This is a genomic window from Streptomyces sp. NPDC005302, assembly GCF_040607345.1.
Classification (GTDB): domain Bacteria; phylum Actinomycetota; class Actinomycetes; order Streptomycetales; family Streptomycetaceae; genus Streptomyces.
Genome location: NZ_JBEXGN010000019.1, coordinates 56,544 through 112,389 on the forward strand (window position 1 = coordinate 56,544; position 55,846 = coordinate 112,389).

At 71.8% G+C, this 55,846-nt stretch carries 53 protein-coding genes (2 of these 53 only partly in view); 29 read left to right on the plus strand and 24 right to left on the minus strand.

Annotated features, from left to right (window positions below; all coding sequences use genetic code 11):
• Positions 1–1,576: the 5' portion of a transketolase gene (tkt, locus tag ABZT74_RS25505; RefSeq protein WP_356438417.1), read on the minus strand. 500 nt of this gene lie to the left of the window's left edge; only the first 1,576 of its 2,076 coding nucleotides appear in the window; the start codon lies at positions 1,574–1,576; its stop codon lies off the left edge, out of view.
• 146 nt (positions 1,577–1,722) lie between these two features.
• Between tkt and ABZT74_RS25510 the strand changes: the two genes are divergently transcribed.
• On the plus strand, positions 1,723–2,652 hold the full coding sequence (locus ABZT74_RS25510) for an AraC family transcriptional regulator (RefSeq protein ID WP_356438420.1): 930 nt from the start codon (positions 1,723–1,725) through the stop codon (positions 2,650–2,652).
• A 78-nt stretch (positions 2,653–2,730) separates the two neighbouring features.
• Here ABZT74_RS25510 and ABZT74_RS25515 read toward each other — a convergent pair whose 3' ends face one another.
• Together ABZT74_RS25515 and ABZT74_RS25520 are read right to left on the minus strand one after the other, a co-directional pair.
• Positions 2,731–4,134, minus strand: a complete 1,404-nt coding sequence (locus ABZT74_RS25515; protein ID WP_356438423.1) for a glycoside hydrolase family 16 protein — start codon at positions 4,132–4,134, stop codon at positions 2,731–2,733.
• 237 nt (positions 4,135–4,371) lie between these two features.
• Positions 4,372–5,634 carry an Ig-like domain-containing protein gene (locus tag ABZT74_RS25520; RefSeq protein ID WP_356438600.1) on the minus strand — a complete coding sequence of 421 codons (1,263 nt, stop codon included), beginning with the start codon at positions 5,632–5,634 and terminating at the stop codon, positions 4,372–4,374.
• Positions 5,635–5,976: 342 nt separating this feature from the next.
• On the opposite strand from ABZT74_RS25520, the gene ABZT74_RS25525 reads away from it, so the two are divergent.
• The 3 genes from ABZT74_RS25525 (at position 5,977) to ABZT74_RS25535 (ending at position 9,994) form a co-directional block, all read left to right on the plus strand.
• Positions 5,977–8,748, plus strand: coding sequence for an FAD/NAD(P)-binding protein (locus ABZT74_RS25525; protein ID WP_356438426.1), 2,772 nt, complete (start codon positions 5,977–5,979; stop codon positions 8,746–8,748).
• 263 nt (positions 8,749–9,011) lie between these two features.
• Positions 9,012–9,650 carry a class I SAM-dependent methyltransferase gene (locus ABZT74_RS25530; RefSeq protein WP_356438429.1) on the plus strand — a complete coding sequence of 213 codons (639 nt, stop codon included), beginning with the start codon at positions 9,012–9,014 and terminating at the stop codon, positions 9,648–9,650.
• Positions 9,651–9,664: 14 nt separating this feature from the next.
• A complete protein-coding gene (locus ABZT74_RS25535) occupies positions 9,665–9,994 on the plus strand; it encodes a hypothetical protein (RefSeq protein WP_356438432.1) in 330 nt (109 codons plus the stop codon).
• A 50-nt stretch (positions 9,995–10,044) separates the two neighbouring features.
• Here ABZT74_RS25535 and ABZT74_RS25540 read toward each other — a convergent pair whose 3' ends face one another.
• On the minus strand, positions 10,045–10,797 hold the full coding sequence (locus ABZT74_RS25540) for an IclR family transcriptional regulator (RefSeq protein WP_356438435.1): 753 nt from the start codon (positions 10,795–10,797) through the stop codon (positions 10,045–10,047).
• Positions 10,798–11,312: 515 nt separating this feature from the next.
• A complete protein-coding gene (locus ABZT74_RS25545; protein WP_356176998.1) occupies positions 11,313–12,158 on the minus strand; it encodes a hypothetical protein in 846 nt (281 codons plus the stop codon).
• Positions 12,159–12,507: 349 nt separating this feature from the next.
• Between ABZT74_RS25545 and ABZT74_RS25550 the strand changes: the two genes are divergently transcribed.
• Positions 12,508–13,845: a 6-phospho-beta-glucosidase gene (locus tag ABZT74_RS25550; protein WP_356438439.1), complete on the plus strand. Its 1,338-nt coding sequence runs from the start codon at positions 12,508–12,510 to the stop codon at positions 13,843–13,845.
• A gap of 40 nt (positions 13,846–13,885) precedes the next feature.
• On the opposite strand, the gene ABZT74_RS25555 is transcribed toward ABZT74_RS25550, so the two are convergent.
• Together ABZT74_RS25555 and ABZT74_RS25560 are read right to left on the minus strand one after the other, a co-directional pair.
• Entirely contained in the window at positions 13,886–14,941 is a 1,056-nt protein-coding gene (locus tag ABZT74_RS25555; RefSeq protein ID WP_356438442.1) for a D-cysteine desulfhydrase family protein, read from the minus strand.
• A 128-nt stretch (positions 14,942–15,069) separates the two neighbouring features.
• Entirely contained in the window at positions 15,070–16,758 is a 1,689-nt protein-coding gene (locus ABZT74_RS25560) for a carbohydrate binding domain-containing protein (RefSeq protein WP_356438447.1), read from the minus strand.
• A gap of 203 nt (positions 16,759–16,961) precedes the next feature.
• Here ABZT74_RS25560 and ABZT74_RS25565 point away from each other — a divergent pair, with 203 nt between their 5' ends.
• Positions 16,962–17,093, plus strand: a complete 132-nt coding sequence (locus ABZT74_RS25565; RefSeq protein WP_356438450.1) for a hypothetical protein — start codon at positions 16,962–16,964, stop codon at positions 17,091–17,093.
• A 22-nt stretch (positions 17,094–17,115) separates the two neighbouring features.
• Here the strand turns inward: ABZT74_RS25565 and ABZT74_RS25570 are convergent, their stop codons facing one another.
• Together ABZT74_RS25570 and ABZT74_RS25575 are read right to left on the minus strand one after the other, a co-directional pair.
• Positions 17,116–17,592 carry a GNAT family N-acetyltransferase gene (locus tag ABZT74_RS25570; RefSeq protein WP_356438453.1) on the minus strand — a complete coding sequence of 159 codons (477 nt, stop codon included), beginning with the start codon at positions 17,590–17,592 and terminating at the stop codon, positions 17,116–17,118.
• Positions 17,593–17,664: 72 nt separating this feature from the next.
• The gene (locus ABZT74_RS25575) at positions 17,665–18,897 is read right to left on the minus strand and encodes an ATP-grasp domain-containing protein (protein ID WP_356438456.1); all 1,233 of its coding nucleotides are present in this window, start codon (positions 18,895–18,897) and stop codon (positions 17,665–17,667) included.
• A gap of 245 nt (positions 18,898–19,142) precedes the next feature.
• Between ABZT74_RS25575 and ABZT74_RS25580 the strand changes: the two genes are divergently transcribed.
• Together ABZT74_RS25580 and ABZT74_RS25585 are read left to right on the plus strand one after the other, a co-directional pair.
• Positions 19,143–20,078 (plus strand): metallophosphoesterase, encoded by a 936-nt coding sequence (locus ABZT74_RS25580; protein ID WP_356438459.1) that lies wholly within the window; start codon positions 19,143–19,145, stop codon positions 20,076–20,078.
• The gene (locus tag ABZT74_RS25585) at positions 20,026–20,733 is read left to right on the plus strand and encodes a 4'-phosphopantetheinyl transferase superfamily protein (RefSeq protein ID WP_356438462.1); all 708 of its coding nucleotides are present in this window, start codon (positions 20,026–20,028) and stop codon (positions 20,731–20,733) included. Before ABZT74_RS25580 ends, ABZT74_RS25585 begins: the two co-directional genes overlap by 53 nt.
• A gap of 169 nt (positions 20,734–20,902) precedes the next feature.
• Here the strand turns inward: ABZT74_RS25585 and ABZT74_RS25590 are convergent, their stop codons facing one another.
• A complete protein-coding gene (locus tag ABZT74_RS25590; RefSeq protein ID WP_356438465.1) occupies positions 20,903–21,406 on the minus strand; it encodes a DUF1877 domain-containing protein in 504 nt (167 codons plus the stop codon).
• A 164-nt stretch (positions 21,407–21,570) separates the two neighbouring features.
• On the opposite strand from ABZT74_RS25590, the gene ABZT74_RS25595 reads away from it, so the two are divergent.
• Both ABZT74_RS25595 and ABZT74_RS25600 read left to right on the plus strand, forming a co-directional pair.
• A complete protein-coding gene (locus ABZT74_RS25595; protein ID WP_356438468.1) occupies positions 21,571–22,164 on the plus strand; it encodes a YciI family protein in 594 nt (197 codons plus the stop codon).
• Positions 22,165–22,353: 189 nt separating this feature from the next.
• Positions 22,354–23,310 carry a hypothetical protein gene (locus tag ABZT74_RS25600; protein WP_356438471.1) on the plus strand — a complete coding sequence of 319 codons (957 nt, stop codon included), beginning with the start codon at positions 22,354–22,356 and terminating at the stop codon, positions 23,308–23,310.
• A gap of 1 nt (position 23,311) precedes the next feature.
• Here the strand turns inward: ABZT74_RS25600 and ABZT74_RS25605 are convergent, their stop codons facing one another.
• Positions 23,312–23,548 (minus strand): hypothetical protein, encoded by a 237-nt coding sequence (locus tag ABZT74_RS25605; protein WP_356438474.1) that lies wholly within the window; start codon positions 23,546–23,548, stop codon positions 23,312–23,314.
• Positions 23,549–23,809: 261 nt separating this feature from the next.
• On the opposite strand from ABZT74_RS25605, the gene ABZT74_RS25610 reads away from it, so the two are divergent.
• Positions 23,810–24,853 (plus strand): alpha/beta hydrolase, encoded by a 1,044-nt coding sequence (locus tag ABZT74_RS25610; protein ID WP_356176974.1) that lies wholly within the window; start codon positions 23,810–23,812, stop codon positions 24,851–24,853.
• A 12-nt stretch (positions 24,854–24,865) separates the two neighbouring features.
• On the opposite strand, the gene ABZT74_RS25615 is transcribed toward ABZT74_RS25610, so the two are convergent.
• From ABZT74_RS25615 to ABZT74_RS25625, 3 genes are read right to left on the minus strand one after another with little or no spacing between them, the layout of a single operon-like run.
• The gene (locus ABZT74_RS25615; protein WP_356438477.1) at positions 24,866–26,137 is read right to left on the minus strand and encodes an MAB_1171c family putative transporter; all 1,272 of its coding nucleotides are present in this window, start codon (positions 26,135–26,137) and stop codon (positions 24,866–24,868) included.
• Between the two features lie 13 nt (positions 26,138–26,150).
• Positions 26,151–26,681, minus strand: coding sequence for a toxin-antitoxin system, toxin component (locus ABZT74_RS25620; RefSeq protein WP_356438603.1), 531 nt, complete (start codon positions 26,679–26,681; stop codon positions 26,151–26,153).
• Positions 26,682–26,713: 32 nt separating this feature from the next.
• Complete coding sequence (locus ABZT74_RS25625; protein ID WP_356176970.1) at positions 26,714–27,373, minus strand: helix-turn-helix transcriptional regulator; 660 nt, start codon at positions 27,371–27,373, stop codon at positions 26,714–26,716.
• A gap of 269 nt (positions 27,374–27,642) precedes the next feature.
• Between ABZT74_RS25625 and ABZT74_RS25630 the strand changes: the two genes are divergently transcribed.
• On the plus strand, positions 27,643–28,302 hold the full coding sequence (locus tag ABZT74_RS25630) for a hypothetical protein (protein WP_356438480.1): 660 nt from the start codon (positions 27,643–27,645) through the stop codon (positions 28,300–28,302).
• 42 nt (positions 28,303–28,344) lie between these two features.
• Here ABZT74_RS25630 and ABZT74_RS25635 read toward each other — a convergent pair whose 3' ends face one another.
• On the minus strand, positions 28,345–29,124 hold the full coding sequence (locus tag ABZT74_RS25635) for a cache domain-containing protein (protein ID WP_356438483.1): 780 nt from the start codon (positions 29,122–29,124) through the stop codon (positions 28,345–28,347).
• On the minus strand, positions 29,081–29,902 hold the full coding sequence (locus tag ABZT74_RS25640; protein WP_356176966.1) for a GntR family transcriptional regulator: 822 nt from the start codon (positions 29,900–29,902) through the stop codon (positions 29,081–29,083). The genes ABZT74_RS25635 and ABZT74_RS25640 overlap by 44 nt, the downstream gene beginning before the upstream one ends.
• Positions 29,903–30,017: 115 nt before the next feature.
• On the opposite strand from ABZT74_RS25640, the gene ABZT74_RS25645 reads away from it, so the two are divergent.
• The 4 genes from ABZT74_RS25645 to ABZT74_RS25660 are packed head-to-tail and all read left to right on the plus strand — an operon-like array spanning position 30,018 to position 34,021.
• Positions 30,018–31,064, plus strand: coding sequence for an ABC transporter ATP-binding protein (locus tag ABZT74_RS25645; RefSeq protein ID WP_356438486.1), 1,047 nt, complete (start codon positions 30,018–30,020; stop codon positions 31,062–31,064).
• Positions 31,065–31,100: 36 nt separating this feature from the next.
• Complete coding sequence (locus tag ABZT74_RS25650; protein ID WP_355881038.1) at positions 31,101–32,297, plus strand: ABC transporter substrate-binding protein; 1,197 nt, start codon at positions 31,101–31,103, stop codon at positions 32,295–32,297.
• A 7-nt stretch (positions 32,298–32,304) separates the two neighbouring features.
• Positions 32,305–33,195, plus strand: a complete 891-nt coding sequence (locus tag ABZT74_RS25655) for an ABC transporter permease (protein ID WP_356438490.1) — start codon at positions 32,305–32,307, stop codon at positions 33,193–33,195.
• A gap of 10 nt (positions 33,196–33,205) precedes the next feature.
• The gene (locus tag ABZT74_RS25660) at positions 33,206–34,021 is read left to right on the plus strand and encodes an ABC transporter permease (protein WP_356438493.1); all 816 of its coding nucleotides are present in this window, start codon (positions 33,206–33,208) and stop codon (positions 34,019–34,021) included.
• A gap of 34 nt (positions 34,022–34,055) precedes the next feature.
• Here ABZT74_RS25660 and ABZT74_RS25665 read toward each other — a convergent pair whose 3' ends face one another.
• Together ABZT74_RS25665 and ABZT74_RS25670 are read right to left on the minus strand one after the other, a co-directional pair.
• The gene (locus tag ABZT74_RS25665) at positions 34,056–34,676 is read right to left on the minus strand and encodes a hypothetical protein (RefSeq protein WP_356438497.1); all 621 of its coding nucleotides are present in this window, start codon (positions 34,674–34,676) and stop codon (positions 34,056–34,058) included.
• Positions 34,677–34,862: 186 nt separating this feature from the next.
• Entirely contained in the window at positions 34,863–36,272 is a 1,410-nt protein-coding gene (locus tag ABZT74_RS25670) for an aminopeptidase P family protein (RefSeq protein WP_356438500.1), read from the minus strand.
• A 159-nt stretch (positions 36,273–36,431) separates the two neighbouring features.
• Between ABZT74_RS25670 and ABZT74_RS25675 the strand changes: the two genes are divergently transcribed.
• The 12 genes from ABZT74_RS25675 to ABZT74_RS25730 all read left to right on the plus strand — a co-directional run bounded on the left by ABZT74_RS25675 (position 36,432) and on the right by ABZT74_RS25730 (position 50,535).
• Positions 36,432–37,583: an FAD-binding oxidoreductase gene (locus ABZT74_RS25675; RefSeq protein WP_356176955.1), complete on the plus strand. Its 1,152-nt coding sequence runs from the start codon at positions 36,432–36,434 to the stop codon at positions 37,581–37,583.
• Positions 37,580–37,912, plus strand: a complete 333-nt coding sequence (locus tag ABZT74_RS25680) for a (2Fe-2S)-binding protein (protein ID WP_356438503.1) — start codon at positions 37,580–37,582, stop codon at positions 37,910–37,912. The genes ABZT74_RS25675 and ABZT74_RS25680 overlap by 4 nt, the downstream gene beginning before the upstream one ends.
• Complete coding sequence (locus ABZT74_RS25685; protein ID WP_356438506.1) at positions 37,905–39,329, plus strand: FAD-dependent oxidoreductase; 1,425 nt, start codon at positions 37,905–37,907, stop codon at positions 39,327–39,329. Before ABZT74_RS25680 ends, ABZT74_RS25685 begins: the two co-directional genes overlap by 8 nt.
• 135 nt (positions 39,330–39,464) lie before the next feature.
• Positions 39,465–40,364, plus strand: a complete 900-nt coding sequence (locus ABZT74_RS25690) for a dihydrodipicolinate synthase family protein (RefSeq protein WP_356438509.1) — start codon at positions 39,465–39,467, stop codon at positions 40,362–40,364.
• 47 nt (positions 40,365–40,411) lie between these two features.
• The gene (locus ABZT74_RS25695; protein ID WP_356438512.1) at positions 40,412–41,413 is read left to right on the plus strand and encodes a proline racemase family protein; all 1,002 of its coding nucleotides are present in this window, start codon (positions 40,412–40,414) and stop codon (positions 41,411–41,413) included.
• Between the two features lie 107 nt (positions 41,414–41,520).
• Complete coding sequence (locus ABZT74_RS25700; RefSeq protein ID WP_356438515.1) at positions 41,521–42,210, plus strand: GntR family transcriptional regulator; 690 nt, start codon at positions 41,521–41,523, stop codon at positions 42,208–42,210.
• A gap of 79 nt (positions 42,211–42,289) precedes the next feature.
• Complete coding sequence (locus tag ABZT74_RS25705) at positions 42,290–43,288, plus strand: LacI family DNA-binding transcriptional regulator (protein ID WP_355881004.1); 999 nt, start codon at positions 42,290–42,292, stop codon at positions 43,286–43,288.
• 167 nt (positions 43,289–43,455) lie between these two features.
• The gene (locus ABZT74_RS25710) at positions 43,456–44,811 is read left to right on the plus strand and encodes an extracellular solute-binding protein (RefSeq protein WP_355881001.1); all 1,356 of its coding nucleotides are present in this window, start codon (positions 43,456–43,458) and stop codon (positions 44,809–44,811) included.
• An 8-nt stretch (positions 44,812–44,819) separates the two neighbouring features.
• Complete coding sequence (locus ABZT74_RS25715; RefSeq protein WP_355880998.1) at positions 44,820–45,791, plus strand: sugar ABC transporter permease; 972 nt, start codon at positions 44,820–44,822, stop codon at positions 45,789–45,791.
• Positions 45,788–46,663 (plus strand): carbohydrate ABC transporter permease, encoded by an 876-nt coding sequence (locus ABZT74_RS25720; protein WP_355880995.1) that lies wholly within the window; start codon positions 45,788–45,790, stop codon positions 46,661–46,663. The genes ABZT74_RS25715 and ABZT74_RS25720 overlap by 4 nt, the downstream gene beginning before the upstream one ends.
• Before the next feature lie 39 nt (positions 46,664–46,702).
• On the plus strand, positions 46,703–48,304 hold the full coding sequence (locus tag ABZT74_RS25725; RefSeq protein ID WP_355880993.1) for a glycoside hydrolase family 13 protein: 1,602 nt from the start codon (positions 46,703–46,705) through the stop codon (positions 48,302–48,304).
• 53 nt (positions 48,305–48,357) lie between these two features.
• A complete protein-coding gene (locus ABZT74_RS25730) occupies positions 48,358–50,535 on the plus strand; it encodes a discoidin domain-containing protein (RefSeq protein WP_356438520.1) in 2,178 nt (725 codons plus the stop codon).
• On the opposite strand, the gene ABZT74_RS25735 is transcribed toward ABZT74_RS25730, so the two are convergent.
• The 4 genes from ABZT74_RS25735 to ABZT74_RS25750 are packed head-to-tail and all read right to left on the minus strand — an operon-like array spanning position 50,504 to position 53,932.
• Entirely contained in the window at positions 50,504–51,316 is an 813-nt protein-coding gene (locus tag ABZT74_RS25735; protein ID WP_356438524.1) for an ABC transporter ATP-binding protein, read from the minus strand. The genes ABZT74_RS25730 and ABZT74_RS25735 overlap by 32 nt on opposite strands.
• 23 nt (positions 51,317–51,339) lie before the next feature.
• The gene (locus ABZT74_RS25740; protein WP_356177016.1) at positions 51,340–52,122 is read right to left on the minus strand and encodes an ABC transporter permease subunit; all 783 of its coding nucleotides are present in this window, start codon (positions 52,120–52,122) and stop codon (positions 51,340–51,342) included.
• A gap of 32 nt (positions 52,123–52,154) precedes the next feature.
• Entirely contained in the window at positions 52,155–52,964 is an 810-nt protein-coding gene (locus ABZT74_RS25745) for an ABC transporter permease (RefSeq protein ID WP_356438527.1), read from the minus strand.
• The gene (locus tag ABZT74_RS25750; protein WP_356438530.1) at positions 52,961–53,932 is read right to left on the minus strand and encodes an ABC transporter substrate-binding protein; all 972 of its coding nucleotides are present in this window, start codon (positions 53,930–53,932) and stop codon (positions 52,961–52,963) included. Before ABZT74_RS25750 ends, ABZT74_RS25745 begins: the two co-directional genes overlap by 4 nt.
• 185 nt (positions 53,933–54,117) lie before the next feature.
• Here ABZT74_RS25750 and ABZT74_RS25755 point away from each other — a divergent pair, with 185 nt between their 5' ends.
• Positions 54,118–54,933 carry an IclR family transcriptional regulator C-terminal domain-containing protein gene (locus tag ABZT74_RS25755; RefSeq protein WP_356438533.1) on the plus strand — a complete coding sequence of 272 codons (816 nt, stop codon included), beginning with the start codon at positions 54,118–54,120 and terminating at the stop codon, positions 54,931–54,933.
• On the opposite strand, the gene ABZT74_RS25760 is transcribed toward ABZT74_RS25755, so the two are convergent.
• Both ABZT74_RS25760 and ABZT74_RS25765 read right to left on the minus strand, forming a co-directional pair.
• Positions 54,884–55,816 carry a PDR/VanB family oxidoreductase gene (locus ABZT74_RS25760; protein WP_356438536.1) on the minus strand — a complete coding sequence of 311 codons (933 nt, stop codon included), beginning with the start codon at positions 55,814–55,816 and terminating at the stop codon, positions 54,884–54,886. The two genes, ABZT74_RS25755 and ABZT74_RS25760, sit on opposite strands and share 50 nt — an antisense overlap.
• Positions 55,813–55,846 carry the final stretch of a hypothetical protein gene (locus tag ABZT74_RS25765; protein WP_356438539.1) on the minus strand. The gene runs 146 nt beyond the window's last position, so 34 of the gene's 180 nt are visible here — the last part of the coding sequence; its start codon lies beyond the right edge, outside the window; it ends in the stop codon at positions 55,813–55,815. Before ABZT74_RS25765 ends, ABZT74_RS25760 begins: the two co-directional genes overlap by 4 nt.

Here is a 55,846-nt window from a genome sequence, read left to right on the forward strand (position 1 = left end):
AGGCGATCGAGGTCTCGTTGGCGTCGGCCGGGCGGACGATGTTCAGGCCCGGGATGGCCCGCAGCGAGGCGAGGTGCTCGACCGGCTGGTGGGTGGGGCCGTCCTCGCCGAGGCCGACGGAGTCGTGCGTCCAGACGTACGTGACCGGGAGCTGCATCAGCGCGGACAGCCGGACGGCGTTGCGCATGTAGTCGGAGAACACCAGGAAGGTGCCGCCGTAGATGCGGGTGTTGCCGTGCAGCGCGATGCCGTTCATCTCGGCGGCCATCGAGTGCTCGCGGATGCCGAAGTGCACGGTGCGGCCGTACGGGTCCGCCTCCGGCAGCGGGTTGCCCTTCGGCAGGAAGGAGGACGTCTTGTCGATGGTGGTGTTGTTCGAGCCGGCCAGGTCGGCGGAGCCGCCCCACAGTTCGGGGAGCACGTCACCGAGCGCCTGGAGCACCTTGCCGGACGCGGCGCGGGTGGCGACGGAGGTGCCTTCCTCGAACACCGGCAGCGCGGCCTCCCAGCCTTCGGGGAGCTGGCCCGCGACGATCCGGTCGAAGAGCTTGGCGCGCTCCGGGGCGGCGGTGCGCCAGGCGCCGATCCGCTTGTCCCAGGCGGCGTGCGCCTCGGCGCCCCGGTCCAGGGCCTGGCGGGCGTGGGCCAGTACCTCGGCGTCGACCTGGAAGGTCTGCTCCGGGTCGAAGCCCAGGATGCGCTTGGTGGCGGCGATCTCCTCGGCCCCGAGCGCCGAGCCGTGCGAGGCCTCGGTGTTCTGCGCGGTGGGCGCGGGCCACGCGATGATCGTGCGCATCGCGATGATGGAGGGGCGCTCGGTCTCGGCCTTGGCGGCGGTGAGCGCGGTGTGCAGCGCGTGCACGTCGATGTCGCCGCCGAGGGCGGGCTCGATGCGCTGCACGTGCCAGCCGTACGCCTCGTAGCGCTTGAGGACGTCTTCGGAGAAGGCGGTCGCGGTGTCGCCCTCGATGGAGATGTGGTTGTCGTCGTAGACGAAGACGAGGTTGCCGAGCTTCTGGTGGCCGGCGAGCGAGGACGCCTCGGCGGAGATGCCCTCCTCCAGGTCGCCGTCGGAGACGATCGCCCAGATGGTGTGGTCGAAGGGGGACTCGCCCTCGGGCGCCTCGGGGTCGAAGAGGCCGCGCTCGTATCGGGCGGCCATCGCCATGCCGACGGCGTTGGCGACGCCCTGGCCGAGCGGACCCGTCGTGGTCTCGACGCCGGCCGTGTGGCCGTACTCCGGGTGACCGGGCGTCTTCGACCCGTGCGTGCGGAACGCCTTCAGGTCGTCGAGGCCGAGCTCGTAGCCCGACAGGAAGAGCTGGGTGTAAAGGGTCAGCGAGGTGTGACCGGGGGAGAGGACGAAGCGGTCGCGTCCGGTCCACTCCGGGTCGGCCGGGTCATGACGCATCACCTTCTGAAAGAGCGTGTACGCCGCCGGGGCCAGGCTCATCGCCGTTCCGGGATGGCCGTTGCCCACCTTCTGCACGGCGTCAGCAGCCAGGATGCGGGCGGTGTCGACGGCTCGGCGGTCGAGCTCGGTCCAGGTGAAGTCGTCGGAGCTCTGCGTACTCATCTTCAAGAAGTCCTCACGGGAGGGGGCGTCGCTGGTCGAACGCCTTCAAACCTAAAAGTCAGACTTTTGCCGGGGAAGGTGCGCGTGTGTCAGCCTTCGGTGAAAGTGGGACACGCAGAGTCGTGGCGAGCCGACGCGAGAAGGACATGGCAGACAGAACCACCCAAGGCGGGACCGGGATCCGAAGCGGTGCCGCAGGCGAGGGAGGCACCCCGGACGGGATCAGGACGTTCCCCTTCCCGTCCGATCTGAGCCTCTCCGGCGTCGGTATGCAGGTCGGCGCGATGGGGGCCGGGCGCACCTGGCACGCGGAGGCCCCGCTGGAGCGCGTGCACCGCATCGACTTCCACGTCGTGATGCTCTTCAGCGAGGGCCCGGTCCGCCACATGATCGACTTCGCCGAGTACGAGGCCGCCGCGGGCGACATCCTGTGGATCCGGCCCGGCCAGGTGCACCGCTTCTCCAGCACCGACCGGTACCGCGGCACCGTGCTGACCATGCAGCCCGGCTTCCTGCCCCGCGCCACCGTCGAGGCGACCGGCCTGTACCGGTACGACCTGCCGCCGCTGCTGCGCCCCGACGCCCGCCGGCTCGCCGCCCTGGAGCACTCGCTCGCCCAGCTGGAGCGCGAGTACGTCGACACCAGCACGCTGCCGCTCAGCCTGCACACGTCGGTGCTGCGGCACTCGCTGACCGCGTTCCTGCTGCGCCTCGCCCATCTCGCGGCCAGCTCCGCGGAGGCGGCCCGGGAACACACGGACACCACCTTCACCCGGTTCCGGGACGCCGTCGAGAAGGACTTCGTCACCAACCACAGCGTCAGCGCCTACGCCGACGCGCTCGGCTACTCGCGGCGCACCCTGGTCCGCGCGGTGCGCGCCGCCACGGGCGAGACGCCCAAGGGATTCATCGACAAACGGGTGGTCCTGGAGGCCAAACGGCTCCTCGCCCACACCGAGATGCCGATCGGGCGCATCGGGGTGGCCGTCGGCTTCCCGGACTCGGCGAACTTCTCGAAGTTCTTCCAGCAGCACTCGGGGGCGGCCCCGGCGGCCTTCCGCGCCGAACTGCGCTGAGAGGGGCGGACCGTGGGGTCCGCCCCTCCCGCCCGGCCGTGCGGCCGTCGGTCGACGCTCCCGGCGGGGAGCCGTGCCTCAGTGGCCGAAGTCGAACCAGTTGACGTTCACGAAGTCGGCCGGCTGGCCGCTGGTGAAGGTCAGGTAGACGTCGTGCGTTCCGGTGACGGAGCTGATGTTCGCCGGAACCGTCCGCCAGGACTGCCAGCCGCCGGTGTTGCCGAGCGCGAAGCTGCCGACGGGTGTCGCGGTCCGGCTGTCGAGACGCACCTCGACGAGCCCGCTGACACTGCCTCCCGCCCCGCTCGCGACCCGGCCGTAGAACTGCCTGGCCGCCGTGGAGCCGAAGTTGACGCCCTTGTAGAGGGCGTAGTCGCCGTTCGCGATGGAGCTGATGTTCTGGCCGCCGCCGGTGTCGGTGGTGGTCTCGGTGCCGACGCCCGCCTGCCCGTCGTACGACTCGGCCTGGATGGCGGCGTAGGCGTCACGGTTGCCGGTGGGCGGCGGGGTGGTCCCGCCGCCGCCTCCGGCCGACTGGAGGACCTGGACGTAGTCGACGACGAGCGGGTGGCCCGGCACCGTGCCGCTGTCGGGACCGCCGCCGAAGGCGTCGGGGAAGCCGCCGCCCATCGCGACGTTCAGGATCACGAAGTAGCCGTGGTTGGTGGCGTTCGCCCACGTGGCCGCGTCGACCTGGTTCGCCTTCACCGTGTGGAAGTTGACGCCGTCGAGGTAGAAGCGGATCTCCTCGGGGCTCGTCGAGCGGTCCCACTCCATGGCGTACGTGTGGAAGCCGGCCTGGCACGTGCTGCCGGCGCAGGGCGTGTTGCCGCCGATGCCGGACGTCTCGTTGCACGGGCCGCCCGGGTTGGTGCCGCAGTGCATCGTGGCCCACTCGGTGTTGAGGCCCTGCACGTTCTCCATGATGTCCAGCTCGCCGACGCTCGGCCAGTTCTGGTAGTTGCCGCGGTAGGGCGCGCCCAGTGCCCAGAACGCGGGCCAGTAGCCCTTGGCGGCGGCGCCGGTCACGTTCGGCATCTGGAGTCGCGACTCGACGCGCAGTTTGCCCCCGGCGGGGGGCTGGAAGTCGGTGCGCTTCGTCTCGATGCGCCCCGAGGTCCAGTTGCCGGCGGCGTCACGGCGCGGGGTGATCTGCAGGTTGCCGCTGCCGTCCAGGGCCACGTTGTTGGTGCTGGAGGTCATCGTCTCGACCTCGCCGGTGCCCCAGTTGGCGGCGCCGCCCGGGTAACTGGTGCCCGTGTCGTACTGCCAGTTGGCGGTGTTGATGCCGGTTCCGGCCGCGCCGTTGAAGTCGTCGAGGAAGACCTGGGACCAGCCGGAGGGGGGAGTGGGGGCGGAGGCGTTCGCGGGGAGGGTGGCCGCCGTCGCGGCGGCCGCGGCCAGACTCAGCGTGCTGAACACGGCGATCAGTACACGGCGCAGAGAGCCGCGTCTGACAGGTGTGCCGGAAGTTTCACTCATGGGTGCCTCTTCGGGTACGGGTGTGGGGTGCGCGGGTGGTCGTGAGAGCGCTCCCATGGCCTTTGAGAGCGCTCTCACAGCAGCTGCGCGGCCAATGTGCTCTCTGTCACTCCCACCGTCAAGAGGTGAAGCCGAGAAACTCCTTGCGGGGCACGGGAGTTCACGCCGTGAAAGAAGGAGTCGCGCGGCCGTGGCGGCCCGGCGCGACGCGCCGGGACCCGCCCTTCGGCGCCACCGTCACAGGGCGCTGCCGGTCTTCCAGTCCGCCCACGAAAGGTTCCAGCCGTTGAGGCCGTTCGACGCCTCGACGGTCCGTTCGCCGGAGTTCTCGACCACCACCACGTCACCGAGCATCGAACTGTCGTAGAACCGGTAGCCCGGCACGGAACGGTCGGCCCCGCCCTTGGCGTCGTGCAGGCCGATGCAGCCGTGGCTGGTGTTGCCGCTGCCGAAGACCGAGGCCGCGGCCCAGTAGTTGCCGTGGATGAACGTGCCGGACGTGGTCAGGCGCTGGGCGTGCGGCACGTCCGCGATGTCGTACTCGTCGCCGAGCCCCACGGTCGAGGACTCCATCCGGGTCTCCCGCAGCCGCTCGCTGATCACCATGATCCCGGACCAGGTGGTGTGGTCCGCGTCGCCGCCGGTGACCGGGTAGCTCGCCAGGGTCGCGCCGTCCCGTTCGACCGTCATCGTCTCCTTCGCGAGGTCCACGGTGCTCACCTGGCGGCGGCCTATGTGGAGGACGGCATCCTTCGACTGGACGCCGTAGACGCCGTCCGCCCCCTCGACGTCCCTCAGCCGCAGGCTCAGCGTGATCTTCGTGCCGGCGGCCCAGTAGTCCCGGGGCCGGAAGTCGAGCCGGGTGTTCCCGAACCAGTGGCCGACGATCTCGACCGCCGGCTCCGCCGTCACCGTGATGGCCTTCTCGACGGCCGCCCGGTCCGCCACGGCGTGCGTGAAGGCGATCGACACGGGCATGCCGACACCCGAGGTGGAATTCGCCTCCGGCGTGAAACGGCCCACGAAGGTCTCGCCCGGGGACTTCGTGACGAAGTTCGCGGTGTGCTCCGAGCCGTCCGCCGTTTTCGCGGTGACCGTGTATTTGGTTCCCGAGTACGGATGCGCCGTGGAGGTCCATCGCGTACGGCCCTCGCCGAAGGAACCGGCCAGGATCGAACCGTCGTTGCCGGACACCACGACCGTCGACAGAGTGCCGTCCGTCACGGCTATCTCGACCGGGCTGGTGAAAGCGGCCTTCTTGGTGCCGTCGGCCGGGGTGACGGAGACCGTCGGCTTCCTGACCTGGGACGACGTGGCCCCGGACCCGGTCGTCGCGCCGTCGGTCGCCGCCGCGCCCGTTCCCTCCGCCGCGTCGGCGGAGGCGCCGCACCCCGTCAGGGCGAGAGCCGGCACGGCCGCGCCGAGCGCGGTGAGCACTCCGCGCCGTGACCAGGCGGGACGCCCGCTCCGGTGCCGGTGCCGTCCTGCGGTCTCCGGCACGGATTCGGGCCGGACGGATATCTCGGGGACCTCCACGGAACGCCTTTCCTCGGTTCTTCTCCCCCCATTGCCTCGGGTGCATCTTGTGCGATGTTCATGGGTTGATTCTTTGAATTCGGCGTCCCTCACCTGAGATTCCTGTGAGGACGCCCGGAGAGACGACCGGAATCCATGGGGTCGGGCCGCCGCCGTCGGTGAGCAGAGTAGGAAGCGCCGAACGGAATCCTGAGTTTCCGCGGAGGTCTCCCCTCCGGGAGCCCTCTCCGGCGGCTCCCGCCGACCGGGGGAGGCGTTCCGCCTGCCGCACCGGTCGGATCAGCACCAGACCCGCCGGAGGCATCCGTGAGTCCAGCCCGAGAGCGTCCCACCGTGGTCATCGTCGGAGCGGGCGCGGCCGGCACGCTCACCGCCGTGCAGCTGTGCGAGACGGCCGCCCGCCGCCGGACGCCCCTCGGCCTCGTCCTGATCGACCCCGCCCCGGAGGCCGGACGCGGTACCGCCTACGCCACCACCGACCCCCGGCACCGGCTGAACGTGCCCGCCGGCGGCATGAGTTGCTACCCCGACGACCCCGGCCACTTCACCCGCTGGCTGTGCCGGCACGGCGAACCCACGGTCGGGCCGGCCGACTTCGCCACCCGGTACCGCTACGGCGCCTACCTCGCCGACACCCTGGCGCGGGCCGTCGTCCGCGCCCACGGCACCGTCGCCGTACGGCGGCTGCGCACCCGGGCGCAGGGCTGCACCCGTACCTCCGACGGCAGACCGGAACTCCAACTCGCCGACGGCGGGCGTCTGGTGGCCGACGCCGTGGTCCTGGCCACCGGACCCGCGGGCCCCACCACCGCCTGGGCCCCACCCCGCCTGCGCACCTCGGGGCGCTTCATCCGGTCCCCGTGGGCACCGGGCGCCCTCGACGACGTCCTCGCCCACCGGGGCACCGGCCCCGACGATCCGGCGCGGGCAGACGTCCTGCTGGTCGGCACCGGCCTCACGGCGGTCGACCTGGCGCTCACCCTCGACCGGCCCGACCGCACCGTGCACGCCGTCTCCCGCACCGGACTGCTGCCCCAGCCGCACGCGCTGAGCCCCGCGGCGCCGATGGCCGCCCCCGATGGGCTCGACGCCCCCACCCTCTCCTCGCTGCGCCGGACCGTCTACCGCCACATCGGCCTCGCGGTGCGCACCCACGGTGACTGGCGCCCCGCCCTGGACAGCCTGCGCCCGCACACCGCACGCCTGTGGCGCAGCCTCACGCCCGGCGAGCGCGCCGCGTTCCTGGAGCGCGAGGGTGCCCTGTGGAACACGCACCGCCACCGCATGGCACCGGTCACGGCCGAGTCCCTGGACCGGGCGAGAACGGCCCGCCGGCTGCGTGTGCACGCGGGCCGGGTCACCGACACGGCCGTACGGCCCGACGGCACCCTCCTGGTCACCCTCTCCAACGGCCGACGCCTGGAGGCCGGTTGGGTGATCGACTGCACCGGACCGGGACCGCGCCCCGAAGACCCCCTGTGGCGCCGCCTGTTCGCCGCCGGCGCGGCCGTCCCCGGACCGCTCGGCCTCGGCGTGGCGACCCGCGACGGACGGCTCACCGACGCGTCGGGGCGGACCGGGCTCGCCCTGTTCACCCTGGGGGCGCCACGCCGCGGGGAACTCTGGGAGACCACGGCGGTCCCCGAGATCCGCGCCCAAGCAGCGGACCTGGCACGCCAGTTGCTCACCCTCCTCGTCCCGCCGCGACGAACCGCCCGCCGCCGTCCCCTGGACTCCCACGGGCTCCCGCTGTCCACCCACGCCGAGGCGGCGGCCGCCCACCGCACCGGACTCGAACGGGTCCTCAAGGTCAGGGCGGGCGCCGAGGACGCCTTCCGCCGCGCCGTCGCGCTCGACCCCGGTTTCGCCCTCGGGCACGCCGCCCTCGCCCTGCTCGGCCACGAGGGCGGCGCCGACGTCGACGTACCGGGAGCACTGGCCGACGCGCGCCGCGCCGCGCGGGAGCGGGCCGACGAACGCGAACGCTCCTTCGTCGAGGTGGTGACCCGCCGGGTGCGCGCCGACCCCCCGGACTCCGGCGCGGGCGCCCTGCTCGCCCACCTCGCCGCGCACCCGGCCGACGCCCTGGCCCTCGCCGCGGCCGTGCCCACCATCGCCTTCTCCGGCATCAACGACCTCGACACCGCCTACGCGCTGAAGCTGGTCGAACAGGCCTCGCCCGCCTACGACGGACACTGGTTCCCGGTCTCGCTGCTCGCCTTCCTGCGCCAGGAACAGGGCCGCTACGAGGAGGCGGCCGAGCTGGCCCAGCACGCGCTCGCCGCCGAGCCCGCCGCCGGGCACGCCGTGCACGCGCTGGCCCACGTCCACTACGAGTCCGGCGCCCACGCGAAGGGCCGCGACTGGCTGGACGCCTGGGTCTCCGGTCAGGGCCGGGGAGCCGTCCACCGGGCCCACTTCTCCTGGCATGTCGCCCTGCACGAACTGGCGCTGGACGACGCCGCCGCCGTCCGCAGACGCTGGTTCGCCCAGCTGGCCCCGGGCCGGGTGACCGGAGTGCGGGCGCTCGTGGACTCCGGGTCCCTGCTGTGGCGGGCCAGGCTCAGCGACAGCTGGCGGGGCCGCGTACCGGCGTCGGACGTCCTCGACAGCGTCGCCCCCGAGCAGGTGGAACGCCCGGCCACGGCCTTCACCGCCCTGCATGCGGCGATCGCTCTCACGGCCGCCGGTGACCTCCCGGCGCTGCGCCGCCTCCGCGACCACGCCGCGGGCGCCGACGCGGTGCAGCGGGCAGTGGTCGCCCCGCTCTGCGAGGCCCTCGCCGCCCTCGTCGAGGAACGCTTCACCGACGCGGCCGAGGGTCTCACCGACCTCCTCCCGGTCCTCACCCGCGTCGGCGGCAGCGCGGCCCAGCGCGAGGTGGTGGAGGAGACGCTGTTCCACGCGCTCGTCGCGGCGGGCCGCTGCGAGCCCGCCCGCCGCCTGCTGAACATCCGCCTGGACCGGGCCGGCGCTCCGAGGGACCGCCGGCTGCTCGCGGGGCTGGGAGAACGCACACCGGCGAGCAGCCCTCGCGGGTGCTCGGACCAGGCTCGACGCGACGGCAGCGCGGGATGAGCGGCTCGTGCGCCCAAGCACGCCGGGGAGGGCAAGCCCGTGACGGCGCCGCAGCCCTTGCAGAGGGGCCCGACCGCGTCCGGCACGTCCTTCCTCGGGGCGCCCGTGGCGGCGATTTGCCGAAACTGCATGGTCGGTTGCGAGTCACGCAGGGGTGCTCGCATGCTCGGGTTCGGACCGGAACGCCACCCCGGACTCCCGTGGGAGCCCCGGTGGGGCCCGACCCACGAGTGGCCCGCCGACCGGGGGCCCGAAAGGACCCCATGAACGACAGCAGCACGGACTCCGCAGCCTTCTGGGAGAAGCACTACGCCGGGATGGACGCGCAGTGGGGCACCCGGCCCAACGTCGTCCTGACGGGCCTCGTCGAGCACCTGGCGTCCGAGCCGGGCACCGCACTGGACCTGGGCTGCGGACACGGCGGAGACGCACTCTGGCTCGCGGGGCTCGGCTGGCACGTCACGGCCGTCGACGTGTCGCACACGGCGCTCCGGCGGGTGGCCGCGGGAGCCGCGGCCACCGGCGTGACGGACCGGGTCATGCCCCGCCGGCACGACCTGGCCGAGACCTTCCCCGACGGAATGTACGACCTGGTCACCGCCACCTATTTCCACACGCCGGTCACCATCTCCCGCGAAGAGGTCCTGCGCCGGGCCGCCCACGCGGTGGCCCCCGGTGGCCTGCTGATCGTGATCGAGCACGCCTCACTGGCACCCTGGTCCTGGCAGGCGGGCCAGGACATCCGTTTCCCCACCCCCGACGAAGTCGTCTCGTCCCTTCTGCTGGACGACGCCTGGCACATCGAACGAGCCGAGGCGCCCCGGCGAACGGCCACCGGCCCCGAGGGGCGGACGGCGACGGTCACGGACAACGTGATCGCGCTACGACGTACGCGACCGTAGGAGCGAGGGCGTCCATGGGTATGCACGTCAGCCTGGTGCACGTGACCCGGACCGGTACCAGCACCAGGGGGCGGACGCTGCGGTACCTGGAGAGCGTGGGGCGTTCCGGCGACACCTTCGCCGGGGTGTGCGCGGACAGCGGGCTTCCCCTGCTGAGCCGCGTCGATCCGTACCGCAGTCTGATCCTGACCGTGGCCGACATGCCGCAGTTCGTCTCCGAGATCGAGGCGACCCGGGCGCGGTGCGGGGACGCGAAGACCGTGGCGCTCCTCGACGCCGTGCACGCGCTCGCCCGCCGCTGCGCCGCACAGCCGGATCTGGAGATCCACCTCGACGGCGACTGACGAGCCGGAGCCCGTACGGGATCAGGTCACCGTCCCCGCCGGCCGTCCCGTCAGGCTTCGGGCCGCCACCCCAGGGCCCGGGAGATCCCCCGGGCCGCCAGCCGCACCGCCGGTATCAGGGCCGGGGTCCGTGCGCCGGAGTACGGGACCACGACCGACACGGCGGCGGTGACCGTTCCCGTCGGGCCGTGGACCGGAGCCGCCACCGACAGGGCGTCGTCGGTGACCTGGCGGCTGCTCACCGCGACGCCGGTACGGCGTACCTCGGCGAGGGTGCGGCGCAGGAGGGACGGGTCGGTGATCGTGTGCGGGGTGAAGGCGGCCAACGGGCCCGCGCAGTAGGTGTCCTGGAGGGCGGGGGCCTCGTGGGCGAGCAGCGCGAGGCCGACGCCGGTCGCGTGCAGGGGCCAGCGCGCGCCCACCTGGATACGGACGCCGACGGCCGAGCGTCCGGAGATCCACTCGATGTAGACGACCTCGTCACCGTCGCGGACCGCCAGCTGGACGTTCTCATGGGTCGCTTCGTAGAGGTCCTCCAGATACGGCAGGGCGACCTGCCGCAGCGCCAGACCGCGCGGGGCGAGCGCGGCCGTCTCCCACAGGCGCAGCCCCACGTGGTAGATCCCGTCGGCGTCCCGCTCCAGCGCGCCCCACGCGGTGAGGGCGGCCGCGAGCCGGTGGGCGGTGGTGAGGCTGAGGCCGGCCCTGCGGCTGATGGCCGTGAGGGACAGCGCCGGGTGGGCGTGGTCGAAGGCGGCGAGCACGGCGAGCAGCCGCTCGGGCGCGGACCGGTCGCCGCTCATGCGCCCGGTTCGGTGTCCGCGATCCGTTGCGGCAGCGCGTGCGGGGGCGTGCGCCCGGCGGTGCCCAGGGACTTCGGCCGGTCGTTCGTCACGCGCGGGCCGCGTCGGTGGAGCGGACAGCCGGTGTCCCCGAGGCGTCCGCGCGTCCGCGCTTCCCGCGCGCCGATGCGGACGGGTGCCGCTGTCCGGTCCCTCGCGCGCTGCCGGCCTGCGATGACGGACTCCCTGGGGCCGGGCCCCGGGCGGGGCGGCTCGGACGTACGGCACCAGCATGCCGCACAGGAGCGGACCCCGACCACCATGGGCCTTGACCACCATGGACCGCGACCACCATGGACCTTGAGCACCACGGACCTTGAGCACCATCGACCTCGACGACTCCTGGCCGACGAGGACTTCGACGCGGTGGTCACCTCCCGTCCGGGTCACGGGTCCCGGGCCACGGGTCCGGCCGCCCGTCCGGCTCGCCGCGGGCGGGAGGTGCCCGGCCGTCCATGCCGGCCGGGCGGGCCCGGCTACCGCAGCCGGTACGCGTACACGGAGGTGGCGACGGCGCACACGCCCGGCGGGACGACCTCGGCGCGCAGCGTCCCGCTCGCCGGGTCGTAGTCGACGCCCTCCGCCTCGTACGTCCCGTCGCACACGCCGCGCTGCGGCAGGGCGAAGAGGCTGGTGACGTGTCCCGTGACCGGTCGGCCGTCCACCGCGTGCTCCAAGTCGACCTGGAGGAGCGGCCGGTCCTCCGGGAACAGCGTGCGCGAGCCGTCGTCCGAGGCGCACAGCAGCCGTGTGGCGTCGACGAAGTCACAGCCCTGGATGTCGCGGACCGGCCTGTCGAAGGTGATCTGACCCGCCTGCGGAAGGGCGCCACCGGTGCGCGGGGTCGACGGGTTCAGCAGCGGGGCGGGGAACACCTGGAGACGGTCCTGGTCGCCCCACTCACCCGACACCAGCCACTGGCCGTCGGGCGACACCGTGGCGAAGGAGTTGTTCAGCTTCTCGCCCGGGTCGAGCCGGTGGACGTACTCGTAGCGTTTCCCGGCGGGGGTGGTGACGGCGAACATCTTCGTCGTCGCGGAGTCGGGCCCCTGGTAGGCGTCGAACACGTTCCCCTGGGCGATGTCGGGGTCGCCCACGTGGTTCCAGCCCTTGATCCGCAGGCCGAGCGGGATGGTCAGGAGCCCGCGGTGCAGCAGCGACCCGTCCGCCCGGCTGGCCAGCCCCTGGCCGCCGCTCAGCGAGTCGACGTACGAGGTTCCCGTCTCGGTCCACACGGGTGCGCCGGCCGCCGCGGCCGACGAACCCAGACCGAGCGAGAACGCACCCAACAAACCTGCCAGGGAGAGTAATTGACGCTTCATCAGTAGCCTTCCGCAACGTGACGGACACCGGGCTGGAATGGAAACACGGTGCGCCTGGCCACGCGTAGGGCCCAGGACCACTTGTGGGGACCGCGCCGACCGGCTACGAGGTGCCGGTGAGCCGCGCTCACGGCGCTGCGGGGAAAGCCCGACGGCGCCGAGTACTGTTCACGGCGTGCCGGCGGAGCGACGACACCGGCCACGGGCCCGGGACGCGTGACGTGGGACGACGCGGGAGCCCCTGGCCCGGTCGAGCGGTCCGCCCCGGAAGGAACGGGCGTCCGGGTGGCCGTGGCGTGACCCTCGCCGCGGCCCGTGGCCCCGGACGAACTGCGAAGGTGGTACTTGCGTGAGGCTGACCATTCTCGGCGGCGGCGGATTCCGTGTGCCGCTCGTCCACGGGGCGCTCCTCGGCGACCGTGCCGAGGGCCGCGTCACCCAGGTCGTGCTGCACGACCTGGACGCGGACCGGCTCTCCGCCGTCGCCCGGGTCCTCGCCGAGCAGGCCGCCGATGTGCCCGACGCCCCGGAGGTGACGGTCACCACCGACCTCGACGAGGCGCTGCGCGGCGCCGACTTCGTGTTCTCCGCGATCCGGGTCGGGGGCCTGGAGGGACGCGCCGAAGACGAGCGGGTCGCCCTCGGCCTCGGTGTCCTCGGCCAGGAGACGGTGGGCGCCGGCGGCATTGCGTACGGCCTGCGCACGGTGCCCGTCGCCGTGGACATCGCCCGGCGCGTGGCCCGCCTCGCGCCTGACGCCTGGGTCATCAACTTCACCAACCCGGCCGGCCTGGTCACCGAGGCCATGTCCCGCCACCTCGGCGACCGGGTGATCGGGATCTGCGACTCGCCGGTCGGCCTCGGCCGCCGGATCGCGCGGGTCCTCGGCGCCGATCCGCGCGAGGCGTTCATCGACTACGTCGGGCTCAACCACCTCGGCTGGGTACGGGGACTGCGCGTCGCGGGCCGTGACGAACTCCCGCGCCTGCTCGCCGACCCCGCCCTGCTCGGCTCCTTCGAGGAGGGCAAGCTCTTCGGCGCCGAGTGGCTCCGGTCGCTCGGCGCGATCCCCAACGAGTACCTGCACTACTACTACTTCAACCGCGAGACCGTCCGCGCCTACCAGGAGGCCGACCGGACCCGCGGCGCGTTCCTGCGCGACCAACAGGCCGGTTTCTACGACGAGATGAAACGCCCGGACGCCGCCGCCCTGAGCGCCTGGGACCGTACGCGCGCCGAGCGCGAGGCCACCTACATGGCGGAGAACCGGGACGCGGCAGGCGCCGGTGAACGGGACGCGGACGACCTGTCGGGCGGCTACGAGAAGGTGGCGCTCGCCCTGATGCGGGCCATCGCCCGCGACGAGCGCACCACCCTGATCCTCAACGTCCGCAACCGGGGCACGCTGAGCGCGCTCGACAGCGAGGCCGTCATCGAGGTGCCCTGCCTGGTCGACGCGAACGGCGCCCATCCCGTCGCCGTCGACCCGCTGCCCGGCCACGCCACCGGCCTGGTCTGCGCGGTCAAGGCGGTCGAGCGCGAGGTGCTCTCCGCCGCCGCCTCCGGGTCCCGTACGACAGCGGTGAAGGCTTTCGCCCTGCACCCGCTCGTGGACTCCGTGAACGTGGCACGCGCCCTGGTCGACGGGTACACCGCCGTGCACCCGGGCCTGGGCTACCTCAAGTAGGCGGCTCTGTCGTTGTCCCGGGCCCGACGTCCCCCTGGACTCAGGGAGTCGATCGGGGCGTCGTGGCGGCGTCCGGTGGACCGAGCAGTCCGGCCTCCGCCCTGGCGACCGCCGTGGGGTGGCCGAAGAAGCCGGGCAGGCCTCCGGTGTGCAGGAAGACGGTGCGCTGACCGGGGGCGATGTCGCCGTCCGCGACGGCGGCGGCCAGCCCGGCCATCGCCCGCCCGGTGTAGACCGGGTCGAGGACGATGCCCTCCGTCCGCGCGGCCAGGGCCAGGGCGTCCATGACCGGCTCGGTGAGCGTGGCGTAGCCCGCTCCGACCTGGTCGTGGCGCACCCGCAGCGCGCGTGGGTCGCAGGGTCTGCCGCACAGCTCCGAGACCAGGTCCGCGACGGTGCGGGCGGGCTCGTCGACGGCTCCGACGTGCACGCCGAGGACCCGTCCGTCGCCCAGTCCCGCGACGAGCCCCGCCATCGTGCCGCCCGAGCCGAGCGCGACGACCACGTTCGCCACGTCCGGTGCCTGGTCGATGAGTTCGTCCGCGCACACGGCGTAGCCGCGGGCGCCCAGCGGGCTGGACCCGCCGAAGGGGATCAGCGCCGGGACCTCGCCGGCCGCCCGCAGTTCTCGGACGACCTGGTCCGCCCGCGCGGCGATCCGGTCGCGGTCGTCCGCCCAGACGACCCGGGCGCCGAAGAGAGCGTCGAGCGCGAGGTTGCCCGAGGCGGGCGTGGTGTTCGCGGGGGAACCGGAGGAGGGCCCGGACTCCGGTGCGGGGCCCGCGAGGACGAGGACGACCCGCAGGCCCAGCCGGGCGCCCGCGGCGGCCGTCAGCCGGGCGTGGTTGGACTGCGCCGCACCGGTCGTCACCAGCACGGTGGCGCCGGCGGCGAGCGCCGCGCCGCAGGTCCACTCCAGTTTGCGGATCTTGTTGCCGCCGGCGCCCAGACCGGTGAGGTCGTCGCGTTTGACCCACAGGTCGTCGGGGCCGAGGCCGAGCGCCGCCGCCAGCCGCGGTGCCGGTTCGAGAGGGGTGGGCCAACTGCCCAGTCGGGCGCGGGGCGGGGTGTTCCCCTCGGAAAGTGTGCTGGTCACCGCGGGCCTTTCTGCTGACGCCGGTCGTGCGGGGAGCGTAACGCGACGGGCCGCCCGGATCTCCGGGCGGCCCGCCGCGTCGTCCCGCCGAGCCGCCGCACCGCCGTGCGGCCGCCCCGCTGCCGGTCTCAGCCCGTGAAGCCGGCCGTGATCGACGTGAATTGCCAGGTGCTCTGGCTGATGCCGGAGCAGTTGCTCACCACGCCGCCTCCGGGGCAGGACCGGTCGCGGTTGACCGACCAGTAGGCGAGCCGGGCGATGTGGTGGGTGTTCGACCAGTCGCGGATCTGGGTCCAGATCGCCGGTGTGGTCGTCTCCTGCTGGTCGGAGAGACCGTTCATGCCGGAGATGCCGATGTGCGAGTAGGCCGTCGCGTCGTCCCAGCCGAAGGTCGACTTCAGCTTGGTCTTCAGCCCCTCGGCCGCGTTGACCGTGTTGCCGTACATGTCGGAGCCGCCGCCGAAGTCGAACGGCATGATGGTGAAGACGTCGATGTTGGCGTTCAGGGACTGGGCCTGCTCGATGAGCCGGTTGCCGTAGTAGGTCGGGCCGGTCGTCGAGGTGCCGAAGGTGACGATCGTCTTCAGGCCGGGGTTGTTGGCCTTGACGGTCTTCAGCGCCGTCAGGATCTTCGCCTGGACGGCCTCGTTCTCGAACTCGTCGGTGTTCTCGATGTCCATGTCGATCGCCTTGAGGCCGTAGGCGTCGATCACCTTCTGCAGCGCACCGGCGAGTGCGCTCGCCGAGGAGCAGTTGGCGCCGAGCTTGCTGCCCTGCCAGCCGCCGAACGACGGCACGATGTCACCGCCCGCGGAACGGATCTGGTTGATCGCGGTCTGGTCGACCCCGCCGGTCAGCGGCCGGCTGCTGTCCCAACTCGGGGTGCAGCCACCGGAGTCCAGGACGAACGCCATCGTGAACCACTTGACGCCGGTCGCGTTCATCACCGTCGTCGGGTTCGGCGGGTCGCCCCAGCCCTCGTACAGGTAGGGCGCGGCCTGCTTGAAGCCGGTGCCGCCACCGCCGCCCGCGTTCGTCGTGACGCTCAGGGAGTTGGAGGCGCCGGAGGTGTTCCCGGCCGCGTCCCGCGCCTTGACGGTGAAGGTGTAGGCGGTACTGGCGGACAGCCCGCTGACGGTCGCGCTGGTGCCCGACACGCTGAGCAGCTGGTTGGAGCCGCTGTAGATGTCGTACGCGGTGACGCCGACGTTGTCGCTCGACGCGGCCCACGACAGCGACACGCTGGAGGAGGTCTTGCCGGTCGAGGTCAGAGCGGTGGGCGCGGTCGGCGCCTGTGTGTCGGAGCCTCCTCCGCCGCCGGGACCGTCCAGGCTGATGTCGTCGGCGTAGTAGGTGCCCTGCGCGTACCAGCCGTGCACGTAGATCTTCGCGCTGGTCTGTGACGCGCCGGTGGTGAAGGAGACGCTGAGCTGGCTGTACGCCGAGGGGGAGGACGTCCAGGTCGAGGCGCCGCCGTCGACGCCCAGGTAGACGTAGCTGCCGCGGACCCAGCCCTTGAGGCTGTACGTCGTGTTCGGCTGGACCGACACGGTCTGGGTGCACTGCGCGTTGTCGCTCGAACTCACCGCGCCCGCGAGGGCTTTGGTGCCCCCGTGGACGGGGCTGGAGACGATGGAGCCCAGGTTGCCGGAGCAGGACCAGGGGGAGAGGCCGCCCGTCTCGAAGCCGGGGTTGGTCAGGATGTTGGCCGCCTGCGCCGTACCGGGCAGGGCGACCGCCCCGGCCAGGGCCAGCGCGGCCGTGCCGAGGAGGGCGAGGAAGCGATGTCTGGAGCGTCTGAGCTGTGTGATGCGCACGCGATCTCCCTGGGGAATGGGGGTGTTCGGGAGTGCAGAGAGGTGCGCAACCAAGTTGGTATGGACCAATCGCGCTGTCAAGATGCCGGGCGGATTTCGGGCCTTCAACCAACTACCGGAGTGGGATCGGGAGTTGAGCGTGAACGCCGCGATCGGGGTGGCGGTCACCCCTCACCGGCCTCGACGTCGTCCTCGGGAACGACGTGCTGGACCGCATCGACGAGATCGTCCCGCCGGGCACCGACGTCGGCATCCTCGACCAGGACTACCTTCCGCCCGCTCTGGAATCCGCCACCCTGCGCCGCCGCCCCCGGGCCGAACGCGCGGCGGCCTGAGGTCCCGGACACGGGAGCCGGTTCACCGCCGGGTGCCCTCCGGTGTCCAGCGGAGCGTCAGGTCGGGCAGGTTCTCCATGTTGCCGCTACCGTCGCCGGCCTCGACGACGGTGAAACCGTGCCGCTCGTAGAACGCGCGGGCGGCGGTGTTCCGCTGGAAGACGTGCAGGGACACCCCGTCAGGACTGTGCCGCCGCACCTCGTCGAGCAGCAGCGTGCCGACACCCCGTCGGCGGACGTCCGGGCGCAGATAGAGGTGTTCGAGCATGTCGCCGTCCAGGGCCGCGTAACCGACGACCTCCGCGTCGCACACCGCGACCCACACGCGGCACTCCACGAACAGGACGTCCCGGACCCAACGGGTGACCTGTTCGTGGTCCCGCTTCTGCGGAGGCAGATACGGCATGGCCGCCGACCGCGACGCCATGTGGACGCGCGCGATCACGGCCGCGTCCGCCTCCTGGGCGCACCGGATCCGTGCCCCGCCGTCACCGCTCATGCCGGGAACCTACAAGTCCGTCGACGCCCGATCCAGCCGCCGGCCCGGTACCCGTCGCCGGCACCGTCCGTCCTAGGCCGGTGCGATGGCGGCGCTTCCCGCCGGGGCGGCGGCCGCCGAGGCCGATGTGTTCACCTGGCCGACCGGTGAGGACGCCGCGGATCCCGACGCGTTCGCGGGGGCCGCCCCGTGCGGGCCGGACGGGGAGTCCGTGGGCTGAGCCGGCACCGCCGGCAGCATGGGCACCGCCACGGCCGCCGCCGTCCGCTGGTGCGGCAGCGACACCGGACGCACCGGACGCGGCCCCGACACCACCGTGTAGTCCTGCGCGAGGAACGGCGGAACGATATCGCCCGTCTCCTCGCCCAACGCCAACTGCACAGCCGCCCACGGGGCGTTCACACCGCACTGCGCGAGCTGGTGCAGCCCGCCCGCCGGACGGGTGTTCACGTCCATCAGGACCGGCTGGTCGCCGTACATCCGGAACTGGATGTTCGACAGGTGCTTCAGTCCGAACGCCTCCGCGAGCAGCCGCGCCGGCTCGATCCAGGAGGGGTGCAGGGTGAAACCGCGACGGCGCCCGTTCTTGGTCCGCCCGATCGCCATGCGCACCCGGCCGTCCGGCCCGGTCAGACAGTCCACCGACACCTCGGGCTGCCCGAGGTGCGGCATCACCAGCCAGTCGACGGGCTCCTCGGCCGCGCGCAGCGCCTCCACGACCAGGTCGAGAGGGACGTACGCGCTGGGAAAACCGTTCAGATGCATGAGGGAGAACGGCGTGCGGGTGATGACGCGGAAGCCCACTCCGCCCGCTCCCGCGGCCGGCTTGAAGCAGGCCCGCTGACCCGCCGCCTCCAGCGACTCGACCGCGGTGACCAGCTCCTCCTCCGTCCGCACCCGCCACCACGGAGGCACCGGAACACCCACGGACTCGACCGCCTGGTACGCGGTGGCCTTGTCGTGGAAGACCGCGACCGCCTCCGCGGGCGGGGCCAGCAGCGCCGTGCCCACGGCGGCGAACTCCGCACGCTGCGCCACGATCGCCGCCTGGTGCAGGACCGGCACGAACACGTCGATCGAGCGCCGGGCGCAGAGGTCGAGCGCGTACTCGACGTAGGCGCGCGGCGACAGCCCGTCCGGCTCGGGCTCGGCGGTGTCCGCCGCGGCCAGGACGGGGGAGTCGGGGTCCCCGTGGGTGGCATGGACCTCGACCGCACGATGCTGCGGATTACTTCGCAGCTGATCGATGAAGAACACGTTCTCCGCGTACGTGCGGTTGAGCCAGACGCGTACGCGAGAGCCCATGCAGGCCACCTTTCACGGTTTCCGGGCACGGCGGAGCAGGCCGGGCCCGGCCAGGGATGGGGGAGGTACACCCGGCCGTCATGGGCCAAGGCCGGTTCGAGACGGTGGTGTTGGGGCGATCATAGGGGGCGCGGAACCCCTCTGCTGCTACAGGGATGTTACGGATTCACCGATCTTCCGGCGGACCTCCCCGACTGGTGCCTCCTTGTCCCCCGGCGGCCGCTGTGTTCTTGTGTTGCCGTCCGATGTCCACGGTTCTTCGGGGGTACCGCGTGCGGCCGATCGACGGCGATGGCGGGAACCTGCTCGCCATCAGTGACCTGCACATCGGCTATCCCGAGAACCGCGCGATAGTCGAAGGGATGCGCCCGGAGACGGACCGGGACTGGCTCCTGGTGGCCGGGGACATCGGCGAGATCGTCGACGACATCCGCTGGGCCCTGGAGACACTCGCCGGCCGCTTCCGCAAGGTCGTCTGGGTCCCCGGCAACCACGAGCTGTGGACCCACCCGAAGGACCCCGTCCAGCTCCGGGGCGTCGCCCGCTACGACCATCTGGTCTCCCTGTGCCGGGAGTTGGGCGTCGTCACCCCCGAGGACCCCTACCCCGTCTGGGACGGCCCCGGCGGCCCGGCCGTCATCGCCCCGCTCTTCCTGCTCTACGACTACTCGTTCCTGCCGGCGGGCTGCGCCGACAAGGACCAGGGCCTGGCCTACGCCCACGAGACCGGGGTCGTCTGCACCGACGAGTACCTGCTCCACCCCGACCCCTACCCGAGCCGCGAGGCCTGGTGCCGGGCCCGCGTCGCCGAGACCGAACGCCGACTCGCCGGACTCCCCGACGGCCTGCCGGTGGTCCCCGTCAACCACTATCCGCTGGACCGGCACCCGATGGACATCCTGCGCTACCCCGAGTTCGCCATGTGGTGCGGCACGGCCGCGACCGCCGACTGGCACCGCCGGTTCCGCGTCGAGACCATGGTCTACGGACACCTGCACATCCCCCGGACCACCTGGCACGAGGGTGTGCGCTTCGAAGAGGTCTCGGTGGGTTACCCGCGAGAATGGCGCAAGCGTCCGGGACAGCCGGGCACGCTGCGCCGCATTCTGCCGATGGAGGTCAAAGCCGGTGATGGAGGAACTGCTCCCGGAGTCGGTGGTGGCCGTGGAGAGCCACGGTGACGAGGCCGAGGCCGCGCCGCTGTACCCCGAGGAGCAGGCGCTCCTGACCCGTGCCGTGGCGAAACGGCGGCGCGAGTTCGCGACCGTGCGCTTCTGCGCCCGGCGGGCCATGGAGAAGCTGGGCGTTCCCCCGGCCCCCGTGCTGCCCGGCGAGCGCGGGGCCCCGCAGTGGCCCGCCGGTCTCGTCGGCAGCATGACCCACTGCGACGGCTACAGCGCCGCCGCCCTCGCCCGTGCCACGGACCTCGCCTCGCTCGGCATCGACGCCGAACCCCACAAGGGGCTGCCGGCCGGTGTCCTCGAAGCCATCGCCCTGCCCGCCGAGTCGGACCGCCTCGCCCGCCTGCGGGCCCGGACTCCCGCCGTGCACTGGGACCGCCTCCTCTTCAGCGCCAAGGAGTCGGTCTACAAGGCGTGGTTCCCCCTCACCGGCGAGTGGCTGGACTTCTCCGAGGCGGACATCGACATCTCCGTCACGCCGACAGCGCCCGGCGCCACCCCGACCGACCCCCTCACGGGCCGCTTCCGGGCCCAACTCCTCGTCCCCGGACCGGTGGTGGACGGACACTCCGTCGGGTCCTTCGACGGCCGCTGGACGCTGACGGGCGACCTGGTGGGCACAGCGGTGACGGTCCCGCACGCTCCGACAGGCTAAGTACGTTGCACGGCAGGTGAGTTGTACCGAGAGGGGCACCGCCCGGACTCGCCCGGGGAGGGTGCGGGCGAGGGAGGGACGGGCAGGAACGGAACAGGCTCGGGCTCCGTACGCTCGACACCGAAACGGGCCTCGTGGTTCTTGGCTCGACCGACGCCTTCGGCACCCGTCAGTCGACCCAGACCACCACGGCCCAGCCACGCCGACCGGCGACACGGTAGAAGCTCCGCAGGCGGGCGAGCCCTTCCGTGAAGTAGCTCGCGGGGTCTCCGCCGAAGCCCTCCAGGCCCCCTGCCGCCCGGTAGGCGGGGAGTGTCGTCAGCAGCGGATCGATGTGCAGGCCGGCGAGGCCACGCGCTACCTCGGTCACCGCGGAGGGGTCCAGCAGCGCGGGCGGTCCGCCGAAGCCGTCGTAGAACTCGATGTGATCGAGGAAGGCGACCGGGGCCTCGGCGTCCCCGTCGATGCTCCGTTCCAGGATTCCGATACCCGGGTGGCCCGGCCGCATCTGCCGACAGAACCGGAGCAGTTCCCAGATCGCCCCGTCGAGATCCAGCGTGTCGTCCTCGGGAGGATTCCAGAGAGGATCGCCGTCCGGTGACGAGGTCGAGGCTTCACGACACCGGTCGAGGTAGTGAAGAGGCACGCGGGCGAGTTGTTGGGTCAATGCCATGCAGCGGAGTATCGCCGGGCGGGGGAGAGCGGGGCCGGGACATTTCGCCGACCCGCCCCGGGCCCGTCCCGTCCCGGTGGGCCTCGGCGTCCTTCGGTGTCGGGTTCGCGGCCGGCTTTTCCTCGTCGGGGGCGGCCGGGTGTCCGGTGGTACAGAGTGTGGTCATGGAGTTCTTCTGCTATCACCGCGACCGGGCCGACTCCCAGGCGCTGCGCGACGAGTTGTTGGAGGACCACTGGTCCTACATGGACGGGTACGCGAAGGAGATGATCGCTCGCGGGCCGACCCTCTCGGGACCCGGTGAGGACGACGTCGCCACCGGCAGTGTGCACATCGTCGACCTGCCGGACGCCCGTGCCGCCCGCGCGTTCGCGTTCGACGAACCGGGCTATCAGGCGGGCGTGTACCGGGACGTGATGCTGCGCCGGTGGCGGAACCTGCTGGGGCGCACGATGTGGGACTTCCCCGGCGGCCGGACCGGCGGCACCCGCTACTTGGTGCTCGGCCTCGGCGAGGGACGGGAGGCCGGCACCGGCACCTTCGAGCTTCCCGATCCTGTTCCGCCCACCGAGCGCGACGAGTTGATCGCTTACGGGCCCCTGCTCTCCGACGACGGCCGCACCTGGCTGGGGACGGCCGCATTGGTGCGCGCGCCGGATCCCGACGCCGCTCGTGCCGTCCTCACGGCCGACCGGCACGCCGCTGACCGCTACGCCGAAGTCGAGGTCCACCTCTGGCAGTTCGGCGGCCGGCAGTGAACTGAGGTGTGAACCGCGTCGTGAACCGGGCCGCGAGGCGGGTCCGTGACGTGCGCGACGGACGAATCCGGGCGTCGGCTCCTCGGGTCGGGCCCGCCGTGGCCGCCCCTCCCCGACGCCCCTCCCCGACGCCGGTCGCCGTGCCGCCGCCCCCTCCGTCGACCGATCCCGTGCGAAAGAGGCAGCCACATGGACGCCCTCTCCGTGACCCTGGTCTCCGCGGTGACCTCGGGCGCCATCTCCCTGACGCTCGCGTGGCTGTCCAGCCGGCAGCAGCGGCGCGACAGCGAGCGCGTCCAGCGGGAGACCCGGACGACGGCCTACCTCAACCCCCTGCGGTGGCACACGGCCGAGGTGCACCACCGGCTCTCCCTCTACGCCACCTCCGTGGAACGCCACGGCTGTTACCCGCCCGCGCAGGTCCTCGCCGAACCACGGGAGATGGAGGGCAAGGGCGCGGTCTGGTTCGCCGGGAAGGGGGTCGTCCTCGGGTCCAGCGTGTGGATGACCGCCTGCCTGTTCGCACAGATGACCCGAACCCGTCACGACCTGCCCTTCCTGCGGCTGGCCGGGAACGACGACACGCGGCTGCCCGGCCTGTTGCAGAAGGTGCACGCGGCCTTCGCCGCCTGCGAGATCTACTACGCGACCCAGTCCAGCATCGGCACGGACGCCCTCCTCGAACCCGAGGGGCGGCTGCGCAGCTACCGGGAGTTCTGCGACCTGCTGGCCGAGCCCGAACGGAGGGTGTGGGCCGATCCCGTCATCTGGTTCCTGATCGCCGTCGCGCACGGTGAGCGGCGCCCAGCGCTCCAACGGGCCCTGGACGCGCTCTCCGAACTGTCCGCGTTCCTCGACGACAGCCTCGCCGGAGGGGCGTCGCTCCGGGCACGTCACGGCGCGGAGATCCACCGGCCTCCCGGTCGCTCTCCCACAGGAGCAGGAGCAGGGGTTGGGACAGGAGCAGCCCCTGGCCAGGACCTGGAAGCCGGCGCAGGTCATGGCCGGGCTGCTTCCACCGTGCCGCCGAACCTCATCCCGGCTCCCGGTCCCCGTCCCCGCCTCGATCCCGGCCCCGACACGGGCCCAAGCCCTCGTCCCGCCCCAACTCCGGGGGCCGCACCCCACACCCCGCCCCCGCCGTAGCTCACGACCAGCCCGGCTCCGGACACCACGCCTGCAGCAGCCGGAAGAACTCCTCCTCGTTGCCCGCGAGTCCGGCCTCCGCCAGCGCCCGCTCCGCCTCGGCGAGGACGGCCGGCGGCACCATGGGTGGTCGGCCCCCGTCAGGCGGGCCGTCGAACGCTGCTCGAACCGTCTGGAGGAGACGGAGATAGGCCTGCACGGCGGCGCGTTCGTGTTCGGTCAGTACGGCGGTCGGCATCGGACGGCTCTCCCGGTCGGCTTGTCGTGACACTGGTCCTGGACCCAGCTTGCCGTCCGCCACTGACAATCCGGTTTCGGTCCGGGCAGGTTCGCCCGCTTAGCGGAGGCGAAACCTCCCGGAAATCCCTTGTGGGACAGGGGCCCTACGCTGGAGGGAAGAGCTCTCGGCCGCCCGCCGGACGGCCTCGGAGCCGTCCTCCCGGCGGCTCGTGAACTGCGTCGGCCGCCCTCGCGGCGGCCGGGAACGGGAGGTCAGCCCGTGGACGACTCACCGCCCCCGCACCCCCGGCGCACCCCGCGGCTGCGCTCCGTGAACGACGCGGAACTGCGCCTGCGCCACCGTGTCGTGCACGGCTACCGGCGCGCGTACCGGATGGCCGGCGAGGGCCCGGCGCTCGTCCTGATCCACGGCATCGGCGACTCCTCCGCCACCTGGGCCGACCTGATCCCCGACCTCGCCCGCAGCCACACGGTGATCGCACCGGACCTGCTCGGCCACGGCGCGTCCGACAAGCCGCGCGCCGACTACTCGGTGGCCGCCTACGCCAACGGCGTACGCGATCTGCTGACGACCCTCGACATCGAGTCCGCCACGCTGGTCGGGCATTCGCTGGGCGGGGGAGTGGCGATGCAGTTCGCGTACCAGTTCCCCGAACGCACCGAACGGCTCATCCTCGTGAGCGCGGGCGGTGTCGGCGGCGAGGTCAACCCCGTGCTGCGCGCCGTCTCCCTGCCCGGCGCGCATCTTGTGCTCTCCTCCCTGCAACTGCCCGGCATGCGCCTCCAGGTGGGGCTCTTCCTGCGGTTGATGCGACTGCTCGACACCGATCTGGGCCAGGACGCACCGGAGTTGCTGAACCTGGTGGACGCGCTGCCCGACACGACGTCCCGCAGCGCGTTCATCCGGACGCTGCGTGCCGTCGTCGACTGGCGTGGCCAGGCGGTCACCATGCTCGACCGCTGCTACCTCACGGAGGGCATGCCCACCATGCTGCTGTGGGGCGACCGGGACAGCGTGGTGCCGGTGCGGCACGCCTACGGCGCCCACGAGGCCATGCCGGGCAGCCGGCTGGAGATCTTCGAGGGCGCCGGCCACTTCCCGTTCCACAGTGATCCGGCCCGCTTCCTCGCCCTGGTCGAGGAGTTCACGGCCGGTACGCGTCCCGCCGACTGGAGCCGCGAGCACTGGCGCGAGCTGCTGCGCGCCGGACGCCCGGGTACGGCGGCGGGGCAGCCGGACACCGCCAGGAACCGTGCGCTGGAGAGGGATCTGCGCGAGGCGAGCGAACGCAGCGCCACCTGAGCCGGGCCGCGGTCAGTCGCCGCGGCCCTCGTCGGCCGAGGCGGGCCCGGCCGTCCCGGCGGACTCGATCGCCGGATTCACGGGCGGGGAGCCCGCGTGCCCGGCCCGGCGTGCCGCCGCCACGACCGCCGAGTCGCGCAGCGCGATCGACATGCGGACGAGATCACGCGGACCGTCGCCGCGCACGGCCGAGGTGTCCGCGGCGCCCGGCGCGGTGGCCGCGTCCGCCGAGCTGATGACCCGGCCGTCGGGGTCGGCCGCCCTCGCGCGCACCGCCGCCGTCACCATCGCGGCGTCGGCCTCGGCCTGCGCGTCGCCGCGGGAGGAACCGGCGGCGACCGCGGCGTCGTAGGCCCGGGTGCGCAGGGCGGGGTCGAAGTACGGATAAAGGTTGAGCATGCCGTCGTGGATGTCGGACTCGCGCTGTGTGACCTGGAGTTCGGCGGGTGACCACCAGGAGATGCGCAGCGCGCGGTCCTCCGGAGCGGCGACCGGGCGCAGTTCGCGCCACAGCGGTCCGAGCCGTCGGTAGGTCGACCAGGTGTTCCAACTGTCCCCGATGCGCCCGCAGGCCAGCGGCACACAGAAGCCGACCGCGGTGAGCTGGGCGCCCACCGAAGCGAGTACGGGTGCCACGTTGGTGCTCAGGCCGTCCAGGTCGCCGCCGTTCCAGCGGGCCACCACGGCGGCGAACTTGGCCGCCGAGTAGGGGATGTTGAAGAGGGAGCCGAGCGCGATGACCACCAGTCCGGCGCGCAGCCGGCCGCGGACCTGCGCGGCCCAGCGCCAGCACATGACGTTCATCGCGATCCCCGCGACGGACAGCGAGACGAGGTAGAGCACGATCATCTCGCGGACGAACGGGGTGTTGGCGTAGTAGGTGTCCAGATCCCGCAGCCGTTCGACGGGTGTCTCACCCAGGACGAACAGCGTGATCAGGGCCACGCCGACCACGGTGTAGCCGAGGATCCAGCGGCGGGCGAGGCGTTGTGTCACCTCGGGCGGTCCGCCGCGCCAGTTGATGATGAGCACCAGGCAGGAGGCGCTGAAGGCGCTCAACAGGCAGTAGACCAAGGGTGCGGAGACGTTCGGTATCCCGGTGGCGTCGTTGACGGCGGCGATGGTCGGCGGGGCGGCGAAGAGGAAGACCAGGCCCGCGAGAGCCAGCAGGACGCCCACGGAGCGCAGCAGGGGATCGCGCCAGCCGCGCAGCAGCGCGGGCCCCTTGAAGGTGAGGGCGGCGCCCATGGCGACGGCGGGGATGTAGTAGCTGGATCCGTCCATGGTCGAGGGACCTTCAGCCCCGCGGCCCGCGGTAGCCCAGGGACGCCTCGATGCGGCCGGCCAGTCCGTCACGCTGAACCGGGCCGCGCAGCGACGAACCGGCGAGCCAGGTGCGGCACTTGCTGGCGAGCAGCAGACCGAAGCCCTCGGCCTCCTTCTCGTCCGCGAGGTCGAAGCGGGTGCGGGCGGCCACCTTGAGGACGGTCGCCCGGAGGTCGGCGCCCTCGCTCAGTAAGCGTGCGGCGACGGCGGCGCCCTCGACATGGTGGCCGCAGTGCCCGGCCTTCATGTGCCACAGCTCGTGGCCGAGGATGACCAACTGGTGGTCCGGCGCGGTGCGTTCCTCGATGACGACGAGGTCCTGCTCGGCCATGTCGAGCCACAGGCCGCTGGCGGTGCCGGGCGGGAAGGGGGCCGTACGGAACCGGACGGGACGGCCGCGGCGTCTGCTCATCGCGCCGCACAGCGCCGCGTACAGGTCGGCGGGTGCCGCCGGTGCCGGGAGCGACAGCTCAGCGACCAGCTCGCCGCACAGGCGGCGCATGTCCCTTCCGATGCCCACAGATCTCCCCCGGCTCACGACTCTGGCCGCTTGACGCTCTCCAGGAGCATGTCCAGCCACTCGGCGACCTTGTCCCGGTGCTGGTCGGTGGGCAACTGGGCGGCACGCCAGGCGATTCCGCGGACCCCGTGGTCGAGGAGCAGCCGGTCCAGCGGATCGTCCTCGGCGACGGTGGCCGCCGCCCGTTCGCGGTCGGCGAGTCGTTGCAGGAGTTCCTGCTCGGAGCGCTGGAGGGCACCCACGAGCGCTTCGGAGTCCTCCGCGGTCAGGAATCCGGCGTGCACGCGGAAGAACCGCTGGATGGCGTCGCAGTGCTCCATCGTGGGGCGCCGGTCGCCGTTGATGAGGGCGCCCGCCTGTTGGCGCGACATGCCGGCGCCGTCCGCGATCTCCTGCTGGGTGTGGCGGCGTCCGTTGGGCTTGAGCCGGGTGCGGCGCAGCAGGTCGAGTCGTTGCAGGAAGCGGGCCTGCAGGTCGGGTTCGCCGGCGGGGCGGCCGCCGAGCAGGGTCTTGACCACGGGCTCGGGGACACCGGATTCGGCCGACAGCCGCCGGACGTCGAAGACCTCGGCGTGCTGCACGCCGAGCCGGTCGGCGAGTGTGGTGACCCGGGCCACGACGGCCTGCAGCAGAACCGTCGCCGTGGCGCCCGGAACCTCGAAGCCATCCGTCACCGACAGATCTCCTACGTCTCTCTCAGGTCGCTCTCACGAAGGTCGGGAACCATCCGGACGCGATGGCCAGGACGTGTCCCGGCGCGAAGACCGGGGACCATGCGGAGCGTAGCCCCTTGCTCGAACTCACATCCAGGTCTCGCCACAACTGTGGCGAGATTCAGCCGTCAACAAGCGCCAAATGCCACGATAGTTGACACGCCTGTGCCCTGGGCAGCAGGATCGGTGCGCCGCGTGAAGGCCGCAGAGGCAAGAGGGGTGACCTCCCGATGGCGTACCAGGCAGGAAGGCAGCGGTCCCAGCCGCGACCTGTCCCCGAGAGTCTCGAAGCTCAGGCGTACCTCCAGGACTACGCGAGCCTGCTCGAGGCCGTCCCGTTCCCCTCCGTGGTGTTCGACCACCGCTGGGACGTCGTCCTGTCCAACGCCGGGTTCGAGACACTTTTCAGCGGCGTCGGCGCGCACCCGACCGCCATGCCGGGGGACAACTTCCTGCGCTTCGTCCTGTTCCATCCGGACGCCGCCACGGTCCTCGGCGAGCACGAGTCGAGCTGGTGCCTTCCCATGCTCGCGCACTTCGCGGCGGCCGTCGAGCAGCACGGACAGGACCGCGGACTTCTGTCGATCCGCCGGGACATCGCCCAGGACCCGATCATGGACGCGGCCTACCGACACGGTCTGCCGCACTGGATCCGCGCGGTCGGCCCGGGTGCGGTCCAGCACGACGGCGCGGTGCGCCGGGTCGTGCACCCGGACCCGCGCTGGGGCAGCACCGACTGCCGCATCGTCGACGACACCCCCAAAACCCTTCAGGACATGGGCTATACGCGGATGACGCTCGTCCTGCGCGAGGCGGTCCGCCCGGTTCCGGGCGGCCCCGGCAAGGCGCGCACCACCCGTAACGGCGCCGCGGAACTGCGCGCGGTCTGAGCCGTCGGGCACGGTCCCCGGTGTGGTCCCGTGGACGCCGGCTCAGCCGGCCGGTGTCACCAGGACGAGTGGCACGCCGTCGCACGGGACGAGCCGCAGCTCCTCGAAGCGCGCGGTCCGGGCCGCGCTCAGCACGGACCCGAAGTCCGGTCCCTTGGTGAGTGATCCGGCCAGATGGTCCGGGTCGGCGGAGGCGGCCACCCGGCCCCGCGCGTTGACCAGATGGGCGGCCCCGGGCAGCCGCTGCAGGAGCGGTACGACCGCGCCCTCGAAGTGCCGCAGGTACACGTCGGCCGCAGCCACCCCCACGAACCGGCCCTCCACGTGCACGGGCGCGGACAGCGTCAGGCTGTACTCGTCGGAACAGAGGTAGTCGACGTAGGGTCCGGCGACCGCGCGCCGTCCGGTGTCCCGCGGGAGCGCGAACCAGTCCCAGTGCGTGTAGTCGGAGTACGCGGAGTGCGCCGGGTCGAGATCGAGCAGCAGCGGCCGTACGTTCCCGTCGGCGCCCTGCTGCCACCACTCCAGCCACGCCGGTACGTCACCGAGCAGGCCGGGCGCTGCCACGAAGCCGACGCCGGAGACCAACTCCTGTCGGACGAGGCGCAGATGGAGTCCCGGGCGCAGCGCGGCGAGGTCCACCGTGGCGGGACGGCGGCCCTGCGCGGCCACGCGGGTGAGCAGTGCGGCCGTCTCGTCCCGGGTCTCGGCGACCGCGGCGAAGACGGCCTCCAGTGTCGAGCGGACCTGGGCGGCGACGGCCGCCTCGGGACCGCCGTCAAGCGTTGCGGTCGCGCCGACCGGGCCGGGGCTCCTGCTCATGGGCGCCCTCCTGCGGACGGGAACCGGACGCGGTGCGAGGCATCGCCAGACGCAGGCCGATGAGCCGGGCCGTCGAGTCCTGTACGCACCGCTCGGCCAGCGCTCTGGCCGAATCGTGGGCCCCATCTTGCACCGCCGAGATTACGGAGCGGTGACGGTCTGCGACTTCTTCACGATATTCGTCGTCCCCGAGCACCAGGCACATCAGCGCTCCCACCTCGGTCTGGAGCGCGACCTGTTCACGGGTCAGCCGGGCGGACTGTGCCGCCGCGGCGAGTTCGACGTGGAAACGGCCGTAGAGGCGGCCGCGGGCGGCGGCGTCCTCGGCCGACGACAGCTCGTCCAGGGTGCGCCGCAGCGCCCGCAGGTCGTCCGCTTCGGTGCGCTGTGCCGCGAGCCTTGCGGCGGCACCCGAGACGGCCGCCCAGTGGTCCCCGAGGTCGCGCAGCTCCTCGGTGCTCCAGCCGGCCAGCCGGGCCCGCAGCCGGTCCTCGCCGGGGACCTCGGGCAGGGAGACGAAGCTGCCGCCGCCGCGTCCGCGCCGCGTGGTGACCAGTCCCTGCTGTCTCAGGGCCATGAGCGCCTCGCGCAGGGTGACCGTGGACACGCCGAGCTGCCCGGCCAGCTCCATCTCGCCCGGCAGCTGCTCGCCGTCGGCGAGCAGCCCGAGCTCGATGGCGTCGCCGATCCGGTGCACCACCGTCTCGACGCGGGCGCGGTTGTCCACGGGAGTGAAGACGGCTCTGCGGACGCCGTCCCTGTGTTGCTTCACGGTCACCACCTTGTGCGTTGACTCAACCTTTACTCTAAAGGGGTCTTGAGATTTGAACTATGACTTCATATCTTTCCGGTCAGTGTTGCAACGCGCCACCGCACCAGAAAGGTTCCCGCCCATGGAGGCACAGGCGATCCGGCTCCAGGGCCTGCGCAAGACGTTCGGAAGCACGACCGCCGTGGCCGGAGTCGATCTGGAGATAGCCGACGGCGAGTTCTTCTCGATGCTCGGCCCGTCCGGCTCCGGAAAGACGACCGTGCTGCGGATGATCGCCGGGTTCGAGCGCCCGACCGCCGGCCGGATCGAGCTGGCCGGCCAGGAGGTCACCGGCCTCGCGCCCTTCGAACGGGACGTCCACACCGTCTTCCAGGACTACGCCCTCTTCCCGCACATGACGGTGGAACAGAACGTCGCCTACGGCCTGAAGGTCCGCAAGGTGCCCAAGGCGGAGCGGCTGGTGCGGGCCCGCAAGGCGCTCGCCGACGTGCGTCTCGACGGCTTCGGCCGGCGCCGCCCGGGTCAGCTCTCCGGCGGCCAGCGCCAGCGCGTCGCCCTCGCCAGGGCCCTCGTCGGCCGCCCCAGCGTCCTGCTGCTCGACGAACCGCTCGGCGCCCTCGACCTCAAGCTGCGCGAGCAGATGCAGGTCGAACTCAAGGCGATCCAGCGCGAGGTCGGCATCACCTTCGTGTTCGTCACCCACGACCAGGAGGAGGCCCTGACGATGAGCGACCGCATCGCCGTCTTCCACCAGGGCCGCATCGAACAGGTCGGCACCCCGGCCGAGATCTACGAACGCCCCGCCACCCCGTTCGTCGCGGGCTTCGTCGGCACCTCCAACCTGCTGGACGGCCAGTCCGCCCAGCAGGTCGTCGGCTCCCCGGGCACCTACAGCATCCGGCCCGAGAAGATCCGCGTCCTCGAAGAGTCCGGCGGGCCCGACGAGGCCGGCGAACCGGAGCACTCCAGCACCACCGGAACCGTCGCCGAGGTCGTCTACCTGGGGGACTCCACCCGCTTCCTGGTGGACCTCGACGCCGGCGGCCGCCTCACCGCGCTCCAGCAGAACCTGGACACCTCCTCCGAGGACGTCGCCGCCCTGCGCGGCACCCGCGTCCGTCTCCGGTGGCACCACCGCCACTCGGTCCGGGTCCCCGACCCCAGCTGACCTCCCGCTCAGACCCCGTCACCCATGGAGTACGTCGTGCGCCTCACCCGAACCCTCCAGGCCGCCGCCGCCGTCGCGGCGCTCCTCGCGGCCACCGCCTGTGGATCCTCCGACTCCGGCTCCTCCTCGGCCGGCGGCCTCAACCCGCCCGACCTCAAGGCCCCCACGAAGCTCGGCAAGACGGAGGGGCAGGTCAACCTGATCGCCTGGGCCGGCTATGTCGAGGACGGCTCCAACGACCCGAAGGTCGACTGGGTCGGCGACTTCGAGAAGCAGACCGGCTGCCAGGTCAACTCCAAGGTGGCCGCCAGCTCCGACGAGATGGTCAAGCTGATGAAGACCGGTCAGTACGACGCGGTCTCCGCCTCCGGCGACGCCTCCCTGCGCCTGATCGCCTCGGGCGACGCGGCCCCCGTCAACACGGGCCTCGTACCGAACTACAAGGACGTCTTCAGCGGCCTGAAGAAGGGGGCCTGGAACTCCGTCGACGGCCAGATGTACGGCATCCCGCACGGCCGCGGCGCCAACCTCCTGATGTACAACACCCGAAAGGTCACGCCCGCCCCGACCTCCTGGTCCGCGGTCTTCGACGACGCCTCCGCGTACAAGGGCCACGTCACCGCGTACGACTCGCCCATCTACATAGCCGACGCGGCCCTCTATCTGAAGTCCGCCAGGCCCGAGTTGAAGATCAAGGACCCCTACGCCCTCGACCAGAAGCAGTTCGATGCCGCGGTCGCCCTGCTGAAGAAGCAGAGCGCGAACGTGGGGGAGTACTGGAGCGACTACCTGAAGGAGATCTCGGCGTTCAAGAGCGGTGACTCCGTCATCGGCACGAGCTGGCAGGTCATCGCCAACCTCACCGCCGACGAGGGTGCCGCGGTGAAGGCGTTCGTGCCCGAGGAGGGCTCCACCGGCTGGTCCGACACCTGGATGGTCTCCGCCAAGGCCAAGCACCCCAACTGCGCCTACAAGTGGATGGACTGGATCATCTCCCCGAAGGTGAACGCCCAGGTCGCCGAGTACTTCGGTGAGGCGCCCGCCAACTCCAAGGCCTGCGCCGACACCAGCGACAGCTCCTTCTGCGACACCTTCCACGCCGCCGACGAGGGCTACTGGAAGAACATCGCCTTCTGGAACACGCCCATCGAGCAGTGCCTGGACGGCCGCACCGACGTCACGTGCGTCCCCTACGCCAAGTGGGTCCAGGCCTGGACCGAGATCAAGGGCTGACGAAGCGATGACCTCCACCCTGCCGGCCGCCGGACGCTCCCCCGTCCGGCGGCTCGCCGGGACCCTGCACCGGCACTCCCGGCTGCGGCTGTCCCTGCTCCTGGCCGCACCGCTGCTGTGGCTCGCCGTGCTCTATCTCGGTTCGCTGGCCGTGCTGTTCGTCTCCGCGTTCTGGACGACCGACTCCTTCACCTCGGAGGTCGTCAAGGTCTGGTCGACGGACAACTTCCACGAGCTGTTCACCACGCCCGTCTTCCGGCAGGTCGTCCTGCGCAGCATCGGCGTCGCCCTCGCGGTCACCGTCCTGTGCGCCCTGATCGCCTTCCCCGTCGCCTTCTACACGGCCCGCGTCGCCCGACCGAGCCGGCGGCCGCTGCTCGTCGTCGCCATCCTCACCCCGCTGTGGGCGAGTTACCTCGTCAAGGTCTACGCCTGGCGGCTGATCCTCTCCCAAGGAGGCCTCGCCGACTGGATGTTGCGGCCCTTCGGGCTCAGCGGCCCCGGGTTCGGCCTGACCGCGGCGATCATCGCGCTGACCTACCTCTGGCTGCCGTACATGATCCTGCCGATCCACACGGCGCTGGAGCAGCTGCCCGCCAACCTCCTCGACGCGTCGGCCGACCTGGGCGCGGGTGCGGCCCGTACCTTCCGCTCCGTCGTGCTGCCGATGGTCCTGCCGTCCGTGGCCGCCGGCTCGGTCTTCACCTTCTCACTCAGCCTCGGCGACTACATCACCGTGCAGATCGTCGGCGGAAAGACCCAGCTCATCGGCAACGTCGTCTACTCCAACATCGAACTGAACCTGCCCATGGCCGCCGCGCTCGGCACGGTCCCCGTCGTGGTCATCGTGGTGTACCTCCTCGCGATGCGCCGCACGGGCGCCCTGAGCAGTCTCTGAGGAGCCCGCTGTGCAACTCTCCCGTCCCGCGCGCATCGCCCTGCGCGTCGCCGCCGGGCTCGGCTTCGCGGTCATCTACGTGCCGCTCGCGCTGGTCCTGGTCAACTCCTTCAACCCGGACCGCAGCGCGAGCTGGCCGCCCTCCGGTCTCACCGTCCACTGGTGGTCGGCCGCCTGGGACAACGCGGGCGCCCGCGACGCCCTGTGGGTCTCGGTCAAGGCGGGCCTCGGCGCCACGGCGATCGCCCTGGTGCTGGGCACGCTGATCGCCTTCGCGGTCGCCCGCCACCGCTTCTTCGGCCGCGGCGCCGTCTCCTTCGTGGTCGTGCTGCCGATCGCGCTGCCCGGGATCGTCACGGGCATCGCCCTCAACTCGGCGTTCAGTACGGTGCTCCAGCCGCTCGGCGTCGGACTGGGCATGTTCACCGTGGTCGTCGGCCACGCGACCTTCTGCATCGTCGTCGTCTTCAACAACGTCGTCGCCCGGCTGCGCCGAACCTCCGGCAGCTACGAGGAAGCGGCGATGGACCTGGGAGCGGACACCTTCCGGGCCTTCGCCGACGTCACCTTCCCGCTGGTGCGCTCGGCGTTGCTGGCCGGCGGGCTGCTCGCCTTCGCGCTGTCCTTCGACGAGATCGTCGTCACGACGTTCACGGCCGGGCCCGGGATCGAGACCCTGCCGATCTGGATCTTCAACAACATGACCCGGCCCCAGCAGGCACCGGTCGTGAACGTCGTCGCGGCCGTCCTCGTCCTGCTCTCCGTGATCCCGATCTACGTGGCCCAGCGGCTGTCGGCGGACACCGCCACCGAGAGCAGGATCTGACCGGGCCGGGAGAGTGGGCCGCCCCGCGCTCCGGTCACCGGGGCTGCGGCTGCCCGGGCCGGCCGGGGCCGGACCCGTTCGAGGCCGGAAGGCCGAGACCGCCGGGGCCCGGGGCGGAGCGATCCGGGCCGGCGGGGTCCGGGGCCGCGGCGAGCAGGTCCCGCATGTGCCGCAACCGCCGCTGTCCGCGGCCACCGCCGACGACGGCCCAGGTCAGGAAGACCACCGTCAGCAGTCCGAACCCGAGCGTCTGCCGCGGTCCCGCCGTCACGGCCGTCAGCACCACCACGCCACCGAAGAGGAGGAAGAGGAACACCAGCGCCGCCCCGCGGTGCCGGGTCCGGTGCAGCCGCCGGTCCACCAGCTCCCGCATGGCCTGCCGCCGCTCCGGTTCGGCGGGCACCTCACCGGTGCGCAACTGCCGCTCCAGAGCGACCAGTCCACCCGTCGAGCCACCGGCGGCCCGCTTCTCCCGGGACCGGATGCGCAGGGCGATCCAGAGGCCGCCCACGGATGTGATCACGACCCGGGCCAGCACGGCCGGGACCGAGCGCCCGGGGTAGATCAGCAGCAGGACGGCGGTGGCCGCCAGCCACGACAAGACCACCTGGAGCCACAGGTGCCGGGCCAGAAAGCCGGAGAGCTTCTCGATCATCGGTCTCCCCCTCCCGCGACGGTCTCCCTCGGATCCCGCCCGCTCCGCGCACCATGTGTGCGCGGAGCCTTCCGACTACCCCGGAGGCAGACCCACATGCGGGCGAACTACCGTTCACCGCATGCTGGTTGACCATCGGGAGCAGTCCGGCGGCCGGCGGGCGCGCGCCCGGGGGACGCCGGACCATTAGCCCGCGTGCTCCCGCATCCACGCCTCGACCTCGTCGGCCGAGCGCGGCAGCGCGCCCGACAGGTTCTCGTAGCCGTCCGCCGTGACCAGGAGATCGTCCTCGATCCGGATGCCGATGCCGCGCCACTCCTCGGGGACCGTCAGGTCGTCCGGCTGGAAGTAGAGGCCCGGCTCCACCGTGAGGACCATGCCCGGCTCCAGGACGCCGCCGACGTAGTCCTCGTTACGGGCCCGCGCGCAGTCGTGCACATCGAGGCCCAGCATGTGTCCGGTGCCCGCCATGGTGAAGCGGCGCTGCAGACCGAGGTCGAACGCCCGCCGCACCGGCCCCTCGATGAGCCCCCAGGCCACCAGCCGCTCGGTCATCGACCACTGGGCGGCGTCGTGGAAGTCGCGGTACGGGGCGCCGGGCCTCACCGCGGCCATGCCGGCTTCCTGCGCCGCGTACACCGCGTCGTAGATCTCCCGCTGCAGCGGTGTGAACGTGCCGCTGATCGGGAGGGTGCGGGTCACGTCGGCGGTGTAGAGCGTGCGGGTCTCCACACCCGCGTCGAGGAGCAGCAGATCACCGGGGCGGACGGGGCCGTCGTTCTCCACCCAGTGCATGATCGTGGCGTGCTCGCCGGCCGCGCAGATCGAGCCGTAGCCGACGTCGTTGCCCTCGACGCGGGCGCGCCGGAAGAACGTGCCCTCGATCCACCGCTCCGAGGTCGCGACGGCCTGCGACAACTCCCGTACGACGTCGATGAATCCGCGCACCGTGGAGTCCACCGCCCGGCGCAGCTCGCCGATCTCCCACGCGTCCTTCACCAACCGCAGCCCGGACAGTGCCTCCTCCAGCTCGGCGTCCCGCTCCTCGTCCGTGACGAGGACCGCGTCGATCGCCGGGGCGTGGCCGCGCACGACGCGGGTCGGGACGCCGGTGTCCGCCAGGTCCTTGGAGAGCGTGCGGATGTCGCGGCAGGGGAGCCCGAGCACCTGCTCCGACTCGGCGAGGGAGCGGCGCCTGCCCATCCACAGCTCGGCCGTCATGCCCGTCCAGAACTCGTCGCTGTCCCGGCTGTCGCGGGGGAGCTGATAGCAGTGCGCGTCGTGACCGCCGCCGTCCCGCGGTTCCAACACCAGTGCGCCATCACGTGCCTGATCACCCGTCATGTGGACGTAGCCCGAGTACGCGCGAAACGGGTAGTGGGTGTCGTTCGACCTGTTCCTGAGGCCACCGGACGGGATGACCAGTCGTTCACCCGGGAACAGGGCGGACAGCGCGGCGCGGCGCCGGGCCGCGTGCGCGGCCTGCTCGCCCGGTCGCAGGCCTGCCTGCTCGGTGTCGGCCCAGCCCGTACGCATCAGGGCGGACAGCTCGTCGGAGATTCCTCGGTAGAGGCCGTTCTTCCGGGCCTTGGCCACGGCGGACACCTTCTTCTTCAGCTCGTCGGGTCAGTTCGGGTCACGGCCGTCGGGCGGCCCGGCGTGCCGCGGGAACACGGCCGGCACGGCGTCCGAGAGGAGCGTCCGCCCTCGGCGCCTACCATTCCGCCCAACAGAAGCATGTGACATAGTACTGGCGTGAGCAAGCCCTTTACCTGCGATGTCGTGGTCGTCGGTGCCGGAATGGTGGGTGCCGCCTGCGCTCTGTACGCGGCTCGCGCCGGCCTCGACGTGGCCGTGGTGGACCGTGGCCCGGTCGCCGGCGGCACGACCGGCGCGGGCGAGGGGAACCTGCTCGTCTCCGACAAGGAACCCGGGCCCGAACTCGATCTGGCCCTGCTCTCCGGGCGGTTGTGGGCCGACCTCGCCGAGCGGTACGGGGAGGCGATCGAGTACGAGGCGAAGGGCGGGGTCGTCGTGGCGTCGACCCCCGACGGGCTGGCCGCGCTGGAGAGTTTCGCGGCCGGTCAGCGCGCGGCCGGTGTCCTGGCCGAGCCGGTCACCGCCGACCGGCTCCACGATCTCGAGCCGCACCTGGCCCCCGGCCTCGCGGGCGCCGTGCACTACCCCCAGGACACCCAGGTGATGCCCGCACTCGCCGCCGCCCATCTCGTACGGGCCTCGGGCGCGCGGCTGTTCACCGGGCGCACCGTGACCGAGGTGCTGCGGGCGCGGGACGGATCGGTCCGCGGGGTGCGCACCGACCGGGGCGACCTGCACGCGCCGGCCGTCGTCAACGCGGCCGGTACCTGGGGCCGTGAGGTGGCGGCCCGCGCCGGAGTCGGCCTTCCTGTACTGCCCCGCCGCGGTTTCGTCCTCGTCACGGAACCGCTGCCGCGCCGCGTACGGCACAAGGTGTACGCGGCGGACTACGTCGCCGACGTGGCCAGCGACTCGGCCGCCCTCCAGACCTCACCGGTGGTGGAGGGAACGGCGGCCGGCCCGGTCCTGATCGGCGCGAGCCGTGAACGGGTCGGCTTCGACCGCTCGTTCTCGCTGCCCGTCGTCCGCGAACTCGCCGCGGGCGCCACCCGGCTCTTCCCCTTCCTGGCGGAGGTGCGTGCCCTGCGGACCTATCTCGGGTTCCGGCCCTATCTCCCCGACCACCTGCCGGCGATCGGCCCCGACCCCCGGGCGCCCGGGCTCTTCCACGCCTGCGGCCACGAAGGTGCCGGGATCGGTCTGGCCACGGCGACCGGACACCTCGTCGCGCAGGCCATGACCGGCGCGACACCCGACCTCGACCTCGCGCCGTTCCGGCCCGACCGCTTCCAGGAGGAGGCCGCGTGAACCCGCTGGAACTGGCCGGGGCCGAGCCCGGACCCGCGTTCACCGTCACCCTCGACGGCCGCGAGATCGAGGCGCTGTCCGGCCGGACGGTGGCGGCCGCGCTGTGGGCCGCGGGCGTCACCTCCTGGCGCACCACCCGCGACTCCGGCCGGCCACGCGGTGTCTTCTGCGGCATCGGCGTCTGCTTCGACTGCCTCGTCACCGTCAACGGCCGCCCCAACCAACGGGCCTGCCTGGTTCCGCTGGAGCCCGGCGACGCGATCCACACCCAGGACGGCAGCGGCCACGACGCGGGCGGCGGTCGGGAAGGCACGGGCCACGATGACTGAGGGACGGCACCACCTCGCGGTGATCGGCGCCGGGCCGGCAGGGCTCGCCGCGTCCCTCGCCGCGGCGGCACGCGGGATCCGTGTCACGCTGATCGACGCCGCGGTCACGGCGGGCGGCCAGTTCTACCGGCGCCCCGCGCCCGCCCTGCGCGCCCGCAGGCCCGGCGCCCTGCACCACCAGTGGCACACCTGGGAACGGCTGGAGGAAGGGCTCGCGCGGCACCTGGAAGCGGGCACGGTCTCGCATCTGACGGATCGCCATGTCTGGCTGGTGGAACCGGCGGGGACCGGAGAGGAGGGCGGCGCGGCGCCGGGCTTCAGGGTCCACGCCCTGCTGGGCCCTCTCCAGGACCGCTCGGCGGTCGTGAGGGCGGACGCCGTCCTCCTCGCCACCGGCGGATACGAGAAGGTGCTGCCCTTTCCCGGCTGGACCCTCCCCGGCGTCGTGACGGCGGGCGGGGCCCAGGCCATGCTCAAGGGAGGCCTCGTCGTGCCGGGCCGTACCGCCGTCGTCGCCGGGACCGGGCCGCTCCTGCTGCCGGTGGCGACCGGCCTGGCCGCCGCCGGGGTCGAGGTCGCCGCGCTGGTGGAGTCCGCCGGCCCGGGCGCCTTCGTCCGGGGAGCCGCCGCGCTGGCGGCGCAGCCCGCGAAGGTCGCCGAGGGCGCCCGGTACGCGGCCGAACTCCTGCGTCACCGTGTGCCGTTCCTCTCCCGCCATGTCATCGTCGAGGCGCACGGTGACGAGCGGCTCGACGCCGTCACTGTCGCCGCGCTCGGCCGCGACGGACGGGTCGGGGCCGGCACCGGGCGGCGCATCGCCTGCGACACGCTCGCCGTGGGCCACGGGATGATCCCGCACACCGATCTCGCCGAGACGCTCGGCTGCCGGATCGACGGACTCCGGGTGGACGTGGACGAGGAGCAGCGCACCGACGTGCCCGGCGTGTGGGCCGCGGGTGAGACGACCGGGATCGGCGGATCCGCGCTCGCCCTGGCCGAGGGGCACATCGCGGGCCGGTCGATCGCGGCCCGGCTCTCCGGCGCCGCACCCGACCCGCGCGCGGCGACCCGCGCGACCCGGTCCCGTACGCGCCTGCGGGCCTTCTCCGCGGCGCTCGACACGATGTACGCGCCGCCCGCGCACTGGACGGACCAGGTCACCGACGACACCGTCGTGTGCCGCTGCGAGGAGGTCACGGGCGGCCGGATCCGCGAGGCCGTCACCGACCTCGGGGCCGGCGACGTACGCACGGTGAAGCTGCTCACCCGCGCCGGGATGGGGTGGTGCCAGGGCCGGATGTGCGAACCGGCGGTGGCCGGCCTCGCGGGCTGCGAACAGACGCCCGCGCGACGGCTGTTGGCGCGTCCTGTGCCGCTCGGCGTGCTCGCGGCCGCCGGGGAGGAGCCGGACGAATGAACGCCGGGTCCGGTCCGGCTCCGCCCGGGAGCGGGCCCGCCGCCGCCCGTAGCGCCCGCCCGCTCCCTTACCTGAACCGGGTCCTTCAAGAGGGCCAGTAAAATGTCACACCCTATCGAGAGGGATGAGTACGTCATGACGGTCACCCCCGACCACCGCCCCTGGCGCGGAGTCCTCGTCGCCACCGCGCTCCCGCTGAACGACGACCTCTCCGTGGACTACGACCGCTACGCCGAGCACTGCGCCTGGCTGGTCGAGAACGGCTGCGACGGAGTGGTGCCGAACGGCTCCCTCGGCGAGTACCAGGTGCTCACGCCCGAGGAACGCGCCCGGGTCGTCGAGACCGCCGTCGCCGCGATCGGCGGGCAGCGGGTGATGCCCGGAGTCGCCGCCTACGGCTCGGCGGAGGCGCGCCGCTGGGCCGAGCAGGCCGCAGAGGCGGGCTGCGGCGCCGTGATGCTGCTGCCGCCCAACGCCTACCGGGCCGACGAGCGGTCCGTCCTCGGCCACTACGCCGAGGTCGCCCGCGCGGGCGTTCCCGTCGTCGCGTACAACAACCCCATCGACACCAAGGTCGACCTGGTGCCCGAACTGCTCGCCGAGCTGTACGCGGCCGGTTCGATCCGGGCGGTCAAGGAGTTCTCCGGCGATGTGCGGCGCGCTTACCGCATCGCCGAACTCGCCCCGGAACTCGACCTGTTGGTCGGCGCCGACGACGTCCTGCTGGAGCTGGCCGTGGCGGGCGCCAAGGGCTGGGTGGCCGGCTACCCGAACGCGCTGCCGCGGGCGGGCGTCGAGCTGTACCGCGCCGCCGTCGCCGGTGACCTCGACACCGCGGGCAAGCTCTACCGCGGCCTGCACCCGCTGCTGCGCTGGGACTCCCAGGTCGAGTTCGTCCAGGCCATCAAGCTGTCCATGGACATCGTCGGCCGCCACGGCGGCCCGGTCCGCCCGCCGCGCGTACCGCTGCTGCCCGGCCAGGAGGCGGCCGTCAGGTCGGCCACGGAACGGGCCGTGGCCGCCGGTCTCGCCTGAGCTGCGTGCCGCGCGCCCGTCCCTCGCCGACACCACCCAGGAGTGCCATGCGCAGCAAACTCGTCCTGCACGCCGTCGACTCGCACACCGAGGGCATGCCCACCCGGGTGATCACGGGAGGGATCGGCACGGTTCCGGGCGCGACGATGAACGAGCGGCGGCTGTACTTCCGTGAGCACCGCGACGACATCAAGCAGCTCCTGATGAACGAGCCGCGCGGGCACGCCGCGATGAGCGGCGCCGTCCTCCAGCCGTCCACCCGGCCGGACTGCGACTTCGGCGTGATCTACATCGAGGTCTCCGGCTACCTCCCGATGTGCGGACACGGCACGATCGGTGTCGCGACCGTGCTGGTGGAGACGGGCATGGTCGAGGTCGTCGTGCCGGTCACCACGATCCGGCTCGACACCCCGGCGGGCGTCGTCGTCGCCGAGGTCGCGGTCGAGGACGGCGCGGCGAAGGAGGTGACGCTGCGGAACGTGCCCTCGTTCTCCGTCGGCCTCGACCTGAAGGCCACCCTCGCCGACGGGCGCACGGTGACCTACGACCTCGCGTACGGCGGGAACTTCTACGCGATCCTGCCGCTGGAGCAGTTCGGTCTGCCCTTCGACCGCTCCCGCAAGGACGAGATCCTCGCGGCAGGACTGGCGCTGATGGACGCGATCGACGCCGGGGGTGAGCCCGTGCACCCCGAGGACCCGTCCATCCGCGGCTGCCACCACGTCCACCTGTACGCCCCCGGGGCGACGGCCCGCCTCTCGCGCCACGCGATGGCCATCCACCCGGGCTGGTTCGACCGGTCGCCGTGCGGGACCGGCACCAGCGCGCGCATGGCCCAGCTGCACGCGCGGGGCGAACTCCCGCTGCACACCGAGTTCGTGAACGAGTCGTTCATCGGGACCCGGTTCACCGGACGGCTGCTCGGCGAGACCGAGGTGGCCGGGATCCCCGCGGTGCTGCCCAGCTTCACGGGCCGGGCGTGGATCACCGGGACGGCCCAGTACCTGCTCGACCCCACCGATCCGTTCCCGGCCGGGTTCGTCCTGTGAGCGGCCCGCCCCGGGGCCGTAGATACTGGTGGTCCGAGTAGGACGTGACATGGCACCCGGCCGATGCGGCGATACGGCGACGCACCGGCCCGTACGAGGAGACCCCGATGGCCGCCCAGCGCAGCAGCGCACCTTCCGCCGCTCCCGCCCTGCCCTCACTGGGCGGAAGGCGGAGCAGCTATCGCGAGCGCGTGGCCGACGCGCTGCGGGCGGCCCTGATCGCGGGTGAACTCCGCGCCGGAGAGGTCTACTCGGCGCCCTCGCTGGCGGCGCGCTTCGGCGTCTCGGCGACGCCCGTCCGCGAGGCGATGCTCGATCTGGCCAAGGAGGGACTGGTCGACACGGTGCCGAACAAGGGGTTCCGGGTCACGGCGGTCTCCGAGCGGCAGCTCGACGAGTACACACACATCCGCTCCCTCATCGAGATCCCCACGGTCGTGCACCTGGCCACCACGGCGGACGCCGTCTCCCTGGAGGCCCTGCGTCCCGCGGCCCGGGAGATCGTGACCGCCGCGGCGGCCGGCGACCTCATCGCGTACGTGGAGGCGGACATCCGTTTCCACCTCGGCCTGCTCGCCCTCGCGGGCAACGCGCACCTGGTGGAGGTCGTCGGCGACCTGAGGAAGCGCTCGCGGCTGTACGGGCTCACGGCGCTGGTCGAGGCGGGCCGGCTGGAGGCTTCGGCGGAAGAGCACCTGGAACTTCTCGACGCGCTCCTGGACCGCGACGAGCAGGCGGTGCGCGCGGTGATGACCCGCCACCTGGGACATGTCAGGGGGCTGTGGGCCGCCCCCTGAGGGGTCCTGGCGAGGCGGTCCGTGAAGTGGCTGGTCTGTTACGCAAGCAGCTTGCATTTCTTGCGCTATTCTTGCGAACATGACGCGACGACTTGCTCAGGTGGCGAAGAAGGTCGGGGTCAGCGAGGCCACGGTCAGCCGGGTGCTCAACGGCAAGCCCGGAGTCTCCGATTCCACCCGGCAGGCGGTTCTCTCCGCCTTGGACGTCCTCGGCTACGAGCGGCCGACCCAGTTGCGCGGCGAACGCGCGCGGCTCGTCGGGCTGGTCCTGCCCGAGCTGCAGAACCCGATCTTCCCGGCCTTCGCCGAAGTGATCGGCGGGGCGCTCGCCCAGCTCGGTCTGACCCCCGTGCTGTGCACCCAGACCAAGGGCGGCGTCTCCGAGGCCGACTATGTGGAACTGCTGCTTCAGCAGCAGGTCTCCGGCGTGGTCTTCGCCGGCGGTCTCTACGCCCAGGCGGACGCTCCGCACGACCACTACCGGCAGCTCGCGGACCGCAATATTCCGGTGGTGCTGGTCAACGCGGCCATCGAGCACCTCGGTTTCCCCTGCGTCTCCTGCGACGACGCGGTCGCCGTCGAGCAGGCCTGGCGCCATCTCGACTCCCTCGGCCACGAGCGCATCGGCCTCGTCCTCGGCCCCGGCGACCACATGCCCTCGGGCCGCAAGCTCGCCGCCGCGCGCGCCCTCGCGCCGCAGCTGCCCGACGAGCACGTCGCCCGGGCGATGTTCTCGCTGGAGGGCGGCCAGGCCGCGGCCAGCCGGCTGCTCGACCGGGGTGTCACCGGCATCATCTGCGCGAGTGACCCGCTCGCGCTCGGCGCCGTACGGGCCGCCCGCCGCAAGGGACTCAGCGTCCCGGGCGAGATCTCCGTCGTCGGCTACGACGACTCGGCCTTCATGAACTGCACCGAACCCCCGCTGACCACCGTCCGCCAGCCGATCGAGGCCATGGGGCGTGCCGCCGTGGAGCTGCTCAACGCGCAGATCGGCGGCAGCAGCGTGACGGCCGAAGAGCTCCTGTTCGAGCCGGAGTTGGTGGTGCGCGGGTCGACAGCGCAGGCCCCCCGCGGCTGAAGTTTCCCGCAACCATACGCCACAGGGATCCCTATCGCTGTCAAATAATTACAGATTCTGCGCGACATCTTGCGGACAGATGTCGTCGGTGCTTGAGTGTGCGGCGCCAGAACACGGCGGCGCGCCCGCCGTGGGCCTTCCTCGCTCCAGCCCGAAGGGGTCCACCAATGAGAAGCACCGGGTTCCGCCGTACCTTCGTCACGCTCATGGCGTCGTCCGTCGTGCTCAGCGCCGCCGCGTGCGGTTCGAGCGACGACGACGGCAAGGCGGCCGACGGAAAGACCCGTATCACCGTCAACTGCGAGCCGCCCAAGAGCGCCAAGGTCGACCGCTCGTTCTTCGGCGCCGACACCAAGGCCTTCGAGAAGGCCAACCCGAAGATCGACGTCGTCACCCATGACGCGTTCCCCTGTCAGGACCCCAAGACCTTCGACGCCAAGCTCGCCGGCGGCCAGATGGAGGACGTGTTCTACACGTACTTCACCGACGCCAAGCACGTCGTCGACGTCAACCAGGCCGCCGACATCACGAGTTACGTCAAGGACCTCAAGAGCTACGGCACCATCCAGCAGCAGCTGCGCGACATCTACACCGTCGACGGCAAGATCTACGGTGTCCCGCGCACCGGCTACTCGATGGGCCTCATCTACAACAAGGCGCTCTTCAAGAAGGCCGGCCTCGACCCCGACAAGCCCCCGGCCACCTGGGAGGAGCTGCGCGCGGATGCCAAGAAGATAGCCGCGCTCGGCAAGGGCACCGTCGGCTACGCCGACTACAGCGCCCAGAACCAGGGCGGCTGGCACTTCACCGCCGAGCTCTACTCGCAGGGCGGCGACGTCGTCAGCGAGGACGGCAAGAAGGCCAGCGTCGACACCCCCGAGGGCAAGGCCGTCCTGCAGAACCTCAAGGACATGCGCTGGAGCGACAACTCCATGGGCAGCAAGCAGCTGCTGGTCATCAACGACGTCCAGCAGATGATGGGCTCCGGCAAGCTCGGCATGTACCTCTCCGCGCCCGACAACATCCCGATCCTGGTCAAGGAGAAGGGCGGGAACTACAAGGACCTCGGACTGGCTCCGATGCCCGGCGGCAAGGGCACGCTCATCGGCGGCGACGGCTACATGTTCAACAAGAAGGACTCGCCGGCCCAGATCAAGGCGGGCCTCAAGTGGCTCGACTCCATGTTCCTGACGCCCGGCGACGGCTTCCTCGGTGACTACGCCCGCGCCAAGCAGAACAACGCCCCGGTCGGCCTGCCCGAGCCGCGCCTGTTCACCGGCGCCGCGGACGCCAAGGACCAGGAGGTCAAGAAGGCGAACGCGAACGTGCCGGTGGAGAACTACCAGCCCTTCCTCGACGGCAACCAGAGCCTCGACATGAAGATCGAGCCGCCGCAGGCCCAGCAGATCTACTCCGTCCTCGACGGCGCGGTGTCCGCGGTCCTCACCAAGAAGGACGCCGACATCGACCAGCTCCTCAAGGACGCCTCCGGCAAGATCGACTCCATCCTGGCCCGAGGCTGACACCGTTCATGAAGACCGCATCGAAGCCCCCCGCAGCGTTCCCTCCGGCCGCCGTCGGCGCGCCGGAGGCGCCGCGGTCGGCGGGACGCCGGCCCGGGACCCCCTGGCGCCGGCGCCTGGCCGACCAGTCCCGCGCCTACGCGTTCCTCATCGGCGGTGTGCTCTGCTTCGTGCTGTTCTCCTGGTACCCGGCGATCCGCGCGGTCGTGATCGCCTTCCAGAAGTACACGCCCGGCAGCGGCGGTGAGTGGGTCGGCACCGCCAACTTCACCCGGGTCTTCCACGACCCGGAGTTCACCGCCGCCTGGCGCAACACCCTCACCTTCACCCTGATCGCCCTGCTCATCGGCTTCGCCGTCCCCTTCGTACTGGCGCTGGTGCTCAACGAACTGCGGCACGCGAAGGCCTTCTTCCGCGTCGTGGTCTACCTGCCGGTGATGATCCCGCCGGTGGTCAGCGCCCTGCTGTGGAAGTGGTTCTACGATCCCGGGGCGGGCCTCGCCAACGAGGCGCTGCGCTTCCTGCACCTGCCGACCTCGAACTGGTCCAACGGCGCCGACACCGCCCTCGTCTCGCTGGTCATCGTGGCGACCTGGGCCAACCTCGGCGGCACCGTCCTCATCTACCTCGCCGCGCTGCAGAGCATCCCCGGCGAGCTGTACGAGGCGGCCGAGCTGGACGGCGCGAGCCTCCTCCAGCGCGTCCGGCACGTGACGATCCCGCAGACCCGCTTCATCATCCTCATGCTGATGCTGCTGCAGATCATCGCCACCATGCAGGTGTTCACGGAACCGTTCGTGATCACCGGCGGCGGCCCCGAGGACAAGACCGTCACGGTGCTCTACCTGATCTACAAGTACGCCTTCCTCTACAACGACTTCGGAGGGGCCTGCGCGCTGAGCGTCATGCTGCTCGTCCTGCTGAGCGCCTTCTCCGCGGTGTACCTGAGGCTGACCCGCTCGGAAGGGGACGACGCATGAGCACGCGCACCCTGGTCTCCCCGCTCACCCTGGCACGCCCCCGCGGCAAGGCCGTCTACTGGACCGTCTTCTGCGGTGTCGTCCTGCTCTTCGCGCTGGCCTTCCTGTTTCCCGTCTACTGGATGGTGACCGGAGCCATGAAGTCGCCGGACGAGGTGACGCGCACGCCGCCGACCCTCGTCCCCGACAAGTGGCACGTGACCGGCTACACCGACGCGTGGGACCTGATGGACCTGCCCACGCACCTGTGGAACACCGTCGTCCAGGCGGCCGGTGCCTGGATCCTCCAGCTCGTCTTCTGCACCGCCGCCGCGTACGCCCTGTCCAAACTGAAGCCGGCCTTCGGCAAGGTGATCCTGGGCGGCATCCTCGCCACCCTGATGGTCCCGGCGCAGGCCCTGGTCGTCCCGAAGTACCTGACGGTCGCCGACCTGCCCCTCATCCACACCAGTCTGCTGAACGACCCGCTCGGCATCTGGCTGCCGGCCGTCGCCAACGCCTTCAACCTCTATCTCCTCAAACGCTTCTTCGACCAGATCCCGCGCGACGTCCTGGAGGCCGCCGATATCGACGGCGCCGGGAAACTGCGCACCCTGTGGTCGATCGTGCTGCCGATGTCCCGGCCCGTCCTCGGCGTCGTCTCGATCTTCGCCCTGGTCGCCGTGTGGCAGGACTTCCTCTGGCCGCTGATGGTCTTCTCCGACACCGACAAACAGCCGATCAGCGTGGCACTCGTCCAGCTGTCGCAGAACATCCAACTGACCGTGCTCATCGCCGCGATGGTGATCGCGAGCATCCCCATGGTCGTGATGTTCCTGGTCTTCCAACGGCACATCATCGCCGGGATCAGCGCGGGCAGCACCAAGGGCTGACGCCTGTACGTGACCTCCTCGAACGAAAGGCATCGCACCGTGGGACAGCCCCGCCCTGCCCGAAATCAGTCCGCGTGGTGGCGATCCGCCGTCATCTACCAGGTGTACGTCCGCAGCTTCTCGGACGGCGACGGCGACGGCACCGGCGACCTCGCGGGTGTCCGCGCCGGACTGCCCTATCTCGCCGAACTCGGCGTGGACGCCCTGTGGTTCAACCCCTGGTACCGCTCGCCGATGGCCGACGGCGGCTACGACGTCGCCGACTACCGCTCCATCGACCCGGCCTTCGGGACGCTCGCCGAGGCGGAGAAGCTCATCGCCGAGGCCCGTGAACTGGGCATCCGCACCCTGGTCGACATCGTGCCCAACCACGTGTCCGACCAGCACCCGTGGTTCCAGGCGGCCCTGGCGGGCGGCCCGGAGCGCGAGCTGTTCCACTTCCGCCCCGGACGCGGCGAGAACGGCGAACTCCCGCCCAACGACTGGCCGTCCCAGTTCGCCGGCTCCACCGAGCCCGTGTGGACCCGGCTGCCCGACGGCGACTGGTACCTCCATCTCTTCACCCCCGAGCAGCCCGACCTCAACTGGGACCACCCGGCCGTCCGGCAGGAACACGAGGAGATCCTTCGCTTCTGGTTCGACCGGGGAGTAGCGGGCGTCCGCATCGACTCGGCCGCGCTGCTCGCCAAGGACCCCGACCTGCCGGACTACGTCGAGGGCGTCGACCCGAACCCGTACGTCGACCGCGACGATCTGCACGACATCTACCGCTCCTGGCGGTCCGTCGCCGACGCCTACGACGGTGTCTTCGTCGGCGAGGTCTGGCTGCCCGACACCGAGCGCTTCGCCCGCTACCTGCGCCCGGACGAACTGCACACCGCGTTCAACTTCTCCTTCCTGTCCTGCCCGTGGGACGCGGCACGGCTGCGCACCTCCATCGACGACACCCTCGCGGAGCACGCCCCCGTCGGGGCGCCGGCCACCTGGGTGCTGTGCAACCACGACGTGACGCGCACGGTCACCCGCTACGGCCGCACCGAGACCGGCTTCGACTTCACCGCCAAGGCCTTCGGCACCCCCACCGACCTCGCCCTCGGCACCCGAAGGGCCCGCGCCGCCGCCCTCCTCTCGCTCGCCCTGCCCGGCTCCGTGTACGTCTACCAGGGTGAGGAACTCGGGCTGCCAGAAGTCGAGTTGCCGCTGGAGAGCATCCAGGACCCGATGTACCTCCGCTCCGGCGGAACGGACCCGGGCCGCGACGGCTGCCGTGTTCCGCTGCCCTGGGCGGCCGAGGCGCCACATGCCGGGTTCGGCGGCGACCCCTGGCTCCCGCAGCCGGCCGACTGGCCCGCCTACGCGGCCGACCGGCAGGCCGGGGACCCCGACTCGATGCTGAGCCTGTACCGGACCGCCCTCGGCATCCGCCGGGCCGAACCCGGATTCGGTGACGGGCCGCTCACCTGGCTGCCCGCACCCGAAGGCGTCCTCGCCTTCGCCCGCACCGACGGCCTGCTCTGCGTCGTCAACCTGGCCGACGGGCCGGTCGAGCTGCCCGCGCACTCCGAACTCCTGCTCGGCAGCGCCGCGTTGGACGCCGACGGATTCCTCCCACCGGACACGGCCGTCTGGCTGCGCGCCTGACACCGCCACAACGCGCACCGCTGTCCCCACCCCCACCTCGAAGGGATCAGCACATGCACAGCAGCACCACCGTCCGGCGCATCCCCCTAGCGTGCGCCGCGGCCGTCGCCCTCGCCGCCGGCATGCTCGGCGTCACCACGGCCCACGCCGCGGTGACGGCGGCCGGGGCGAGTCTCCCCTTCGCCTCGGCCGAGGCGGAGTCGGCCACCACGACGGGCACGAGGATCGGCCCCGACTACACGCAGGGAAGCCTCGCCTCGGAGGCCTCCGGCCGGCAGGCCGTCCGCCTGTCGGCGGGTCAGCGCGTCGAGTTCACGGCCCCGCGCGCGGCCAACGCGGTGAACGTCTCCTACAGCGTCCCCGACGGCCAGTCGGGGACGCTCGACGTGTACGTCAACGGCACGAAGATCTCCAAGTCCCTCGCGGTCACCTCCAAGTACTCCTACGTGGACACGTCCTGGATCGCCGGCGCCAAGCAGCACCACTTCTTCGACGACGCCAGGCTGCTGCTCGGCCAGAACGTCCAGGCGGGCGACAAGATCGCCTTCCAGGCCACCTCGGCCCAGGTCACCGTCGACGTGGCCGACTTCGAACAGGTCGCCGCCGCCGCGACCCGGCCCGCGGGATCGGTGTCCGTCACCGACGAGGGCGCGGACCCCAGCGGGCAGGGCGACTCCACCCAGGCCTTCCGGGACGCGATCTCCGCCGCCCAGGGCGGCGTCGTGTGGATCCCGCCGGGCGACTACCGGGTCACGTCCTCGCTCAGCGGCGTCCAGAACGTGACCCTCCAGGGCGCGGGCGGCTGGTACTCCGTCGTCCACGCCTCCCGCTTCATCGACCAGGGCAATTCCTCCGGCGGCGTCCACCTCAAGAACTTCGCGGTCATCGGCGAGGTCACCGAGCGCGTCGACTCCAACCCCGACAACTTCGTCAACGGCTCCCTGGGTCCCGGCAGTTCGGTCTCCGGGATGTGGATCCAGCACCTCAAGGTCGGCCTGTGGCTGACCGGCAACAACGACAACCTCGTGGTGGAGGACAACCGCATCCTCGACACCACCGCCGACGGACTGAACCTCAACGGCAACGCGCACGGCGTGCGCGTGAGCAACAACTTCCTGCGCAACCAGGGCGACGACTCGCTCGCCATGTGGTCGCTGAACGGCGCGGACAGCAACTCCAGCTTCGAGAGCAACACCATCTCGCAGCCGAACCTCGCCAACGGCATCGCGATCTACGGCGGCACCGACATCAGCGTCAGGAACAACCTGGTGTCCGACACCAACGCGCTCGGCAGCGGCATCGCCGTCTCCAACCAGAAGTTCCTCGACCCCTTCTCCCCGCTGGCGGGCACGATCACCGTCGACGGCAACACGCTGGTGCGCACCGGGGCGGTCAACCCCAACTGGGGCCATCCGATGGGCGCGCTGCGGGTCGACTCCTACGACAGCGCGATCAACGCGACCGTCGCGATCACCAACACGACGATCACCGACAGCCCGTACAGCGCCTTCGAGTTCGTCTCGGGCGGCGGCCGCGGATACCCCACGTCCAACATCGACGTGACCGGGGCGACCGTGAAGAACACCGGGACGGTCGTCGTCCAGGCCGAGACGCCGGGGTCCGCGAAGTTCAGCAATGTCCAGGCCACCGGCGTCGGCTCGGCCGGCATCTACAACTGCCCCTACCCGAGCGGCTCGGGCGCCTTCAGCGTGAACGACGGCGGCGGCAACTCCGGCTGGAGCAGCACCTGGTCGAACTGCTCGGCCTGGCCGCAGCCGGGCCAGGGCACCCCGCCGCCGGACCAGGACGCCAACCTGGCCAAGGGCCGTCCGGCCACCGCCACCGGCTCCCAGGACGTCTACACCCCGGGCCGAGCCGTCGACGGCGACGCCGACAGCTACTGGGAGTCGAGCAACAACGCCTTCCCGCAGGCCGTCACGGTCGATCTCGGCTCCGCACAGGCCGTCCGCCGTGTCGTCCTGAAGCTGCCGCCCGCCGCCGCCTGGGCGGCGCGCACCGAGACCCTGTCCGTGCTGGGCAGCACCGACGGCGCCGGCTACGTCACCGTCGCCGGCTCGCAGGGCCGGCGCTTCGACCCGGCCACCGGCAACACCGTGACGATCGCGCTGCCGGCCGGCACGAACCTGCGCTACCTGCGGGTGAACGTCACGGCCAACACCGGCTGGCCCGCCGCGCAGCTCAGCGAAGTGGAGGCGTATCCGTCCTCGTGAGGATCTCCCCGCGCTTCGCCGCCTGGATCTGCTCGTACACATGGGTCCGCAACTCGGCGAAGCGCGGGGCCACACGTGTGTGCAACTGGTCCCTCTCGTCCGGCAGATCGACCTTCAGCTGCTCCCGCACGACGGTGGGCGAGGCCGACATGATCAGCACCCGCTCGCCGAGGTAGACCGCCTCGTCGATGTCGTGCGTCACGAACAGGATCGTCATTCCGCGCTGCCGCCACAGCCGGCGCACCAGGTCCTCCAGGTCGGCACGGGTCTGCGCGTCGACGGCCGCGAACGGCTCGTCCATCAGCAGGACGTCGGGTTCGTAGGCCAGCGCCCGGGCGATGGCGACCCGCTGCTGCATCCCGCCGGACAGCTGCCACGGATAGGCGTCGGCCGCGTCGGACAGACCGACGGACTCCAGCGCGTCGGCGACCAGTTCGCGCCGCCGGGCCTTGCCCAGTCTCTTCTGCCGCAGCGGCAGTTCGACGTTCTCGCCGACCCGCATCCACGGGAAGAGGCTGCGCCCGTACTCCTGGAACACGAACGCCATGCCGGGCGGCGGACCGCTCACCGGACGCCCGGCGAGCCGCACCTCGCCCGACGTCGGGGTGAGCAGCCCGGCCATACACTTGAGCAGCGTCGTCTTGCCGCAGCCCGACGGGCCGACCAGGCAGACGAGTTCACCCGTGTCCACGGTGAAGGTGAGGTCGCGGACCGCCTCCACCCGGCGCCCCGACCCCTCGTAGACCTTCCGCAGTCCGGTTACGACCAGAGACGCGTGCATGGACCGCCCTTTCGCGAGCGTCGTCACGGGGACCGCCGGGAGGAGTCCCGCAGACCGTGGTACCAGCCGAGCACCCGGCGCTCCACGAGCTGGAAGACGACCGAGAGGAGGAAGCCGAGCAGGCCGAGGACGAGGATCCCGGTCCACATGTCGGGGATGGCGAAGCCGCGCTGGAACTGCACGATGGTGAAGCCGAGGCCGTTGCTGGCCGCGAACATCTCACTGATGACCATCAGGATGATCCCGATGGACAGCGCCTGCCGCAGCCCCGCGAAGATCTGCGGGCTCGCCGCGGGCAGCACCACCGCGCGCAGCCGTGCCGGGCCGGTGATCCCGTACGAGCGGGCCGTCTCCGACATCACGGAGTCGACGGCGCGCACTCCCTCGACCGTGTTGAGCAGCACCGGCCAGACGCACCCGCTCGCGATCACGGCGATCTTCATGGTGTCGCCGATGCCCGCGAACAGCATGATGACGGGGACGAGGACGGGCGGTGGCACCGCGCGCAGGAACTCCAGGACCGGTTCGCACACGGCCCGCACCGTCCGGTACGAGCCGATGAGCGTGCCGAGGGCGACCCCGGCGACGGCCGCCACCGCGTAGCCGGCGAGCAGCCGCAGCAGGCTGGGCAGCAGATCGGCGCGGAGCCGGTCGCCCGTCCAGACGTCCGGGAACGTCTTCAGGATCGTGCGCAGCGGCGGCCAGTACACGTTCGTACTGCCGTCCGAGGCGAGCCACCACACGACGACGAGCAGGGCGGGGAGCGCGACGACGAACAGCCCCCGCAGCAGGAGGACGCTCCGGATGCCCGGCCGGGTACGGCCGGAGGGAAGGCCCGTCACACCGCCACCTCCCCGCGCACCGACTGGTGCCAGGCGAGCGCGTGCCGCTCCACCGACCGCGCCCCCACGTTGATCAGCAGTCCGAGCAGTCCCGTGACGACGATCAGCGCGTACATCTCGGGTACCGCCTGTGAGGCCTGGGCGACCGCGATGCGTGCGCCCAACCCCGGTGCCCCGATGACGAGTTCGGCTGTCACCGTGAGGATGAGTGCGACGGCCGCGGCGAGCCGGACGCCGGTCATGACGTACGGGAGGGCCGTCGGCCACAGCACATGGCGCACCCGCGCCCAGGTGCCGAGTCCGTAGGAACGTGCCGTCTCCTCGGCCACCGGGTCGACGTCGCGCACGCCGTACATGACCTGGACGAGGACCTGCCAGAAGGAGGCGTACACCACGAGGAGGAGCACCGACCGCAGTTCGGTGCCGTAAAGGAGGACGGCGAGCGGGATGAGGGCCACCGAGGGGATGGGCCGCAGGAACTCGATCGTCGAGGCGGTCGCCGCCCGCAGATGCGGCACCACCGAGACGGTCACCCCGGCCACGATGCCCGCGCCGACCGCGATGGCGAGGCCCAGGGCCCAGCCGGTGAGGGTGTCGCCGAGGTCCGTCCAGAAGGCGCGCTCGCCGATCTCGTCGACGAGCGCGCCGGCGATGCGGCTGGTGGGCGGGAAGTACCGCTCCTTGACGATGCCGAGTCGCGGCACCACCTCGCCGAGGGCGAGGAAGGCCGCGAGCCCCGCAGCGCCCAGTGCGGCGTTCGGGATCCCTCCGGCAGAGCCGCCCGCGCGTGGCTGTTTCCGCTTCACGGCAGCAGCTTGTCCAGGTCGGGTGCCGTCTTGAAGAGCCCGTCCCGCTCACCGAGTTGTTCCAGCGCCTCGATCGAGGCACGGTTCGCCCCGGCCGGCCACTTCGGCAGCGTCACCTTCGCGAGGACGGCCGCCGGGATCTTCGTGTACGTGGTGACGATCTCGCGGACCTCGTCCGGGTGGGCGTCCGCGTAGGCGAGGGACTCCGCCGTCGCCTCCTGGAACTTCTTGACCGTGTCCGGATGTTGCTGCGCGTACTGGTTCGAGGTGAAGTACATGGCGACGGTGAGGTCCTTGGCGACGTCGACCAGGGACGAGGCGATCTCGGTGGCGCCCTGGCTCTTGACGGTGGCGAGCGCGGGCTCGACCACCATGGCGGCGTCGATCTGTCCGCTGTCGAGGGCCGCGGGCATCTGGTCGAAGGCCAGCTCGACGAACTTCACCTTCGCCGGGTCGCCGCCGGCCTTGCGCACGGATGCGCGCACGGCCGTCTCGTTGATGTTCTTCACGGTGTTGACGGCGACCTTCTTGCCCTCCAACTGCTTGGGCGAGGTGATCGCGCTGCCCTTCTTGACCGTGATGGCGCCGAAGTCCTTGCCCGTGACGCCCGTCGAGGCGACGCCGTTGGCGATGGCGCGCACCGGAACGTTGTTCGACTGGGCGACCATGAGTGAGGTCATGTTGGAGAAGCCGAACTGGAACTGGCCCGAGACGACGCCCGGCACGATCGCGGCGCCGCCCTGCGCCGTCGTCAGTGACAGCTTCAGTCCGTGCTTGGCGTAGAAGCCCTTCTTCTGGCCCAGATAGACGGGGGCGACATCGACGATGGGGATGACGCCCAGCTTGACCGTGGTGGTACCGCCGGACGACGCGTTGTCGTCCGAGGCGCCACCGCCGTCGGACGAACCGCAGGCCGACGCGGCGACCAGGAAGGTTCCGACCGCGATACCGGCGAGCAGACGACGCATGGCTCCTCCTGTGCAGACGTAAGTGTTCCGACAGGTTGTGCGCAGACCGCACAATGGTGCACAGCGCGAAGGTAGAACCCCGCCGGAGCCGGGTCAATGGCTCTGGCTGACAATATTGTTGACAGTTGTCGAAGTGTGCTCCCGGTCGCGCGGGGAGCGCTCCGCGCGTCCCTCTGGAGGCGACGATGTCCGCGGCAGCCCGAGCGCCCCACTTCGTCCGGTCCTTCGAGCGCGGGCTGGCCGTGATCCGCGTCTTCGGCGCCGACCGGCCCGAACTGACCCTCAGTGAGGTCGCGCGAGGGTGTGGCCTGACCCGCGCCGCGGCGCGCCGGTTCCTGCTGACCCTGGCCGACCTCGGGTACGTCCACACCGACGGCCGGACCTTCCGGCTCACCCCGCGCGTCCTGGAACTCGGCTACGCCTACCTCTCCGGCTTCACCCTCTCCGAGATCGCCCTGCCCCATCTGGAGCAACTCGCCGAGACGGTGGGGGAGTCGAGCTCGCTGTGCGTTCTCGACGGCGACGACATCGTGTACGTCGCGCGGGTCCCCACCCGGCGCATCATGGCGGCGACGATCACCGTCGGCACCCGCTTCCCGGCCCATGTCACCTCCGTGGGCCGGGTGATCCTCGCGCATCTCGCGGACGAGGAGACCGACGCCCGGCTGGCCCGCGCCGACCTGCGGCCCCTCACGGCACGGACCGTCGTGTCGGCCGACCGGCTGCGCACGGAACTCCGCCGGGTGCGACGGCAGGGCTACGCCATCGTCGACCAGGAACTGGAGGAGGGCCTGCGGTCGGTCGCCGCCCCGGTGCGGGACCGGGACGGCGCCGTCGTGGCCGCCGTGAACATCCCCGTGCACGCCAGCCGCAACACCCTCGACTCCGTCCGCCGCGACCTGCTGCCCCACCTGCTGGACACGGTCGCGCGGATCGAGGCGGACCTCGGTGTCACAGGTCCAGCACGAGCCTCTTCCCGTGACAACGGGACACACAGATGAGCATCGTCCCGCCCGCCTCCCGCTCCTCGTCCGAGAGCACCGAGTCCCGGTGGTCCGGTGTGCCGTCGAGCACGTCCGTCTCACAGGTCCCGCAGGCGCCCTCGGTGCAGGAGAAGAGCACCTCGACGCCGGCCGCGCGCACGGTGTCGAGGACGGAGACGCCGGGGACGACGGTCACCGTCCGCCCGGACCGCTCCAGCACGACCTCGAACTCCTGCTCTCCGTGCGGGTCTTGGGGCTTCGGCCGGAACCGCTCGACGCGCAGCCGGTCCGCCGGGCAGGCCGCCTCCACCGCGTCGAGGAGCGGCCCCGGACCACAGCAGTAGACGAGGGTGCCGTCGGGGACGGTGTCCAGCTCGGTGAGGTCCAGTAGACCCGTCTCGTCCTGCGGCGCTAGCGTGACCTGCTGCCCGAACCGCTCCAACTCCGCGGTGAACGCCATGGATCGGCGGGTGCGTCCGCCGTACAGCAGCGTCCACTGCGCACCCGCCGCCTCGGCGGCGGCGAGCATCGGCAGAATCGGTGTGATGCCGATGCCGCCCGCGACGAACCGGTAGCGCGGGGCGGGCGCGAGAGCGAAGTGGTTGCGCGGCCCCCGGACCCGGACCGCCGCCCCCTCCGCCAACCGGCCGTGCACCTGGGCCGACCCGCCCCGCCCGTCCGGCTCCCGCAGCACCGCGATCCGCCATTCCCGACGCTCCGACGGGTCTCCGCACAGGGAGTACTGGCGCTCCAGTCCCGGCCCGAGAACGAGGTCGATGTGGGCGCCCGGTTCCCAGCGGGGGAGTTCCGCCCCCCGGGGATGGCGCAACGTCAGGGCGACGACGCCGTCGGCGACGGACTCCCGGCGCGCGACGACGAGTTCGGCCTCGTCCGTGTTCATGAAGCGCCGTCCCCCGTTCCGCCGGATCCG

What these genes read in the sequence shown, in the direction of transcription:
- ABZT74_RS25510 (WP_356438420.1), top strand. Translation starts at nt 1,723, where the DNA reads ATGGCAGACAGAACCACCCAAGGCGGGACCGGGATCCGAAGCGGTGCC.
- ABZT74_RS25515 (WP_356438423.1), bottom strand. Translation starts at nt 4,134, where the DNA reads ATGAGTGAAACTTCCGGCACACCTGTCAGACGCGGCTCTCTGCGCCGT.
- ABZT74_RS25530 (WP_356438429.1), top strand. Translation starts at nt 9,012, where the DNA reads ATGAACGACAGCAGCACGGACTCCGCAGCCTTCTGGGAGAAGCACTAC.
- ABZT74_RS25535 (WP_356438432.1), top strand. Translation starts at nt 9,665, where the DNA reads ATGGGTATGCACGTCAGCCTGGTGCACGTGACCCGGACCGGTACCAGC.
- ABZT74_RS25540 (WP_356438435.1), bottom strand. Translation starts at nt 10,797, where the DNA reads ATGAGCGGCGACCGGTCCGCGCCCGAGCGGCTGCTCGCCGTGCTCGCC.
- ABZT74_RS25545 (WP_356176998.1), bottom strand. Translation starts at nt 12,158, where the DNA reads ATGAAGCGTCAATTACTCTCCCTGGCAGGTTTGTTGGGTGCGTTCTCG.
- ABZT74_RS25570 (WP_356438453.1), bottom strand. Translation starts at nt 17,592, where the DNA reads ATGAGCGGTGACGGCGGGGCACGGATCCGGTGCGCCCAGGAGGCGGAC.
- ABZT74_RS25575 (WP_356438456.1), bottom strand. Translation starts at nt 18,897, where the DNA reads ATGGGCTCTCGCGTACGCGTCTGGCTCAACCGCACGTACGCGGAGAAC.
- ABZT74_RS25580 (WP_356438459.1), top strand. Translation starts at nt 19,143, where the DNA reads ATGTCCACGGTTCTTCGGGGGTACCGCGTGCGGCCGATCGACGGCGAT.
- ABZT74_RS25590 (WP_356438465.1), bottom strand. Translation starts at nt 21,406, where the DNA reads ATGGCATTGACCCAACAACTCGCCCGCGTGCCTCTTCACTACCTCGAC.
- ABZT74_RS25595 (WP_356438468.1), top strand. Translation starts at nt 21,571, where the DNA reads ATGGAGTTCTTCTGCTATCACCGCGACCGGGCCGACTCCCAGGCGCTG.
- ABZT74_RS25600 (WP_356438471.1), top strand. Translation starts at nt 22,354, where the DNA reads ATGGACGCCCTCTCCGTGACCCTGGTCTCCGCGGTGACCTCGGGCGCC.
- ABZT74_RS25605 (WP_356438474.1), bottom strand. Translation starts at nt 23,548, where the DNA reads ATGCCGACCGCCGTACTGACCGAACACGAACGCGCCGCCGTGCAGGCC.
- ABZT74_RS25615 (WP_356438477.1), bottom strand. Translation starts at nt 26,137, where the DNA reads ATGGACGGATCCAGCTACTACATCCCCGCCGTCGCCATGGGCGCCGCC.
- ABZT74_RS25620 (WP_356438603.1), bottom strand. Translation starts at nt 26,681, where the DNA reads ATGCGCCGCCTGTGCGGCGAGCTGGTCGCTGAGCTGTCGCTCCCGGCA.
- ABZT74_RS25630 (WP_356438480.1), top strand. Translation starts at nt 27,643, where the DNA reads ATGGCGTACCAGGCAGGAAGGCAGCGGTCCCAGCCGCGACCTGTCCCC.
- ABZT74_RS25635 (WP_356438483.1), bottom strand. Translation starts at nt 29,124, where the DNA reads ATGAGCAGGAGCCCCGGCCCGGTCGGCGCGACCGCAACGCTTGACGGC.
- ABZT74_RS25645 (WP_356438486.1), top strand. Translation starts at nt 30,018, where the DNA reads ATGGAGGCACAGGCGATCCGGCTCCAGGGCCTGCGCAAGACGTTCGGA.
- ABZT74_RS25655 (WP_356438490.1), top strand. Translation starts at nt 32,305, where the DNA reads ATGACCTCCACCCTGCCGGCCGCCGGACGCTCCCCCGTCCGGCGGCTC.
- ABZT74_RS25665 (WP_356438497.1), bottom strand. Translation starts at nt 34,676, where the DNA reads ATGATCGAGAAGCTCTCCGGCTTTCTGGCCCGGCACCTGTGGCTCCAG.
- ABZT74_RS25685 (WP_356438506.1), top strand. Translation starts at nt 37,905, where the DNA reads ATGACTGAGGGACGGCACCACCTCGCGGTGATCGGCGCCGGGCCGGCA.
- ABZT74_RS25690 (WP_356438509.1), top strand. Translation starts at nt 39,465, where the DNA reads ATGACGGTCACCCCCGACCACCGCCCCTGGCGCGGAGTCCTCGTCGCC.
- ABZT74_RS25695 (WP_356438512.1), top strand. Translation starts at nt 40,412, where the DNA reads ATGCGCAGCAAACTCGTCCTGCACGCCGTCGACTCGCACACCGAGGGC.
- ABZT74_RS25700 (WP_356438515.1), top strand. Translation starts at nt 41,521, where the DNA reads ATGGCCGCCCAGCGCAGCAGCGCACCTTCCGCCGCTCCCGCCCTGCCC.
- ABZT74_RS25705 (WP_355881004.1), top strand. Translation starts at nt 42,290, where the DNA reads ATGACGCGACGACTTGCTCAGGTGGCGAAGAAGGTCGGGGTCAGCGAG.
- ABZT74_RS25710 (WP_355881001.1), top strand. Translation starts at nt 43,456, where the DNA reads ATGAGAAGCACCGGGTTCCGCCGTACCTTCGTCACGCTCATGGCGTCG.
- ABZT74_RS25715 (WP_355880998.1), top strand. Translation starts at nt 44,820, where the DNA reads ATGAAGACCGCATCGAAGCCCCCCGCAGCGTTCCCTCCGGCCGCCGTC.
- ABZT74_RS25720 (WP_355880995.1), top strand. Translation starts at nt 45,788, where the DNA reads ATGAGCACGCGCACCCTGGTCTCCCCGCTCACCCTGGCACGCCCCCGC.
- ABZT74_RS25730 (WP_356438520.1), top strand. Translation starts at nt 48,358, where the DNA reads ATGCACAGCAGCACCACCGTCCGGCGCATCCCCCTAGCGTGCGCCGCG.
- ABZT74_RS25735 (WP_356438524.1), bottom strand. Translation starts at nt 51,316, where the DNA reads ATGCACGCGTCTCTGGTCGTAACCGGACTGCGGAAGGTCTACGAGGGG.
- ABZT74_RS25750 (WP_356438530.1), bottom strand. Translation starts at nt 53,932, where the DNA reads ATGCGTCGTCTGCTCGCCGGTATCGCGGTCGGAACCTTCCTGGTCGCC.
- ABZT74_RS25755 (WP_356438533.1), top strand. Translation starts at nt 54,118, where the DNA reads ATGTCCGCGGCAGCCCGAGCGCCCCACTTCGTCCGGTCCTTCGAGCGC.
- ABZT74_RS25760 (WP_356438536.1), bottom strand. Translation starts at nt 55,816, where the DNA reads ATGAACACGGACGAGGCCGAACTCGTCGTCGCGCGCCGGGAGTCCGTC.